General features: G+C 66.1%; 45 protein-coding genes, 1 tRNA gene and 1 pseudogene (2 of these 47 cut by a window edge). 19 read left to right on the top strand and 28 right to left on the bottom strand.

The window, feature by feature from the left end:
* The 5 genes and pseudogenes from purC to BIGA_RS04885 form a co-directional block, all read left to right on the top strand.
* A protein-coding gene (purC, locus tag BIGA_RS04865; RefSeq protein WP_033506442.1) for a phosphoribosylaminoimidazolesuccinocarboxamide synthase crosses the window boundary here: on the top strand, window positions 1-259 show its 3' end. It extends 494 nt beyond the left edge of the window; the window shows 259 of its 753 coding nt (coding positions 495-753); its start codon lies off the left edge, out of view; it ends in the stop codon at window positions 257-259.
* A gap of 62 nt (window positions 260-321) precedes the next feature.
* Complete coding sequence (locus tag BIGA_RS04870) at window positions 322-4,056, top strand: phosphoribosylformylglycinamidine synthase (RefSeq protein ID WP_033506439.1); 3,735 nt, start codon at window positions 322-324, stop codon at window positions 4,054-4,056.
* A 207-nt stretch (window positions 4,057-4,263) separates the two neighbouring features.
* Window positions 4,264-4,572, top strand: a complete 309-nt coding sequence (locus BIGA_RS04875; protein ID WP_237744059.1) for a FeoA family protein — start codon at window positions 4,264-4,266, stop codon at window positions 4,570-4,572.
* 8 nt (window positions 4,573-4,580) lie between these two features.
* Window positions 4,581-6,711: pseudogene (gene feoB / locus BIGA_RS04880) on the top strand (ferrous iron transport protein B).
* Complete coding sequence (locus BIGA_RS04885; protein WP_152595975.1) at window positions 6,705-7,163, top strand: hypothetical protein; 459 nt, start codon at window positions 6,705-6,707, stop codon at window positions 7,161-7,163. The pseudogene feoB and the gene BIGA_RS04885 overlap by 7 nt, the downstream one beginning before the upstream one ends.
* Window positions 7,164-7,172: 9 nt before the next feature.
* Here the strand turns inward: BIGA_RS04885 and BIGA_RS04890 are convergent, their stop codons facing one another.
* Window positions 7,173-7,403 (bottom strand): hypothetical protein, encoded by a 231-nt coding sequence (locus BIGA_RS04890; protein WP_033506437.1) that lies wholly within the window; start codon window positions 7,401-7,403, stop codon window positions 7,173-7,175.
* Window positions 7,404-7,415: 12 nt separating this feature from the next.
* Window positions 7,416-9,056, bottom strand: a complete 1,641-nt coding sequence (locus BIGA_RS04895) for a Y-family DNA polymerase (RefSeq protein WP_033506435.1) — start codon at window positions 9,054-9,056, stop codon at window positions 7,416-7,418.
* A 250-nt stretch (window positions 9,057-9,306) separates the two neighbouring features.
* Here BIGA_RS04895 and purF point away from each other — a divergent pair, with 250 nt between their 5' ends.
* The 3 genes from purF to purD all read left to right on the top strand — a co-directional run bounded on the left by purF (window position 9,307) and on the right by purD (window position 13,250).
* Window positions 9,307-10,839 carry an amidophosphoribosyltransferase gene (gene purF, locus BIGA_RS04900; RefSeq protein ID WP_033506433.1) on the top strand — a complete coding sequence of 511 codons (1,533 nt, stop codon included), beginning with the start codon at window positions 9,307-9,309 and terminating at the stop codon, window positions 10,837-10,839.
* 89 nt (window positions 10,840-10,928) lie between these two features.
* Window positions 10,929-11,963: a phosphoribosylformylglycinamidine cyclo-ligase gene (gene purM / locus BIGA_RS04905; protein ID WP_033506431.1), complete on the top strand. Its 1,035-nt coding sequence runs from the start codon at window positions 10,929-10,931 to the stop codon at window positions 11,961-11,963.
* Window positions 11,964-11,978: 15 nt separating this feature from the next.
* Entirely contained in the window at window positions 11,979-13,250 is a 1,272-nt protein-coding gene (purD, locus tag BIGA_RS04910; protein ID WP_152595974.1) for a phosphoribosylamine--glycine ligase, read from the top strand.
* A gap of 97 nt (window positions 13,251-13,347) precedes the next feature.
* On the opposite strand, the gene BIGA_RS04915 is transcribed toward purD, so the two are convergent.
* The 8 genes from BIGA_RS04915 to BIGA_RS04950 all read right to left on the bottom strand — a co-directional run bounded on the left by BIGA_RS04915 (window position 13,348) and on the right by BIGA_RS04950 (window position 22,510).
* Window positions 13,348-14,748, bottom strand: coding sequence for an aldehyde dehydrogenase family protein (locus BIGA_RS04915; protein ID WP_033506427.1), 1,401 nt, complete (start codon window positions 14,746-14,748; stop codon window positions 13,348-13,350).
* A gap of 16 nt (window positions 14,749-14,764) precedes the next feature.
* On the bottom strand, window positions 14,765-15,601 hold the full coding sequence (locus BIGA_RS04920) for an SDR family oxidoreductase (RefSeq protein ID WP_033506425.1): 837 nt from the start codon (window positions 15,599-15,601) through the stop codon (window positions 14,765-14,767).
* Window positions 15,602-15,711: 110 nt separating this feature from the next.
* Window positions 15,712-17,778 carry an LTA synthase family protein gene (locus tag BIGA_RS04925; RefSeq protein ID WP_033506560.1) on the bottom strand — a complete coding sequence of 689 codons (2,067 nt, stop codon included), beginning with the start codon at window positions 17,776-17,778 and terminating at the stop codon, window positions 15,712-15,714.
* A gap of 235 nt (window positions 17,779-18,013) precedes the next feature.
* Window positions 18,014-18,931, bottom strand: a complete 918-nt coding sequence (locus BIGA_RS04930) for a metal ABC transporter solute-binding protein, Zn/Mn family (protein WP_033506423.1) — start codon at window positions 18,929-18,931, stop codon at window positions 18,014-18,016.
* 328 nt (window positions 18,932-19,259) lie between these two features.
* Window positions 19,260-19,637 (bottom strand): Fur family transcriptional regulator, encoded by a 378-nt coding sequence (locus BIGA_RS04935; RefSeq protein ID WP_033506421.1) that lies wholly within the window; start codon window positions 19,635-19,637, stop codon window positions 19,260-19,262.
* A 6-nt stretch (window positions 19,638-19,643) separates the two neighbouring features.
* A complete protein-coding gene (gene purK / locus BIGA_RS04940; RefSeq protein ID WP_033506419.1) occupies window positions 19,644-20,813 on the bottom strand; it encodes a 5-(carboxyamino)imidazole ribonucleotide synthase in 1,170 nt (389 codons plus the stop codon).
* On the bottom strand, window positions 20,797-21,294 hold the full coding sequence (gene purE, locus BIGA_RS04945; protein ID WP_033506417.1) for a 5-(carboxyamino)imidazole ribonucleotide mutase: 498 nt from the start codon (window positions 21,292-21,294) through the stop codon (window positions 20,797-20,799). Before purE ends, purK begins: the two co-directional genes overlap by 17 nt.
* 226 nt (window positions 21,295-21,520) lie before the next feature.
* Window positions 21,521-22,510 carry a zinc-binding dehydrogenase gene (locus BIGA_RS04950; protein WP_237744060.1) on the bottom strand — a complete coding sequence of 330 codons (990 nt, stop codon included), beginning with the start codon at window positions 22,508-22,510 and terminating at the stop codon, window positions 21,521-21,523.
* 296 nt (window positions 22,511-22,806) lie between these two features.
* Between BIGA_RS04950 and BIGA_RS04955 the strand changes: the two genes are divergently transcribed.
* Window positions 22,807-24,744 (top strand): 1-deoxy-D-xylulose-5-phosphate synthase, encoded by a 1,938-nt coding sequence (locus BIGA_RS04955; protein WP_033506412.1) that lies wholly within the window; start codon window positions 22,807-22,809, stop codon window positions 24,742-24,744.
* On the opposite strand, the gene BIGA_RS04960 is transcribed toward BIGA_RS04955, so the two are convergent.
* From BIGA_RS04960 to BIGA_RS04970, 3 genes are read right to left on the bottom strand one after another with little or no spacing between them, the layout of a single operon-like run.
* Window positions 24,745-26,184 carry an ABC transporter permease gene (locus tag BIGA_RS04960; protein WP_033506410.1) on the bottom strand — a complete coding sequence of 480 codons (1,440 nt, stop codon included), beginning with the start codon at window positions 26,182-26,184 and terminating at the stop codon, window positions 24,745-24,747.
* The gene (locus BIGA_RS04965; RefSeq protein WP_051912250.1) at window positions 26,181-27,383 is read right to left on the bottom strand and encodes a COG1361 family protein; all 1,203 of its coding nucleotides are present in this window, start codon (window positions 27,381-27,383) and stop codon (window positions 26,181-26,183) included. The genes BIGA_RS04960 and BIGA_RS04965 overlap by 4 nt, the downstream gene beginning before the upstream one ends.
* A 26-nt stretch (window positions 27,384-27,409) precedes the next feature.
* Window positions 27,410-28,093, bottom strand: a complete 684-nt coding sequence (locus tag BIGA_RS04970; RefSeq protein WP_152595071.1) for an ABC transporter ATP-binding protein — start codon at window positions 28,091-28,093, stop codon at window positions 27,410-27,412.
* Window positions 28,094-28,405: 312 nt separating this feature from the next.
* Here BIGA_RS04970 and BIGA_RS04975 point away from each other — a divergent pair.
* Together BIGA_RS04975 and BIGA_RS04980 are read left to right on the top strand one after the other, a co-directional pair.
* A tRNA-Arg gene (locus BIGA_RS04975) sits at window positions 28,406-28,478 on the top strand.
* 46 nt (window positions 28,479-28,524) lie between these two features.
* Window positions 28,525-29,604, top strand: a complete 1,080-nt coding sequence (locus BIGA_RS04980) for an ATP-binding protein (RefSeq protein ID WP_051917101.1) — start codon at window positions 28,525-28,527, stop codon at window positions 29,602-29,604.
* A gap of 81 nt (window positions 29,605-29,685) precedes the next feature.
* On the opposite strand, the gene BIGA_RS04985 is transcribed toward BIGA_RS04980, so the two are convergent.
* Window positions 29,686-31,965, bottom strand: coding sequence for an alpha-L-arabinofuranosidase C-terminal domain-containing protein (locus BIGA_RS04985; protein ID WP_152595973.1), 2,280 nt, complete (start codon window positions 31,963-31,965; stop codon window positions 29,686-29,688).
* 238 nt (window positions 31,966-32,203) lie between these two features.
* On the opposite strand from BIGA_RS04985, the gene BIGA_RS04990 reads away from it, so the two are divergent.
* From BIGA_RS04990 to phnX, 6 genes are all read left to right on the top strand, one after another.
* Window positions 32,204-33,073, top strand: coding sequence for a MurR/RpiR family transcriptional regulator (locus BIGA_RS04990; protein WP_033506408.1), 870 nt, complete (start codon window positions 32,204-32,206; stop codon window positions 33,071-33,073).
* 232 nt (window positions 33,074-33,305) lie between these two features.
* Window positions 33,306-33,437 (top strand): hypothetical protein, encoded by a 132-nt coding sequence (locus tag BIGA_RS10020; RefSeq protein ID WP_264463265.1) that lies wholly within the window; start codon window positions 33,306-33,308, stop codon window positions 33,435-33,437.
* Window positions 33,392-33,883, top strand: coding sequence for an ATP-binding cassette domain-containing protein (locus BIGA_RS10140; protein WP_202805506.1), 492 nt, complete (start codon window positions 33,392-33,394; stop codon window positions 33,881-33,883). Before BIGA_RS10020 ends, BIGA_RS10140 begins: the two co-directional genes overlap by 46 nt.
* A complete protein-coding gene (locus BIGA_RS05000; protein ID WP_202805507.1) occupies window positions 33,816-36,680 on the top strand; it encodes an extracellular solute-binding protein in 2,865 nt (954 codons plus the stop codon). The genes BIGA_RS10140 and BIGA_RS05000 overlap by 68 nt, the downstream gene beginning before the upstream one ends.
* Before the next feature lie 156 nt (window positions 36,681-36,836).
* Window positions 36,837-38,009 (top strand): 2-aminoethylphosphonate--pyruvate transaminase, encoded by a 1,173-nt coding sequence (gene phnW / locus BIGA_RS05005; protein WP_081929480.1) that lies wholly within the window; start codon window positions 36,837-36,839, stop codon window positions 38,007-38,009.
* 34 nt (window positions 38,010-38,043) lie between these two features.
* Window positions 38,044-38,820, top strand: coding sequence for a phosphonoacetaldehyde hydrolase (phnX, locus tag BIGA_RS05010; RefSeq protein WP_033506405.1), 777 nt, complete (start codon window positions 38,044-38,046; stop codon window positions 38,818-38,820).
* A gap of 217 nt (window positions 38,821-39,037) precedes the next feature.
* On the opposite strand, the gene BIGA_RS05015 is transcribed toward phnX, so the two are convergent.
* A complete protein-coding gene (locus BIGA_RS05015; RefSeq protein WP_033506403.1) occupies window positions 39,038-40,039 on the bottom strand; it encodes an alpha/beta hydrolase in 1,002 nt (333 codons plus the stop codon).
* Window positions 40,040-40,205: 166 nt separating this feature from the next.
* On the opposite strand from BIGA_RS05015, the gene BIGA_RS05020 reads away from it, so the two are divergent.
* A complete protein-coding gene (locus BIGA_RS05020) occupies window positions 40,206-40,637 on the top strand; it encodes a MerR family transcriptional regulator (protein ID WP_033506401.1) in 432 nt (143 codons plus the stop codon).
* 196 nt (window positions 40,638-40,833) lie between these two features.
* On the opposite strand, the gene BIGA_RS05025 is transcribed toward BIGA_RS05020, so the two are convergent.
* The 13 genes from BIGA_RS05025 to BIGA_RS09895 all read right to left on the bottom strand — a co-directional run bounded on the left by BIGA_RS05025 (window position 40,834) and on the right by BIGA_RS09895 (window position 56,760).
* The gene (locus tag BIGA_RS05025) at window positions 40,834-41,055 is read right to left on the bottom strand and encodes a helix-turn-helix domain-containing protein (RefSeq protein ID WP_202805508.1); all 222 of its coding nucleotides are present in this window, start codon (window positions 41,053-41,055) and stop codon (window positions 40,834-40,836) included.
* Window positions 41,056-41,093: 38 nt separating this feature from the next.
* Window positions 41,094-41,708: a DUF2975 domain-containing protein gene (locus BIGA_RS05030; protein ID WP_033506399.1), complete on the bottom strand. Its 615-nt coding sequence runs from the start codon at window positions 41,706-41,708 to the stop codon at window positions 41,094-41,096.
* Window positions 41,709-41,935: 227 nt separating this feature from the next.
* Window positions 41,936-44,044, bottom strand: a complete 2,109-nt coding sequence (gene dnaG, locus BIGA_RS05040; protein WP_033506395.1) for a DNA primase — start codon at window positions 44,042-44,044, stop codon at window positions 41,936-41,938.
* 48 nt (window positions 44,045-44,092) lie between these two features.
* The gene (locus BIGA_RS05045; RefSeq protein WP_227411040.1) at window positions 44,093-45,385 is read right to left on the bottom strand and encodes a deoxyguanosinetriphosphate triphosphohydrolase; all 1,293 of its coding nucleotides are present in this window, start codon (window positions 45,383-45,385) and stop codon (window positions 44,093-44,095) included.
* Between the two features lie 16 nt (window positions 45,386-45,401).
* Window positions 45,402-46,760 (bottom strand): alanine racemase, encoded by a 1,359-nt coding sequence (gene alr / locus BIGA_RS05050; protein ID WP_033506546.1) that lies wholly within the window; start codon window positions 46,758-46,760, stop codon window positions 45,402-45,404.
* Between the two features lie 156 nt (window positions 46,761-46,916).
* Window positions 46,917-47,432, bottom strand: coding sequence for a GNAT family N-acetyltransferase (locus BIGA_RS05055; protein WP_033506544.1), 516 nt, complete (start codon window positions 47,430-47,432; stop codon window positions 46,917-46,919).
* Window positions 47,433-47,651: 219 nt separating this feature from the next.
* The gene (locus tag BIGA_RS05060) at window positions 47,652-48,143 is read right to left on the bottom strand and encodes an S-ribosylhomocysteine lyase (RefSeq protein ID WP_394295742.1); all 492 of its coding nucleotides are present in this window, start codon (window positions 48,141-48,143) and stop codon (window positions 47,652-47,654) included.
* A 55-nt stretch (window positions 48,144-48,198) separates the two neighbouring features.
* The gene (gene recQ / locus BIGA_RS05065; protein ID WP_033506542.1) at window positions 48,199-50,145 is read right to left on the bottom strand and encodes a DNA helicase RecQ; all 1,947 of its coding nucleotides are present in this window, start codon (window positions 50,143-50,145) and stop codon (window positions 48,199-48,201) included.
* Between the two features lie 126 nt (window positions 50,146-50,271).
* The gene (locus BIGA_RS05070; protein ID WP_033506389.1) at window positions 50,272-51,285 is read right to left on the bottom strand and encodes a pyridoxal-phosphate dependent enzyme; all 1,014 of its coding nucleotides are present in this window, start codon (window positions 51,283-51,285) and stop codon (window positions 50,272-50,274) included.
* A gap of 183 nt (window positions 51,286-51,468) precedes the next feature.
* Window positions 51,469-52,251, bottom strand: a complete 783-nt coding sequence (locus tag BIGA_RS05075; RefSeq protein ID WP_033506387.1) for a hypothetical protein — start codon at window positions 52,249-52,251, stop codon at window positions 51,469-51,471.
* 103 nt (window positions 52,252-52,354) lie between these two features.
* The gene (locus BIGA_RS05080; protein ID WP_152595972.1) at window positions 52,355-53,311 is read right to left on the bottom strand and encodes an ATP-binding cassette domain-containing protein; all 957 of its coding nucleotides are present in this window, start codon (window positions 53,309-53,311) and stop codon (window positions 52,355-52,357) included.
* Window positions 53,266-53,634: a GntR family transcriptional regulator gene (locus BIGA_RS05085; RefSeq protein WP_033506383.1), complete on the bottom strand. Its 369-nt coding sequence runs from the start codon at window positions 53,632-53,634 to the stop codon at window positions 53,266-53,268. Before BIGA_RS05085 ends, BIGA_RS05080 begins: the two co-directional genes overlap by 46 nt.
* A 318-nt stretch (window positions 53,635-53,952) precedes the next feature.
* Window positions 53,953-56,760, bottom strand: a complete 2,808-nt coding sequence (locus tag BIGA_RS09895; RefSeq protein WP_033506381.1) for an excinuclease ABC subunit UvrA — start codon at window positions 56,758-56,760, stop codon at window positions 53,953-53,955.
* Between the two features lie 249 nt (window positions 56,761-57,009).
* Here BIGA_RS09895 and BIGA_RS05095 point away from each other — a divergent pair, with 249 nt between their 5' ends.
* Window positions 57,010-57,671, top strand: the 5' portion of a protein-coding gene (locus tag BIGA_RS05095) for a putative ABC transporter permease (RefSeq protein WP_051917102.1). 592 nt of this gene lie beyond the right edge of the window; 662 of the gene's 1,254 nt are visible here — the first part of the coding sequence; its start codon is at window positions 57,010-57,012; its stop codon lies beyond the right edge, outside the window.

Here is a 57,671-nt window from a genome sequence, read left to right on the forward strand (position 1 = left end):
CTTCGCCAAGATCGACGTCAAACTCGTCGATTTCAAGATCGAGGAGGGCAAGACCTCGGACGGCGCGATCCTGCTCGCCGACGAGATCACCCCCGACACCTGCCGCCTGTGGGACCAGAAGGATCACAGCGGCAAGATCGAGCATCTGGACAAGGACCTGTTCCGCCGGGATCTGGGCAATATCATCCCCGCGTATGAGGAGATCTACGACCGTCTGATGGCCCTGGCCGCCACCGAGGGCGTCGATTCCGCCGAGTGACATCCGCAAGGCCCGCATTCGCAAGGATGCGGGCCGTATTGACTATCAAGGAGCAACCAATCGTGGTTTTTCGCGTATATGTGGAGAAGAAGCCCGGATTCGACGTCGAGGCGCAGCAGCTGTGCGGCGAGTTGAGGACCATCCTGGGCGTCGAGGCGCTGGAGGGCGTGCGCATCGTCAACCGGTATGACGTGGAGGGCATCAGCCAGGAGCTGTTCGACCAGGCCACGCCCACCGTCTTCAGCGAGCCCCAGGTCGACACGGTGAGCGCCGATCTGCCGGACTTCGGCGGTGCCGCCGTGTTCGCCGTCGAATACCTGCCCGGCCAGTTCGACCAGCGCGCCGATTCGGCCAGCGAATGCATCCAGCTCATCAGCCAGGGCGAACGCCCGACCGTGCGTTCCGCCAAGGTGTATGCCCTCTCCGGGGCGCTGAACGACGCCGACATCGAGGCCGTCAAGCACTACGTCATCAACCCGGTCGAGGCGCGCGAGGCATCGTTGGAGACGAAGACCACGCTGAGGATGGAAGTCGCCCAGCCGGGCAAGGTGGAGGTCATCGCCGGCTTCAATGATCTGGACGACGCAGGCCTGCAGGCGTTCATCGATGAACGCGGCCTGGCGATGGATCTGGCCGACGCCCGATTCTGCCAGCAGTATTTCCGCGGTGAGCGCCGCAACCCGACGATCACCGAAATCAAGGTCATCGACACCTACTGGTCGGACCATTGCCGCCACACGACCTTCGGCACCCGCCTGGAGCATATCGAGATCGATGACGCCGTGGTCAAGGCGGCCTTCGACCGGTATCTGGCCATGCGCCGTGAGCTGGGGCGCGACGAGCGCCCGGTCACGCTGATGGACATGGGCACGATCGGCGCCAAGTGGCTCAAGTCCAACGGCATCCTGAAGAATCTGGACGAATCCGACGAGATCAACGCCTGCACGGTGAAGGTCAAGGTGGACGTGGACGGCGAGATGCAGGACTGGCTGTTCCTGTTCAAGAACGAGACCCACAACCACCCCACCGAGATCGAACCGTTCGGCGGTGCGGCCACCTGCATCGGCGGCTGCATCCGCGACCCGCTGTCGGGCCGCTCCTACGTGTACCAGGCGATGCGCGTGACCGGCGCGGCCGACCCCACCGTGCCCGTCTCGCAGACGCTGGAGGGCAAGCTCCCCCAGCGCAAGCTCGTCACCACGGCCGCGGCCGGCTATTCGTCCTACGGCAACCAGATCGGCCTGGCCACCGGCCAGGTGGACGAGATCTACCACCCCGGCTACGTGGCCAAGCGCATGGAGGTCGGCGCCGTGGTGGGCGCCACCCCGGCCGACCATGTCCGCCGCGAGGAGCCCGCCCCCGGCGACAAGATCATCCTGCTCGGCGGCCGCACCGGCCGTGACGGCATCGGCGGCGCCACCGGCGCCTCCAAGTCGCAGAATGTGGAGAGCCTGGAGGATTGCGGCGCCGAGGTGCAGAAGGGCAACGCCCCGATCGAGCGCAAGCTGCAGCGTCTGTTCCGCCGCGGCGACGCCTGCCGTCTGATCAAGCGCTGCAACGACTTCGGCGCCGGCGGCGTGTCCGTGGCCACCGGTGAGATCGCCGACGGCCTGGACATCGATCTGAACACCGTGCCCAAGAAGTACGAGGGCCTGGACGGCACCGAGCTGGCGATCTCCGAATCCCAGGAGCGCATGGCCGTGGCCATCGCCGCCGAGGATGTGGACGAATTCCTGGGCTACGCCCGTGAGGAGAACCTGGAGGCCACCGTCATCGCCACCGTCACCGAGGAGAAGACCCTCAAGATGACCTGGAACGGCGACGTGATCGTGAGCCTGTCCCGCGAGTTCCTCAACTCGAACGGCGCGCCCAAGCATATGGACGTGCATGTGGAGTCCGGGGCCGGCTACACCAGCCCGTGGATGTCCGGCTCGCTGGCGGAGCGCATGCACACGCTGGTCACCGACATCAACGTGGCCTCGAACAAGGGCCTGTCCGAGCGTTTCGACTCCACGATCGGCGCGGCGACCGTGCTAATGCCGTTCGGCGGCCGCAGGCAGCTGACCCCGAATATGGCGATGGTCGCCAAGTTCCCGGTGTTCGGCGAGACCACCACCGCCTCCGCGATGGCCTGGGGTTTCAACCCGTACATCTCCGAGAGGAACCAGTTCACCGGCGCGTATCTGTCGGTTGTCGAATCGCTCTCCAAGCTGGTGGCCGCCGGTTTCGAGCATGAGAAGGCGTACCTGAGCTTCCAAGAGTATTTCGGCAAGCTCAAGGATGATCCGACCCGCTGGGGCAAGCCGGTGGCCTCGGTGCTCGGCGCGCTGATGGCGCAGGCCGACCTGGGCGTCGGCGCGATCGGAGGCAAGGATTCGATGAGCGGCAGCTTCGAGGATCTCGACGTGCCGCCGACGCTGATCTCCTTCGCCGTGGCGGTGGGCGACATGCGCCACGCCACCTCCCCCGAGTTCAAGAAGGCCGGCCACCGCATCGTGCGCATCGCGCCGCGCTATCTGGACGACGGCCTGACCCCGGACAAGGACGGTCTGCTGGCCGCGATGACGATGGTCGAATACCTCGTCGACTTCCATGACGCGGTCGCCGTCTCCACGCCGGGCTACGGCGCGACGGCCGAGGCGCTGTTCAAGATGACGCTCGGCAACGGCATCGGTGTGAGGCTCGATCCGTCGATCGCGATCGACGACCTGTTCACCCCGGCCTATGGCTCGTTCCTCGTCGAACTCGACGACTACGCCGAACTGCCCAAGGTCACGAACCTGGTGGAGGTCGGTCAGATCGGCGTGACCTGCGAGGATTACGTGTTCGAGGCCTGCGGCGAGACGTTGAACCTGAACGACCTGCAGGACGCGTGGGAGGGCGGCATCGAGTCCGTGTTCCCGTACCGCAGCAAGGACGACGCGGCCAAGGCCCCGGTCGAGACCGTGTCGTTCGAGGCGGCGAAGAAGACCGTGTACACAGGTGCGCCGGTGGCCAAGCCGCATGTCATCATCCCGGTGTTCCCCGGCAACAACTGCGAGTACGATTCCGCCGCCGCCTTCGAGCGTGCGGGCGCGGATGTGACGACGCTGGTCATCAACAACCTGACGCCGGCGGCCGTGGCCGAATCGACGCAGGCGCTGGTCGATGAGATCCGCAGGAGCCAGATCGTCATGATTCCGGGCGGCTTCTCGGGCGGCGACGAACCGGACGGTTCCGCCAAGTTCATCACCGCGTTCTTCCGCGCCCCGGCCGTCACCGAGGCGGTGCGCGATCTGCTCAAGAACCGCGACGGTCTGATGCTGGGCATCTGCAACGGTTTCCAGGCGCTCATCAAGCTGGGTCTGGTGCCGTTCGGCGACATCGTGCCGATGACCGCGGACTGCCCGACGCTGACGTTCAACACGATCGGCCGTCACCAGAGCCGTCTGGTGCGCACCCGCGTGGCCTCGAACCTTTCGCCGTGGCTGGCCAAGACCGCGGTCGGCGATGTGCACACGGTGGCCATCTCCCACGGCGAGGGCCGTTTCGTGGCCTCCGATGAGGTGCTGGCGCAGCTCAAGGCCAACGGCCAGATCGCCACGCAGTACGTGGATGAGTCCGGCGTGCCGTCGATGGACCTGGGCGCGAACCCGAACGGCTCGCTGCTGGCCATTGAGGGCATCACCAGCCCGGATGGCCGCGTGTTCGGCAAGATGGGCCATTCGGAGCGCTCCGGCAACGGCCTGTACGTCAATGTGCCGGGCAACAAGTACCAGCCGATCTTCGAGGCCGGCGTGGAGTACTTCACCGCTTGATCTCGGTCAACCGGTCATATGGAGGGGCGGACGCTGACGGCGTCCGCCCCTCCATTCATATTCCGGGTGCCGCAGTACCCCTCCTCCGTGTCCGTGTCGTCATCCCCATGTCGTCGTCGCCCCGCGACAACACGCCGGGCAGGATACCAGAAATCAACGGAAATACAAGTCTTGTTTTTCGGTCATGCCGCTCATATGTTGGGAGGCATGACCGTTATGGACACCACACCGCCGGCCGGCCCCGGCACCGCGACCCCAACACGCGGCCCACGCACGCTGGCCGGCTGCCGGGCAGGCGACACCGTCATCGTGGACGGCATCGACCTGGATGAACGGCATCGTTTCCGGTTGATGGAACTGGGGTTGCGCGCCGGTGTCGTCATACGGGTCGTGCAGCGCAGCGGCTTCGGTGGCCGCGTCGTGGCGCGGGGTCCCGAGCGCATCGCGCTGGACGGCGGCACCGCACGCGCCATCCGCGTGAGAATATCCGACGACACCGAGGAGACGACGCGATGACCGCACCCATGAACGGCCTTCCGCCTCACACGGCCGAACACGGCGATCATGCCCACCGGCGCGGGTTCGGCGCACTGTTCGCCGGCCGCGGCGACCAGACCGTGCGCTTCGACCGACGGGATACGGACCGCATGAGCGTTGTCGGGCGCGATGGCGGTGCACGCACGGAGGCCACGGACGGCGAGCACGAAGCGGATGCGCTGCGGCATGTCGTGTTCGTCGGCAATCCGAATGTCGGCAAATCCTCGCTGTTCAACACGCTGCTGGGCGCCCGCACGAAGGTGATGAACGCCCCGGGCACCACCGTGCTGCTGGAGACCGGACGGCTGCATTATCGGGGTCCGGATGGCAACGGTCCCGCCGAGGTCTGGGACTGCACCGACACGCCCGGCACCTATTCGCTGCTGCCGCTGAGCCCCGATGAGAAGGTGGCCGCGGACGCGGTGATGGGTGCCGAGGGGCTGCCCCGTCCCGATCTGGTCGTCGCCGTGCTCGATGCGACGAACATCGCCCGCTCCCTGTACTTTCTGGCCATGGTGGTCGAGCTGGGGGCGCCCACCGTCGTCGCGCTGACGATGAATGACCTGGCCGAAGCCCAGGGTTGCGGCGTCGATGCCGAACGGTTGTCCGCACTGTTGGACGGGTTGCCGGTGGTCGCGGTCGACGGTCGCACCGGCGCGGGGACCGACCGGCTGGTCCGGGCGATCGCCGACGGGTTTCGGGGCACACCGGTGCCCGAGGGGTTGCATCCGCTCACCGGCACGGCGAATGTGCGTGCATGGGTCGAGGATCATGCCGATGCGCGCTTCGATTGGGCGGCGCGTATCATTCGCGGCCTTGACCTGCAGATGCGGGACCGCGTCACCCTGTCCGACCGGATCGACCGCGTGCTGCTGCATCCGGTGTTGGGCATCGTCATGTTCCTGGCGGTCATGTATCTGGTGTTCCAGGCCACCACCACGCTGGCCGGTCCGATGCAGGACTGGTTCGACGTCACCGTGCGCGGCTGGCTCGCCGCCATGGTCGATACCGTCTTCTCATGGTTCGGTCCGGCGGCGTCCACGGGCTGGGCGCATGCGCTTGTCGTCGACGGCGTGCTGGACGGCGTGGTGACCGTACTCACGTTCATCCCGCCGATGGGCATCATGTTCCTACTGCTGTCACTGTTGGAGGATTCGGGGTATCTGGCGCGCGCGGCGTTCGTGATGGACCGCGCGATGCGGACGATCGGTCTGGACGGCCGCGCGTTCCTGCCGATTATCGTAGGGTTCGGCTGCAATCTGCCGGCGCTGGCGGCCACCAGGACGCTGCCCGATTCCCGGCAGCGTGTGCTGACCGGCATGCTGATCCCGTTCTCCTCCTGCTCGGCGCGTCTGTCGGTGTATCTGGTGCTCGCCTACGCCTTCTTCCGCGGCCATGCCGGATCGGTGGTGTTCCTCATGTACGTGCTGTCGGTTGCGGTGATCCTGCTGGCCGGCCTGCTGCTGCGGCATACAAAGTTCCGTGGTCTGAAGCCCGAACCGTTCGCGATGAGCCTGCCGCCATACCAATGCCCGCGGCTGGTCATGCTGATCCGTTCGGTGCTGGGGCGGCTGTGGGGCTTCGTGCGCGGGGCCAGTTCGGTTATCGTGACGATGATCGTGGCGCTGTGGGTGTTGCAGGGCATCCCGGCGACGCCCGGAGCCGGGTCGTTCGGCCAAGTCGAGGACGTGCACGATTCGGTGTACGGCGTGGTGGCCGACGCGGTCGCTCCGGTGTTCACGCCGGCGGGATTCGGCGACTGGCATGCCTCGGCCGCGCTGATCACCGGATTCGTGGCCAAGGAGGTTGTGGTCGGCTCGATGTCGCAGTCGTACAACGTCGCCGGCGGGGATGACGCAACGGAACAGCGGCAGGGCGAGGGGACGCTGGGCGCACGGCTGCGCGAATCCTTCGACGCCTCCTCCGGCGGGCATGGCAGGGCGGCCGCGGCGGCGTTCCTGCTGTTCGTACTCGCCTATACGCCGTGTCTGGCGACGGTGGCCGAACTGAAACGCCAGTATGGGTTCCGGACGATGCTGCAGACGGTGGGGGTTGAGCCTGACCGTGGCCTATGTGCTCGCCGTCGCCACCTTTCAGCTGCTGAGGCTCGTATGGTAAGCGCGCAATCAAGCCGATGGCGGCGTGCCGGCGGTTCCGGCACCATGCCGCCCGACCGTAGGCATGCGGATGGCGATGCCGATGCCGTCACGCAGGTGATCGCCGATCTGGAATCCGGCATGACGCTTGAGGCGTGCGCCCGGCACCGCGGGCTGCCCCGCGGATTCGTGGCGATGATCGCCGACCACGCGCGCAGGACCGGCAGACTGCAGGTGATGGATCTGTCCCCGCGCGCCGCCTGCGGCGAGGCCTGGTGCAACCCCGACCCCGGTTCGCTGATCTGCGCCGGTTGCCCGCTATTGCCACGGCATAAACCCACCCCGCAAAAGCGGGACCTCGACCGGGACCAAGCTGCTGGATTGCCGCACGCACTGCGGGATGGGCTCCGCGTCGGCGGCACGGGCTCGCCGCATGGCGGATTGCTCGCCCGTCTCCGCAGCCGCCGCGGCTGAATCCACGGCTCAGGCCGGCACCCAGCCTTCGGCCAGACCGTCGACCGGGGTGTCGGCCAATGCCATGTCATGGTCATTGCTGCGGGCGGTCTCCGCAACGACCTGGTCGTAGCCGGCCACCGCGGCGAACGGCATGAACTGGGCGGCCCGATTGTGTCGTGACATCGGCGGATGCCGCCGCGAGACGTGATGCGGCAGGTTGATGATGTCGTCATACCGGTGTGTGGTTTCAAGCGCCATGGCGTCCTCCGTTCATGCGGCGTGCCCTCCGATCTGCCGGTTGCGCTGTTGTCCGGTGGCACCGGGCTCCATGTTCATGGCCTTGATGACGGCGTTTCTGCCGAATTTGCGCTTGACGTCCAGCAGCGTCTGTTGGATGTCTCGTTCACGGGTCACCGCCGATTCCCCCGCATTGCCAGGCTGTCCGCCGGAATCGTCCGTGCCCCGCCGCACCCCGTCGTTCCGATGATCGCCGACCTGGCCCACGGCAACGGCGTCCTGCGGTTCCCCATCCGCAGCCAGCGCGGAGAACAAGTCGGGTTGTTCATACCCAACATCCCCCGTCCTCGATTCCTCCGCCGGATGCAGATCGTCAGCGACCACGGTGATCCGACGCACCATCAGCGAGGGATCGACCAGCCGGTTGAACAGCTCCGTCATCGCCTCACGCAGCCGGCTCGCCGAATCCGTCCGCTTCCCCAACGGTATGGAGCCGTTCGCGGGTTTGGGGACCGTGCGTCCGTATCGGTCCTTCTTCACCGGTCCGGCGTATGCATGCGTTCCCCCGCTCTTACCCGATGGCGAGCATTTCAGTTTGGACGGGTCCACATTGCCGATGTCATACCCCACGGCCAACCCCACGCGGCCGGCCAGCACCCCTTGGGCGGTCAGGTCCAGGGCCAGTGTGTCGGCCATCTCCTTGGCGATCAGCCGTGCCGTGGCGAAATCGGCCGGCCCCTGCAGCACCTGGCCGGAGCTGATGCTGTGGCCTTCCGGCCGGTACGCCTTGATGTCGGCGATCGTGCACGGCTCCCACCCCCAGGCGTGGTCGATGAGCAGTTCGGCGTTGACCCCAAACATCCGATAGAGCAGGTCCTCGTTGTAATAGTCGGAGGCGGAGCCGAGCGAGCAACGGGCGATATCCCCCATGGTCAGCAGCCCCTGCGCCTCCAGCTTCCTGGCATACCCGTGTCCGATCCGCCAGAAATCGGTCAACGGGCGGTGATCCCACAACAGCCGCCGATAGGACATCTCATCCAACTCGGCCACACGCACGCCGTCGGCGTCGGCGGGGATGTGCTTGGCCACGATGTCCATCGCCACCTTGGCCAGATACAGATTGGTGCCGATGCCGGCTGTGGCCGTGATGCCGGTGGCGGCCGCGACGTCGCGCACAATCGCGGCGGCCATCTGCCGCGGGGTCATGCCACGCGCGCGTAGATACCGCGTGGCGTCGATGAACACCTCATCGATCGAATACACATGGATGTCCTCGGCGGCCGCATACCGCAGATACACACGGTAGACATCACCGCTGCACCGCAGATAGTGCGACATACGCGGCTTGGCGATGACCATCCCGACCGCACGTTCCGGATGGTCGGCCAGCTCGGCCGCATCGAACGACTCCCCCACCAGACGCCGGCCCGGCGCCCGCAGACGGCGCTCTTCGTTGACCGCCCGCAACCGTTCACGCACTTCGAACAGCCGGCACCGCCCCGGCAGCCCATACGCCTTCAGCGACGGGGAGACGGCCAGGCAGATCGTCTTGTCCGTGCGCGACTCGTCGGCCACGACCAGATGCGTGGACAGCGGGTCGAGCCCGCGTTCGACGCATTCCTCGGAGGCGTAGAACGACTTGAGGTCGATCGCGATGCATGTGCGTTCCGCCATCACGCCTCCTTCCGCCGTACCGATGCGTGTCCCGCGGCGGCGCCCTACCGCCCGCCGTACCGTCCAGCATAGCAGATAATTCGAACATTTGTACGAACGTCTGCCGACGCATCCCGACCCCATGCGAACGCGGCGTGTACGCCGGGTGAACTTCCGGAACCGCGCGGGGCCCCGCAACACCCCGGTATGTAGCCCTGCGTTGGTATCGTTGTGATGTAATGCTCCACGCCTTGACAAGGAGGCATCAGGCTTGTCCGCCGAACTTGAAGACATCCACGAGGAATGCGGCATCTTCGGCGTCTGGGGGCACCCGGACGCAGCCCGACTGACGTACTTCGGCCTGCACGCGCTGCAGCACCGCGGACAGGAGGGCGCCGGCATCGTCTCGAACGACCATGGCCATCTCATCGGGCACCGCGGGCTCGGCCTGCTCACGCAGGTGTTCTCCGACGAACGCGAGATCCAGCGGCTCAGGGGCGACCGCGCGATCGGCCACGTGCGCTACGCCACCGCCGGCTCCGGTTCCACCGACAACATCCAGCCGTTCATCTTCCGCTTCTCGGATGGCGACATGGCGCTGGCCCACAACGGCAACCTGACCAACTGCCCCACGCTGCGGCGCGAACTCGAATCCCAGGGCGCGATCTTCCGCTCGAACTCGGATACCGAGGTGCTCATGCACCTGATCCGCCGCTCCGAGCAGCCCACGTTCGTGGACAAGCTCAAGGAGGCGCTCAACACCGTCCACGGCGGGTTCGCCTACCTGCTGATGACCGAGAACGCCATGATCGGCGCCCTCGACCCGAACGGGTTCCGACCGCTCTCCCTGGGCCGGATGACCAACGGCGCCTATGTGCTCGCCTCCGAGACCTGCGCGCTGGACATCGTCGGCGCCGAGCTCGTGCGTGACATCCGTCCCGGCGAGATCGTGGTGGTGGACGACGACGGCTACCGCATCGACACCTACACCGACCAGACCCAGCTGGCGATCTGCTCGATGGAGTTCATCTACTTCGCACGCCCCGATTCCAACATCTACGGCGTGAACGTGCATTCGGCCCGCAAGCGCATGGGCGCCCGGCTGGCGCAGGAGTCGCCGGTGGACGCCGACATGGTCATCGCCGTGCCGAACTCCTCCCTGTCCGCCGCCTCCGGCTATTCCGAGGCCGCCCATCTGCCGAACGAGATGGGCCTGATCAAGAACCAGTACGTGGCACGCACCTTCATCCAGCCCACGCAGGAGCTGCGCGAGCAGGGCGTGCGCATGAAGCTCGCCGCCGTGCGCGGCGTGGTCAGCGGCAAGCGCGTGGTCGTCGTCGACGATTCGATTGTGCGCGGCACCACCTCCAAGCGTCTGGTCCAGCTGCTGCGCGAGGCCGGCGCCTCCGAGGTGCATATGCGCATCTCCTCGCCGCCGCTGAAGTACCCCTGCTTCTACGGCATCGACATCTCCACCACCAAGGAGCTGATCGCCGCCAAGAAGTCGGTGGAGGAGATCCGTGAGTTCATCGGCGCCGATACGTTGGCGTTCCTCAGCCTCGACGGCCTGATCGAGTCGATCGGACTGAACGCCGACGCCCCGTACGGCGGCCTGTGCGTGGCCTATTTCAACGGCGACTACCCGACCGCGCTGGATGACTACGAGCAGGAGTTCCTGGCGTCCCTGACCCCGGAGGACCGTGTGCGCCTCCCGAAGTTCGCACTGGACAAGAGCGACTACCAGGGCAACGAGTTCTCCTGCCAGAAGGGGCTCAAGCCCGGCGAGTGGCCGCCCAAGCAGTAATCCGCGGCACACCCCGTCATCATCATCCCATCGTCTATCCGCAACCCAACCAACCATCGCAGCGGCAGCTGCACCAAGAAAGGGAGATCATGCCCAAAGCGTATGAGAACGCTGGAGTCAGCGTCGAAGCCGGCTATGAGGTCGTCAAGCGCATCAAATCCCATGTGGCACGTACCGAACGCCCCGGCGTGGTCGGCGGCATCGGCGGCTTCGGCGGCCTGTTCGACCTCGCCTCGCTCGGATACCGCGAACCGGTGCTGATCTCCGGCACCGACGGCGTGGGCACCAAGCTCGTCGTGGCCAAGATGGCCGGCAGGCATGACACCATCGGCATCGACTGTGTGGCCATGTGCGTCAACGACATCGCCGCCCAGGGTGCCGAACCGCTGTTCTTTCTGGACTACATCGCCTGCGGCAAGAACGACCCGGCCCTGCTGGAGCAGGTCGTCTCCGGCGTGGCCGACGGCTGTGTGCAGGCCGGTGCCGGTCTGATCGGCGGCGAGACCGCCGAGATGCCGGGCATGTATGCCGAGGACGAGTACGATCTGGCCGGCTTCGCCGTCGGTGTGGCCGAACGTTCCGCCATCGTGGACGGCTCCGGCATCGCCGAGGGCGACGTGCTGATCGGCCTGCCCTCCTCCGGCGTGCATTCCAACGGCTTCTCGCTGGTGCGCAAGGCCCTGTTCGAGCAGGCCGGCTACACGGTGGACACCACGCTGGACGAGCTGGACGGCAGGACGCTCGGCGAGGTGCTGCTGGAACCCACCCGCATCTACGTCAAGGCGTTGAAGCCGCTGTTCCAGGCCGGTGTGGTCAAGGGCGTGGCGCATATCACCGGCGGCGGGTTCATTGAGAACATCCCGCGCATGATCCCCGACGGTCTGGCCACCCGCATCGAGCTGGGCTCCTGGCCCGTGCCACCGATCTTCGATGTGATCGAGCGTGCGGGGAACGTGGAGCACACGGAGATGTTCAATATCTTCAACATGGGCGCGGGCATGGTGCTGGCCGTGGCGGCCGATCGCGCCGACGAGGCGATGGCGCTGCTCTCCGGCAACGATGAGCCCGCCTACCGCATCGGCGCCGTGGTGCGCAAAACCGTGGACGACGTGGAACTGGCCTAGGTTTTTTGAGGAGGTATGACTATGAAGGTTCTGGTTATCGGTTCGGGCGCCCGTGAACATGCCATCGCCCACGCGCTGCTGCGTGGCGGCAGCGTCGACGAGGTGACCGTGGCCCCCGGCAATCCGGGCATGGAGCTCGACGGCATCCGCACCCAGCGGATCAACCCGTCGAACCACGCGGCGATGATCGACTTCGTCAAGGACAACGAATACGACTGGGTGTTCGTCGGTCCCGAGGTGCCGCTGATCGAGGGCATCGTCGACGATTTCGAGCAGGCCGGCATCAAGGCGTTCGGCCCGACCAAGGCCGCCGCGCAGATCGAGGGCTCCAAGGACTTCGCCAAGCGTCTGATGGCCCGGCACAACATCCCCACCGCCCAGTACCGCACCTTCGACGAGCTCGAGCCGGCCGAGGACTATGTGCGCGAGCACGGCGCCCCTATCGTGATCAAGGCGGACGGCCTGGCCGCCGGCAAGGGCGTGACCGTGGCGATGGACGAGGATACCGCGCTGCACGCGCTGGAGGACATCTTCGTCGACCACCGTTTCGGTTCGGCCGGCGCCAAGGTGGTGATCGAGGACTTCCTGGAGGGTCAGGAATTCTCGCTGATGAGCTTCGTGCACGGCACCGATTTCTGGCCGATGCCGATCTCGCAGGACCACAAGCGCGCCTATGACAATGACGAGGGTCCGAACACCGGTGGCATGGGTGCCTACAGCCCTGTGCCGCAGATCGGGCAGGACGTGGTCGATGCCGCCATCGAGACGATCGTGCGCCCGACCGTGGAGGCCATGGCCGCCGAAGGCACGCCGTTCACCGGCATCCTGTACGCCGGCCTGATCGCCACCGCCGATGGCCCGAAGGTCATCGAGTTCAACGCCCGTTTCGGCGACCCGGAGACCGAGGTCGTGCTGCCGAAGCTGACCAGCGACCTGGGCGCCGGCATCGACGCGATCCTCAACGGCGGCGTTCCGGAGTTCGCCTGGGATGAGGAGCACGCCACCCTGGGCGTCGTGCTCGCCGCCGACGGCTACCCGAACAACGTGATCAAGGGTGCGGCGATTCCTGAGATTCCGGTGGACGAGTCCAGCCACGTGTACTACGCCGGAGTGGCCTCCGCCGAGCATGGCGGGCTGATGGCCTCCTCCGGCCGCGTGCTGCTCGTCGAGACCACCGCCGACGACATCAAGGCCGCGCAGGACAAGGTGTATGCCATCATCGACAAGCTCGACACCTCGGGCATGTTCTACCGTCACGACATCGGCGCCAAGGCGCTGAACGCCTGAGCCGCGGTACCGTCCTAACGCCACGGACCCCTGGCGGGCATCCCGAGACCGGGTTGCCCGCCAGGGGTCCGACCGTATGGCGGCTGCCGTAGCCTCGCTACACCAGTTTGCCGATGATCGCGATCAGCTTCTGACGCAGATCGTTGAACGGCGGGTAGATGAACTGGAGCGTATCCGGGAACAGCGGCTTGGAGATCACGGTCTTCTTGTGGCTGAAGACGCGGAAACCCTCCTTGCCGTGGTAGGCGCCCATGCCCGATTCGCCGGTGCCGCCGAACGGCAGTCGGCTGGAAATCAGATGCCCCAGCGGCAGCGAGTAGCCGATCGCGCCGGCGTTCACGTCACGCTCGAACACGCCGCGCGTCTTCGGATTGCGCGAGAACACGTAGGCGGCCAACGGACGGCTGCGCGCGTTGATGAACTCGATCGCCTCGCGGGCGTCCTGCACTACGATGACCGGCAGGATGGGGCCGAAGATCTCCTCCCCCATCACCGGGGCGTCCGGCGAGGTGCCGAACAGCACGGTCGGCGCGATGTACCGGTCGACACGGTCGGTCTGCCCGCCGCAGACAATCTGGCCGGCGGGGTCGTCCGCGTCGCCCTCCTGCGGCAGCAGCCGGGACAGCCGGTCGAAATGACGCTCGTTGATGATGCGGGCGAAGCTGTGCGAGGCCTGCGGATCCTCGCCGTAGAACTCGGTGACGGCCAACGCGATGCGTTCGGCCAGCACCTGGGCCACGTCCGGCGTGGCCAGCACATAGTCCGGTGCCACACAGGTCTGGCCGGCGTTGGTGAATTTACCCCACGCGATGCGCCGGGCCGTGGCGGCCAGCGGCACGGTGCCGTCGACGAAGCAGGGCGATTTGCCGCCCAGTTCCAACGTGACCGGGGTCAGATTCTCGGAGGCGGCCTTCATGACGATGCGGCCGACGCGCCCGCCGCCGGTGTAGAAGATATGGTCGAACGGCTCGGCCAGCAGATCCGTGGTCTCCTCCGGGCCGCCCTCCACGACGGCGATGGCGCTGGTGTCCATGTACCGTTCGATGAGTTCGGCGGTCAGATGGGAGATATGCGGCGAGAGCTCCGACGGTTTCAGGCAGACCGCGTTGCCGGCGGCGATGGCGTCGACCATCGGTTCCAACGACAGCAGCACCGGATAGTTCCACGGCGAGATGATCAGGACCACGCCCTTGGGCTCGTTGATGGTCCAGCCGACGGCGGGCTGCAGCAGCCAATGCATCGGCTTGGGGTGGCGCGCCGACCACCAGCGCATGCGACGACGGACGAAGTTCGCCTCGCTCAGCACCAGGTCGATCTCCATCAACAGCGTCTCCGAGGCCGGCTTGCCCAGGTCCGCGGCGACCGCGTCGATGATGGCCTGCTTGTTCTCGGTGATCATGCGGCACAGCGCGTTGAGCTGACCGCGGCGCCACGCCAGCGGCTTGGTGACGCCGGTGGTGTAGGCGTCGCGCAGCCGGTTGAATACTTCATGGGTCATGTCGAACGACTCCTTGTCACTTGCGGCCGGTGAAATGGTCCATGCCCTCGTTCAGACCGAAGATGCCGTAGATCGGGTCGGCGATCTTGGGCGGCAGCGCGGCCACGAATCCGGCCACGGCGGCGAACGGCGGCATGATCAGGCGTTCACGCCCTTTGGCCACGGCCTCCACGATCCTGTCCGCCACGGCCTGCTCCTTGAGGATCGGCAACAGCAGCGGGAACTTAGTGGTCACGCCCTCGAACATGCCGGTGTCGATGTAGTACGGGCAGACGGTGAGCGTACGGATGTGCGAGCCGGCCTTCTTCAGCTCGCTGCGCAGCGAGCTGGTGAAGCCGACGGCCGCGAACTTGCTGGCCGCGTAATCGGTCTGACGGGCCACGGCCACGATGCCGGCCGCCGAGGCCACGGTGACGATCGCCGCGCGCTGCTGTTTCTTGAGCGCCGGCATGAACGCCTTGGTGGTCCAGAACAGGCTCAGCACGTTCACGGCGAAGGTGCGGCGGATCTGCTGCTCGGTCAGGTCCTCGAACGGCGCACCGGAGACCACGCCGGCGTTGTTGATCAGTACGTTGACGCGGCCCAGCGCATCGATCGTGTCGGCGGCGGCCTGCTGCACGGCCGCGTTGTCGGTCACGTCCACGGTGAAGGCGATGGCCTTCGGGTCGGCCGGATCGGCACCCACCTGCGCGTTGGCCATGTCGGCCGTGGTCCGGGCGGCCTCGCCGTTGATGTCCCAGATCGCCACGCGCCCGCCTTCCTCGACGATACGTAGCGCCATCAGCCGTCCGATGCCCGAGCCCGCGCCGGTGATCACCACGCAGGCGCCCGCATAATACTGGTTCGCTTTCATGACCGCTCCTCCTTTGCAACAGTGCCGAAACTATGCATGATGCCGACCGGAACGGCCGGTCGGCATCATCCTTACTATGTATCGTAACGCGTCACGTCACGAGGCAACGCCTAACGCTCGGGCGCGTCCATGAATCCGAGGTCCTTCAGGTAGCCGTCACCGGCGGTGACGTCGTACTGGATGAGCTTGTAGTCCTCAAGCAGCTGCCGGGTGGCGGCGTCCATCTCCGATTCGACCATCGGGTTGCCGTCGGCGTCCAGGTAGATCGGCTGGCCCTCCGGGATGCGGGACCAGCCCTGGATGTTGTTCACCACCGGCGGCTCCATGGCGCTGACATGCTCGTGCATCTGCGTCAGGAACGCCAGGAACGGCGAGACCTTGGCGTTCATGTGCTCGGCGGCCTGCGCGATGAAGTAGTTCGGCGAGGTGTAGTCGCTGTTCTCGTTCTTCGTGCCCTGGCTGCTTGATGCCTTGTTGGACCAGATGAAGTAGTCGGTCAGGTGCAGGGCCAACGAGTTGTTCTGGTCCTCGCCGGCGGTCGAATAGATGCCGGGCAGGTGGTCGCCGTAGAACACCACGGTGATCGGCTTGTCGATGGCATCGAGTTCGTCGAGGAATTCCGCCGTGGCCTTGTCGGAGAGCGAGACGCCCTTGGCGTAGGTCTCGATCTCCCGGGTCTCGTCCTCGCCCAGCGGTTCGGCGCCGTCCGTGTTGGTCACCGTGAACTCGTTGTCGGAGTACCAGTCGTTGTACGGCATGTGGTTCTGCATCGTGATGACGGAGATGAACTGGTTCGCGTCGGTCGATCCGACCTCGTCCAGCACGCTCCGGTAGGTCGCCGCGTCGGACACGTACGGCGACTTGTCGATCGTATCCCGGTGCGCGATGACGTCGTCGCCCTCCAGCGTGTAGAAATGCGAGAACCCGAACTTGCGGTAGTTGGTGGCACGGGAGTACATCGACGGCTCGTACGGGTGGAATCCCAGTGAGTTCTCGGCGTCGCCCCACATCTGGTTGACGCTGGGGGTCCACCGCTGGCTGGGCACCAGCTGCTGGTACGGGCTGGTCAGCGACGAGTTGAAGTTCGCCATGCTCATGCCGGTCAGGCTCATGTACTCCAGGTTGGCGGTACCTCCTCCGTAACCGGAGGAGAGCATCAAGCCGCCGGTGGTCTGCTCGCGGATCGCGTCGACCTCGGGGGTCGCCTCCTGGTTCAGCTCGATGCCGGGCACGCGGGAGGGGTCGGAGAACGATTCGTTGAGCACGAAGATCACGGTGCTCTCGTCCAGGTATTCGGAACGGGTCTCGTTCATCGCGTCCGCCGCATCGGCATACCGGGCGGCAACCTCGCGCATCGTCTCCTCGCTGTAGCCCTCCGGCTCATCCATGACCTTCGGGTTGAGCTGGCGGACGAATGCGACGACCGGACCGTTGCGCTGCGCGTCATAGACGGAATCCCACATCGAGGGGATGTCGCCCAGCGCCGAGGAGAATACGTTCGCCCAGGAGCCGACGGTGCCCACATGCATGGTGTACACGCCGAGGAACAGGGCCGGGCACAGGATCAGCAGCAGCCGGACCGCCGCAGCCATGCCCGGGTTGGCGGTGCGGATCATGCGCCCATGCCTGGCGTCGATGCGGTTGAGGCCCACGCACAGCGCCACGATCGCCGCGAACACCGCCACGGCGCCGAGCACCACCCATTGCCATCCGGCCGGCACGAAACTCATCAGGTTACCGGTGTTCGACCCCAGGAAGCCCAGGTCCGACGGCAGGATCGCCTCATACCGGATGCCGATCTTGAAATGCTCGATGACCGCGATGACGATCGCCACCGCCAACAGCACCGGCGTGGCGATCCAGAAGCGGTTGATCAGCATCAGCAGCACCATGTAGATGACGCCGACCAGGATCATGTTGAGCACCAGTACGAAGTTGGCCTTGGTGAACATCTTCACGATCAGGTCGCCCAGCCCCACCAGCGGGCTGGAAAGCTCCACGCGCGTGCTGGACATCGTCACGCCCCACTGCAGGATGGCGACCGCCGCGAAGTCGAACACCAGGAACAGCACCGCGTACAGCCACCCGGGGAATGGCTTGTGCCGACGTTTCGTCCGCGGCTGCGCGCGTTTGATATCCAGTTCCTCGATGTCGGCCATGCCTGTAGATTCGCTCATATCCTGCACCATGGGGTCCGTGCCCGCTCCTTCCTTGACGCATACAGCCACCATTGTGGGCACGGCACGCGTGTCCTCCAAGTGAACGGACGGTTTCTTTACGATTGTTTCCAAACCATACGATAGTAGACGCCGCCACGGTCATCGCACCGGGTTCACCCTGAAGATTCCCTGATTCTTCCCCGACCGTTCGGGGGGCTTGGCCTGCAACCGCCCCGCTCCGGGTTCCGCCGTGTCAGTCCAGCAGATCACGGATCCGATCGACCAGCGTCCCCATCCACGCCACCACATCGTCGCATCCGTCGGGCAGCTGCTCCCCCACCTCCAGCACGGGCACATCCGCGGCCCGGGCCGCGTCGGACAGCTGACCGCCAGCGGCGTCGCCATGCTGGCTGTTGACCACCAGCAACCGGGCGGCGCCTTCCGCCAGCAGGTCGGAGAACGCCTTGAGGTCGGCGGGCCCGGGCTCGCTCTCGTTCGACACCGCCTGCAGGTACCCCTGCGGCGTGACGTCCTCCATCCCCAGATCCTCGAACAGGTATGCGGCGACCGACTCGGTGGCCGCATACGGCGAGGACGCCGAAGACTCGCGGATGGCGGCGATGTCGTCGTCCAGCTGCCGCTCACGCTCCTGCCACTGGGCATTCAGCCGCCGGTAGTCGTCCACGTGTTCGGGGTCGGCGGCGACGTAGGCGTCGGTGATCGCATCGGCGGCGGCCGTTCTGGCTTGCGCGGAGAACCACAGGTGCGGGTTGCCGCCTTCCTCGACCCCCGCCAGCGCGCCGACGTCGATCGTGTCGATGCCGGCGGTCCCGGCCGCCGTGGACGCCCAGGTGTCGTATCCCGCGCCGTTGACGACGGCGATGTCCGCCGACGAGATGCCCGCGATGTCGGCGGTCGTCGGTTCGTAGTCGTGGGGATCGGCCGCGGCGTTGGCGATCGCCGACGTCACCACGACATGTTCGCCGCCGAGCGCCTGGGCCATCGTGCCCCATTGGCTGACCGACGCGGCGACGTCCAGCGTGCCGCCATCGGCGGATCGGGACGCCGGGGTGCAGGCGGTGAACGCGACGGCCGACAGTGCGGCGGCCAGCACCGCGCCGATGCGGCGGGCATGGCGGCGGAGGGTGCGGGAGTGGCGGAACGATGACATGCTGTGGTCCTTTCTGCGGTTCCTGTCTGGATTCATGCCCATACCCTATCACATATTGATAATCATTTTCAATAAGAGTGTCGCAAGACACCCCGCAGCCATCGCTTCGACCCGCACTTCATCGGAACTTCGCCGATTCGCGGCATTCCCCGCAGCCATCGGCCCATCGTCGAGCATGCGAGCCGTCATCGGCGCGGCCGCTCTCCCATGGCCGCATCAGGCCCCATCTCGACATATGCGAAACCGGCGGAACGGACGCGCAACGTCCATCCCGCCGGCGGAGACGATCAGTTATACAGACCGGCCACATTCGGCCAGCTATACACGGTCAGCGGCAATCGGGGCACAGGCCGAACACCTCAAGCGTGTGCGATTCGACCGTGAACCCGTGGGCGTCGGCGATGCCGCGCAGCCACGATTCGCTGGGCGGCTCGATCTCCACGGTTCTGCCGCATCTGACGCACACCAGATGGTGATGATGCCCGTCGTCTCCGCACAGCCGGAACAGCTGCTGGCCGTCCAGCCGGATCGTATCGGCCAGGCCAGCGTCGGCGAGCGCGTTGAGCTGCCGGTACACCGTGGCCAGCCCGATATGCGTGCCGTGCTCCTCCAGCCAGCGGTGCAGGTCCTGCGCGGAGATGAATTCGTCGTTCTCGCGCAGGGCCTCGCGGATGGCGTCCTTCTGCCGGGTCTGCCGCTGCACCATGACCGATTACCTCAGATCATCCCAGCAGCCGGTGGATTCCAGAGCGTCCACACAGGCGGCCGTGTCATCGGTCAGCACGGTGATGTGACCCATCTTGCGGTCTTGCTTGACCTGGGCCTTGCCGTAGTCGTGCACGTTCCATTCGGGATGCCCGCCGATCAGCGCGCGGGTCGGTGCCACATGCTGGCCGAGTACGTTGACCATCACCGCCGGGCTGAGCAGCTTGGGCTGCGGCAGCGGCCAGCCGGCGATGCCGCGGATGTGCGCGTCGAACTGGTCGATCGAGCAGGCCTCGATGGTGTAATGCCCGGAGTTGTGCGGGCGCGGGGCCAGCTCGTTGACCAGCACGCGGCCGTCCCGGGTCACGAACAGTTCGATGGCCAGCGTGCCGGCGAGCTTGAAGCCGTCGGCCAGCGTGCGGGCGAGTTCATGCGCCCTGGCGGCCACCTCGTCGGGCACCTCGGCCGGCGCGATGGTCATGTGCAGGATGTTGTTCCGGTGCACGTTGCGTACGATCGGGAAGGTGACATACCGCTCGCCGTCGCCGGAGACGAGGATCGAGGCCTCGAACGCGAAGTCCACGAAGCCTTCCAGGATCGCCGGCGGGAAGCCGTCGTCAGCCCAGACGCGTTCCAGGTCGGCGGCGGAGCGCAGCACGATCTGGCCGTGGCCGTCATAGCCACCCTCGCAGGTCTTGAGGACCGCCGGGTATCCGATCTCGTCCAATGCCGCCTGCAGGTCGGCGCGGGAGTTCACAGCCCGCCACGGCGCGGTGGCGATGCCGTGATCGTTGATGAAGCTCTTCTCGGCGATGCGGTTCTGCGTCACGCGCAGCAGGTCCGTGCCCTGCGGCACCGCGCACTGCCCCTCGCCGGAGCCGCGCACCTCGTCGAGCGCATCGGCGTCCACGTTCTCGAACTCGTAGGTGAGCACGTCGCTCTTGGCGGCGAGTTCGCGGATGGCGGTCTTGTCGTCATACGCGGCGACGATCTGGAAATCGCCGACCTGCGCGGTCGGACAGTCCGGGGTCGGGTCGAGTACGCCGACGCGGAAGCCCATGTACTTGGCGGACAGGGCCATCATGCGGCCCAGCTGGCCGCCGCCGACGATGCCGATGGTGGCGCCGGGCATCAGACGCGTGACCGCGCCGCGGGTTTCCTCAGACAAGCTGGGCATTGGATTCGGCCACCTTCTCCTTGAGTCCGTCACGGTACGACTGCAGCTTGCCGGCCAACTCCTCGTCGGTGGTCGACAGGATGCTCACGGCCAGCAGACCGGCGTTGGTGGCGCCGGACTTGCCGATGGCGGTGGTGGCCACCGGGATGCCGCCGGGCATCTGCACGATCGACAGCAGGGAATCCCAGCCGGACAGGGCGTGGGACTGCACCGGCACGCCGATGACCGGCAGCGTGGTCTGCGCGGCGACCATGCCGGGCAGATGGGCGGCACCGCCGGCACCGGCGATGATGACCTTCAGACCGTTGGCGCGGGCGTTATGCGCGAACTCGGCCATGAGCTCGGGCGTGCGATGCGCGGAGATCACCTGCTTCATGTACGGCACGCCGAACTGGTCGAGCATCGCGCACGCATGCTTCATGGTCTCCCAGTCGCTTGACGATCCCATAATGACCGCAACCTGCGGTGTCACATCTGCCATATCAGCCTCCCGAAATCAGTGGCAAAGAATACGACCCACTCTAGCGGCGGGCGGGGTCAAGTCCGTCTTCCGACCGCCATACCCCAACATGCCCGGCTTCTGCGGACTCTGATCTATCGTGACCGTGACACAAGTTCCAGAAATGGCGGAATTATGACGTTTTTGAAATTCCTCACACGGCCACAAAGTGTCAGAGTCCGTAGAAACCGGGTGTGTTGATGAACGGTCAAACACGCAGTACCAGTTTGCCGAAGACGTCGCCGGCGGCCATGCGGGCGAAGGCAGCGGGCGCCTCGGCCATCGGGTAGGCCGCGTCGATCACCGGATGCAGGTCCGCATGCTCGACGAAGCGCAGCAGTCGGGCGAAATCCTCACGGCTGCCCATCGTGTTGCCCTGCACACGGATGTCCTGGAAGAACACGCGGGTCAGTTCGGCCCGGGCTGGTCGCCGGTGGTCGCCCCGCAGATCGCGATCGTGCCGCCGGGCCGCACCGATCTGACCGAATGGCCCCAGGTGGCCGCCCCCCACCGACTCGATGACGGCGTCGACCTTGCGCGGCAGGCGGGCCCCGGACTCGAACGCGGCGTCGGCGCCGAGCTCCATCGCCTTGGCGCGCCTGGCCTCGGAACGCGAAGTGACGAACACCTCCAGGCCGGCCGCGTGGGCCAGCTGGATCGCCGCGGTGGACACGCCGCCGCCCGCGCCTTGGACGAGGATCGTGTCGCCGGGCTTGACGTTCGCGGCCGTGAACACCAGCGAGTAGGCGGTCAGCCAGCTCGTGCCGAGCGCAGCCGCCTCATCCATCGTCAGGTTCGCGGGCTTGGCGAACACGTTCGCGCTGGGCACCGCGGTCTTCTCGGCCATCGTGCCCGGATAGTACTCGGACAGGATCGTACGGCGCTCCCCCGGCATGACGCCGTGGCCGTCATTGCCCACAACCGTGTACAGCACCACCTCGCTGCCGGCCTTGAGCCCGTGCCGGCCGGGGATGTCCTCGTCGAGGATGCCGGCGGCGTCGGTGCCGAGGATCATCGGCGTCTGGGATTCCGCCAGTCCCACGCCCTGCAGACTCCACAGGTCGTGATGGTTGACGGTCGCCGCCTTCACGGACACCGTGGACCAGTACAGGCGCGGCTCCGGCTCCGGCATGTCGCGGACGTCCAGCACGGACAGCGGATTGTCATGGTTGATTCCTGCGGCGATTACGGCCTTCATCGGCACTCCTTACAACGGCGGACGGTTCCACCTGCCATTGTGCGCGAACGACGAGACCGCCAGGCCGCGGCGAACAACCGACGGACACGGCCGCAGCCCGCAGCCTGGATGGACGGCGGCAGATGTGAATCACGGCCGGGCGTCGGACCATGCGGGCACGGGGCACGCCCATGCGGCACGACACGCCAGACACCCCCTGATACGGAGAACTCGGGGACATTTCCGGACGCGACGCGTGTGTTCCCGCATCGTCGTCTACAATTTCGCCGGTACTCATCGGAAGAAGGAGTGTGTGCATGAACGGCGAACTGTTGGGACGAATCGGATCCCCGGCCGATGTGAAAGCCCTGGATCCCGCCGAACTCCCGCAGTTGTGCGCCGACATCCGCTCCACGCTCGTCACCTACGGCAAGGCCCATGGGGGGCATATCGGGTCCAACCTGGGGGTGGTCGAGCTCACCGTGGCGCTCCACCGCGTCTTCGACTCGCCCCGCGACCGCATCGTCTTCGACGTCTCGCACCAGAGCTACGTGCACAAGATGCTCACCGGCCGCGCGCAAGCCTATCTAGATCCCGACCGGTATGACGAGGTAACCGGATTCACGAACCCCGAGGAAAGCGAACACGACCAGTTCGTGCTCGGGCACACCGGCACCTCGATCTCGCTGGCCTGCGGTCTGGCCAAGACCCGCGACATGATGGGCGACCTCAACGGCGGCAGCGGCATCGGCAATGTGATCGCCGTCATCGGCGACGGCTCGCTCAGCTCGGCCATCGCCTTCGAGGGGCTGAACAACGCCGCCGAACAGGGCGGCAACCTGATCATCATCGTCAACGACAACGAGATGTCGATCGCCGAGGACTTCGGCGGCATGTACGGACCGCTGGCCCGACTGCGCGAATCGGGCGGCACCGCCGAACCCAATCTGTTCCACGCCTTCGGGCTGGATTACCGCTATGTCGAGGACGGCAACAACGTGGCCGCGCTCGTGGAGGTGCTCGAACAGGTCAAGGACATCGACCATCCGATCGTCCTGCATGTGCACACGCTCAAGGGGCTGGGTCTGGACGCCGAGGACGCGGCGGCCGGGCTCGTCGAGGGCCGTTGCGAGGCGAACCACTGGCAGGATCCGCTGTCCGCCGCCGACCGCCTGCCCGGGGCGCGTAAATATTACGGCGAGATGGCGATGCGGGCGTTGGAGGAGCGGTTCGCCACGGAGCCGGGCCTGGTCGTCATCTCCCCCGCCACCCCCGGGTCGAACGGCATCACCCGGGCGTTCCGCGAGCGTGCCGGCGCGCACTACGTGGACACCGGCATCGCGGAGGAGCATGCGGTCGCCTTCGCCTCCGGCATCGCCAAGGCCGGCGGGCGTCCGGCGCTGGCCACGTCGGCCACGTTCTTCCAGCGCACCTACGACCAGCTGCAGCAGGAGCTGGCCCTGAACCGCACGCCGGCCACGCTGCTTGTGTTCGGCGCCGGCATCTCCGACGCCGATAACACGCATTCGGGCGCGTTCGACATCGCGATGATGTCCAACATCCCGAATCTGGTATGTCTGGCACCCACCAGCGGCGAGGAGTTCCTGCGGATGCTCGCCTGGTCGACCAGCGCGGAGAACCACGATCCGGTCGTCATCCGCGTGCCGGGCGACATGATCCTGGACGGGGAGCGCGAAGGCCATTACCCGGCGTTCCGGGCCGACGAATGCCCCGAATCGTTCACCTTCATCGGGCAACGCAGCGACCTGCCCACGCCCCCGGCGCCGGATTGCCCGTGGAACCGGTACCGGATCAGCCATCTGGGATCAGAGGTCGCCCTGATCGGCCTCGGCGATGCCTATCGGATCGCCGAACAGGTCGCGGCCGAGCTGACCTGGGACCCGAAGAATCCGATCGACGCCACACTCATCGACCCGCGGCGGTATGACGCGTTGGACTACCGGACGTTGGACGCGATCGCCGCCGGGCACCGCATCGTCGTCACAATCGAGGACGGTCAGCTGGACGGCGGTTGGGGCGAGAAGATCACCGCATACTACGCCTCGCTGCCGTCGCTGTCCCGGGACCGGCAGACCCACTACCGTGCGACCATTACGCCGCAGCATGTGCTCAACTTCGGCGCGGACAAGGAGTTCACCGACCGGGTCCCCATGGAACGGCTGCACGACCGGTACGATCTGGCCCCCGGACGCATCGTGGACCGCATCCGCACCGCGCTGGCGTCAGGCCGGTGATCACGTCGCGTTCCTGATCGCGTCCAACGCGGGGATCCGCACAGCGCGGTTCGCGGGCTGGAAGCCCGACAGCAGGCCGATTGCGGTGGAGAACGCGATTGCGAACAGGTACAGCCACCACGGGATCACCGACACCCGCGTGGCCTCCCCGCCTCCGATCACAGCCGTGACGACGCCCCGCACGTCCGCGCTCGCGAACGACACCAAGTTGATGGCCACGGACGCGATCGCGCTGATGACGCATCCGATGACGCCGCCGAGGAATCCTATGGCGCCTGCCTCACCCAGGAACATGATGCGGATGTCGCGCACGGTGCAGCCCAACGACTTCATAATGCCGATCTCGCGGGTGCGTTCGGTGACGGACATGATCATGGTGTTGGCGATGCCGATGGCCGCGACGAGCAGCGACACCGCGCCGAGTCCGCCGAGGATCAGCTGGATGGAGCGCGACTGCTCCTCCAGACTCTCGCGCATCTGGCGCACCGACGAGGTGCCGAATCCCAAAGCGCGGATCTGATCCTCCACCTCGCCCACCTGCGCCATGTCCGTGACCTTGACCAGCGCCTGGTCGTAGGCGGAGGCGCGCGCGGACGAGGGGTCGGCGTCGCGGACGAGCTGCTTCAGGTCGTCGAGCGGCAGGATCAGGCCGCTGGACGTGGCGCCGCCCTTGTTGTAGTCCTCCTTGAGGATACCCACCGGCGTCAGCGCGGTCTCCAGCGGGGTGCCCGCCGCCCCCGCGTCTCCCGCCATCACGCCCTCGGACGACAGCAGGCCGTTGAACGAGGGACCGGCGACCAGGGTGAGCGGCGTGGTCAGCGGATCGAAGAACGGATCGGGGTCGTCGGCGGCCTCGCGGCACGTCCCGGTGGATTCGTCGAACACGCACATGCCGCCGGAGCCGCGCGAATGATGGCGCATGCTGTCCTCGCCGGCGCGGAACCGGTCCATGAAGTCGTAGGCGGTGTATTCGCCGAGCAGCACCTCGCCTGAGCGCAGCGGGGCGCGCCCTTCCAGGAGCACATATCCCATGGCGTCGAGCTGGGTGGTGTCGATGCCCATGACCTGCACGTAGTCGACCACGTAGCGGTCGCCGCCTCCCGTCTTCAACGAGGCCGTGTACGGCATCGAGGCCATCGGCGTGACGCCCGCCACCTGCGGGATCGAACGGAATTCCTCGACGGCCTTGTCGTCAAGCGCGGTCTGTTTGCCGTCGATTCCGCCGCCGGCTCCCGAACCGCCCGCATACACGGTGATGATGCTCAGATCACCCATCGACTCCAGCATGCGCTCGTTCTGCTCGTTGATTCCGGCGCCCAGGGACACCATCAGCACGATGGAGCAGCAACCCACCACGACGCCGAGCACAGTCAGCACGGTGCGCGACTTGCGGCGCAGAAGATTCTGCCGGCACAGCCGCAGGATGTCGGCGAACCTCATCGCCGCATCCCATCGTCCCCGTCGGCGATGACCTGCGTCCGCTCGCCGTCGGCGGACGATCCGTCGCCGGGGCGGGTCCCGTCTCCGGACCGCGCCGGAAAGCCGGATGCTCCCGCGTCATCGGCTGCGACGCCATCCAGGGTGCCGGCCTCGGGATCCCCGCCATCCCAGTCGTCCCAGTCCCCGTCGTCCGTCTGGCGGGCCGCATGCCGCGCGCGACGGCGACGCGCCAGCACCACCGCCAGCGCCACGGCCGGCACGGCCAACGCCGCTCCCCCGGCGATCCACGCCCACAGCGGCACCGTCGGCTCGGGCTCAGGCTCCAGGTCCATGCCCTCGTCGGTGTCGGGGATGCTCTCGCTGACGTTGAGCGTGATCGGGAAGTCTCGGGTCTTCGCCTCGCCGTTGGGGTCCTCATAGCTGATGCGCAGCGTCGCGTTCACCTCGCCGGCGGCCAGCGGGGTGAACGCGAAGCCGACGGCCCCGGTGCCGCCCGAGGCCACGTTGCCCAGGTACTGACTGGGCACGGCGCTTTCGATGCCCTCGCCCTCGATGCTGGCCTCGACGTTGGCGATGTCGGCCTTGCCCTTATTCACGTAGGCCATCGTCACGGTGGCTTCCTCGCCGGCGTACGTCGATTCGGGCAGCACGGGGTCGTTGATCTGGAAACGGTCGGGCTGGACCACCGGCACCGCGATCCTGATGTCGCTCGAGCCGCTGCTGCGCACGCCGGCATCCACGTATTCGTACCGGAATCCGACCGTCACGGCGTGCGCGCCGCTGGCGGCGCTGCCCAGCGCCTGCATCGGCACGCTCTGGGTGAGCGAGTACCCGGCATCGAGCCAGTCGACGTAGAACGTGTTGGTGCCGCCGGCAATCGAGAAACTGTCGCCGCCGTCGACCGTGACCACCATGTTCTGCACCGCGACGCGACCCATGTTCTGGAACGTGTAGCCCAGCGTGAAGTCGCCGCCGACCGCGGCAGGGGCGTCGCCGTAGGTGAAGTTGGTGATGATGACGTTCGGGACGGGCCCGGCCGCCGGCGCGGCGGGGGCGGTCGTGGCGGCGTCCGCCGCCGGATCGTCGTCCGCGTGGGCAAGCGGCGCCGGCAGCAGCGCCACGGCCAGCGCGAGCGCCGCCGCGACCAGCGCGATCCATGCGACGGGCGTGGCCACGCGGCGGGATGCGGGTTGCTCCATGATAGTGGTCCTTCCTCGGGTCCTGTTCAGTGGGTGTTCAGGGTGTCGTCGACGATGCGGCCGTCGAACAGCGTCACGATGCGGTCCGCATAACGCGCCATGTGGTCGTCGTGCGTGACCAGCACGATGGTCTGGCGTCGCGCGTGCGCGAAGTCGCAGATCATCTCCATCACCTCGACCTTGGTCCTCGAGTCGAGGTTGCCGGTCGGCTCGTCGGCGAACACGACCTGCGGACCGGCGATGAAGGCGCGCGCGATGCCCACGCGCTGCTGCTGCCCGCCCGACATCTGCGCGGGGTAATGGCCCATGCGCCCCTTGAGGCCCACGCGTTCCAGCATGGCACGCGCGGCCCGCTCCCGTCTCTGCCTGGACACGCCGCGGAACATCAACGGCATCGCCACATTCTCAACGGCGTTCAGCGTGGGCAGCAGGTTGTACGACTGGAACACGAAGCCCAGATGCCGCTGCCGGAACACCGCCAGCTCACGTTCGTTCAACGACGAGACGGGGACCCCGCCGATGCGCACCGAGCCGCGCGTCGGCTTCTCCAGCCCGGCCAGCTGGTTCAGCAGCGTCGACTTGCCCGATCCGGACTCGCCGAAGATGCAGCAGATCTGGCCGCGGGGCACGGCCAGGTCGATGCGTTCGAGCGCGACCACCGACTCGTCGCCCACCGGGTATTCCTTGCGCAGGGCGCGCACGTCGATCATGGGCCGTCGGCGCGCACCGGGCCGCCCCAACCGGTCCGCGCCGGAATCCGGAGAGGTACGTACACGTTCCGCGGACCGATCCGCACCTGGTGGCAACGCCATCTGTTCCCCTTGTCTAGACCGCCGTCGGTGCGGCGTATATGCGTGGACGGCCCGACGGGGCCGTGTCGCCAACACGACGATGTTCCCCGAAGTATACCGGTATCGTCACGGCCGCGCCACCCCTAGGGGGGGGTGACGCGGCATGCGCGCGGGGCACGGTCGGACGGTCCGATGGAAGGGCCCGCGTGCTATAGTGGTGTGTTGGTCTCCGCCTCCGTAGCTCAGTGGATAGAGCGACATCCTTCTAAGTTGGCGGTCGCCGGTTCGAATCCGGCCGGAGGCACCGAATGCCGTTGCGATGTGTCGCATCGCAACGGTAGACTGCAGTCATGGGGACCACACAGGAATCCTGGCCACAGGGGGCCGAAGACGCCGATCAGGTACAGCGCGATCCGAATCATGCCGACAACGCTTCCGATACGCAATCCGGCACCGAGCCGGCACTGTCATTCAACGAGATCCAATCCGCATGCGAGCAATCAGGTCTCACCCTGGATGACGTCCTGACGGAACGCCTCAGCCGGCACACCTCCGAGGCAGACCCCGCGGACGCCGCATTGCTGCTGTCCGACCAATGCCCGTTCTCCACGACCTGCGTCAGGTTCGCCGACGACTCCAAGGACACGATCATCGGCAGATCGAGTTTCGGCGGCTCTCTGCTCCGCCAGATCAGCGAGGCCGAAGCGTTCCTGGATGCCGACGGCACCGATGCCGCCTGGCCGCCGAACGCCGTGCGCGAGGCGCTGACCAATGCGATGATTCACCGGGACTACCGGTATTCCGGACCAACGATCGTCAACCTGTTCCGCACACGCATCGAGATCATCTCCCTGGGCGGTCTGGTTCCCGGATTGAGCAGCGACGATTTGCTCAACGGAATCTGTCAGCCGCGCAACCCGGAACTTGCAAACGCATTCGCGCTGCTGGGCTGGAGCCAGAACTGCGGCGTGGGCATCCAACGCATCATGGACGCCTATGCGGACGCGTCGGACTACCCTCAGCTGCGCGTCGGCCCGGGATCGGTCGCCGTCGTCCTGCCGATACTCTCGCGCCTGCATCTGTCCACCGACGACGACGCCCAGAGCGCACCGCCGGCACCGGCTCCCACCGCCAAACGCTACGCCTTCCCCGCCATGTCCGGCGAGATGGCGGGCCCCACGAACACCGCCGGGCCGAACATCGTCTGGTTGGCGGCGCCGCCCCCTGCGTCCGCAAGCCCGGCGGCCTCATTGGAGGCGATGACGTTGCGACTGCTGGCCACGGCGGGACTGCCGCTCTCCCGCACCGAGATCGAGACCACGCTACAGCTGGACAAGAACCGCAGCACCCGCGTCCTGCGCAATCTGGAACGACAGGGCAAGGTCGTCCGGCAGGGGCGCTCCCGTGCCACGCGGTATCGCCTCGCCTGACGAGGCACGGCCGCGCCGCCCCGCTCCCGAGGCCGGCATCGCCCGCCCGAGGCCGGCCTCGCCCGCCCGACGTCGGGCCGGTCACTCCACCGTGACCAGCGTGACGCTGTATGGCTTGACGGCTATGGCCACATGCACCTGGGCCGATGACAACCGGTATTCGTTCACCTCATGCCGGATATCGCCCCGGGCGGGTCCCATGTACTCCAGTGACCGCTTGTCCTGCGGCCGGCCGTGCAGGGTCTCGACGCGCATCGTCGGCATCCTCCGCCGCGAACCGCCCAGCGCCCGCAGCCCCGATGACACATCGAGCGTGACCTGCACCGACTCACCGCCGACATTCACCAGCTTGATATAGCGGCGCGACCCCTGATCGCCCGTGGCCGACACGAACAGCCGTTTGGGTGCTTCCGGGCTGACCGAGCACGCGTAGGCCAACGACCCCACGTTGGCGGAGAACAGCCGCTGCACCTCATAGTTCACGGTCGGGTTGACGTGCGCGGGGTTGAATTCGATGAGGTTCTGTTCCCATCCCTTGCCGGGGATATGCGCCAGCAGCGGGGCGTATGAGGTCATGTGCACCACGTCGCTGTTGCGCTCGCAGCCGGTGAGGAACGCGGCCTCGGCGAGCGCCGACCGCCATTGGCAGGCTGTGGCGTAGCGTTGCGGCTGTCCGGCGAAGTAGCCGTTGGCCGAGTACTCACCGAAATAGACGCCCGCCCCGCAGCGCGGGTAGTCGTCGAAGCGATGGGCCTGCGCGATGAACCAGTCGGGTGAATGGTAGGAGTGTTCGTCCACGATGATGGCGTCGCCGGTGGCCGATCCGACGGCCGCGACGATGGTCTCCGGCTTGTTCTCGACGCCCGTGTCCCCATCCGTTCGCCCGGATGCGGTGTCCCCGGCACCGGCGGCACCGCCGATGGCGGCGGCCACGCGGGCGACGCTGCGCGCGTGCTCCCAGCTGCGGCGCATCGGCAACGCGAACGGGAACAGCCCCGCGCTCATCACGCACAGCATGGAGGGGTCCTTGGCGTGGATGGCGCGTGCGATGGCGTCGTATTTGGCCACATAGTCGGCGCCGTAGTTCTCGTTGCCGATGCCGATCATATCCAATCCGAACGGCTCGGGATGCCCCATATCCGCCCGGATGCGGGCCCACCTGCTCGTCTCGGGGTCGCCGTTGGCGAAATCGATGAGATCCAGGTAATCCTGCACGACCACATCGCGGAAATATTGCGAATCGATATCGATATGCCGCGGATCGCGGTACGGCGACTGGCAGGTGATGCCGGCGAACAGCGTCGGCAACGGCTTGGCGTTGAGATCCTCGCACAGGCAGAAGTACTCGTAGAATCCGATCTGGTAGCTCTGCGCGTAGCTGGACCCGTCCGGCGTGCGGAACCCCCACATGCTGTACTGCTGGCGGCGGGCCGGCAACGCGCCCACCGTGTCCTTCCACCGGTATTCGTTGCCCGGGGTCACCCCCTCCACGATGCAGCCGCCGGGGAACCGGATGAAAGAGGGCCTCAACGCGGCGATCGCCTCCACTAGGTCGCGCCGCAGCCTGCCGAACCGCCACTTGGGATCGCCCCTGCCCCAGTACTCGGCATCCATCAGCGTCACGCAGTCCAAATCGCAGACCACGGGCTCGCCGTCGCGGCGGATCAGGTCGATGCGCAGCTTGCCGTACTCGGTTCCCCGCCCCTGCAGGGAAGCGGCCAGCAAATGCCAGTCGTCCGCTTCCCGACGGACCGAGGCCTGCGGATCACGCGCCGACACCGTGGCGGCCGATGCCGACGCATCACACCGGAACGTCGCGGCATCCGTGAGCGGCAGCCCGTACCGATCCACCACCGACACGCGGATATCGCAGTCGCCGGCGACGGGGCGCAGGACCATCGAGAACTCATACCCATGCCCCTTTACGATCGACATCGCGCAGGCATGGGCGTTCGCGCCGCCGCCGTTGTACCCCAGGTTCTCCACCCGGGCGGGCGCCGGTTCGATGCCATGCCCGCCGTGCACGGACAGGCGCGCATACCGGCTGTGCGGATGCACCGGGGGCGCCGGACAATCAGTGGATACGGGGCGTCCGTGCTCGTCGGGCCGTTGCGTGCCGCAACTGACGGCCGACAGCCCCTCGAACTGCCAGAACCGCAGCGGATCGGATTGGGCGCGCCACCGCTGCGACCCCTGCACGCGCAGGCTGTGATGGTCGAGGTACACGCCGTCGAAACTGTAGTTGTTCACCATATTGGCGTTCAGGCCGCCGTCGGCCCCCAGATTGATGTCCTCGAAGAACACCCCATACAGCCGATCGCTTACCGCATGCGTCGGCTCGCCCACCGTCACCGTCACCATATTCCTATTATCCCTCCGGACACCCCCGGCCCCCGCGGCACACCGCATCCGACACGATACGTCGTATCGGGGCCCATGCCCCTGCGGGGTACGTAGGCCCGGACGGCGGACACCGCCGAACACCGCGAATTCACCCGATGTTCATCCGGGCTTCAGTTCACCGCCCCCGCAGGCTCACCCGGGGGCGATACGCTGGCCCCGTCCGCCGAACCGCAGCGGCTTGACCTAGGAGAACGACGTGCAGACTTCCACGGGAATCAGGGAACGCATCGACCATGTGTACCCCTCGTTGCGTCCGGCGGAACGTGCCGTCGCGCAGTATGTACGCGATCATCTCGCCGAGGCGTCGGAGCTGACCGTGGGCCAGTTGGCCGAGGTCGCCCGCGTCAGCGAGCCGACGGTGATCAGGTTCTCCCGCAAGCTCGGGTTCGGCGGCTACCGTGAACTGCGGTACGTGTTGCGTCACCCGCAGGCGGAACGGCAGGCCACGTTCGACCCGCTGGAGGGATTCGACCTCAATCCGTGGGACAAGCTCGACGACGTGCCCGAGAAAACCGTGAACGCCGCCAAAACCCTGCTGGATGACCTGCTCGCCTCGCTGGACCGCAAGGAGCTGCACAAGGCCGTCTCGCTGATCACCCGGGCCAGGCTCATCGACATCATCGGCGTGGAGAACTCGATGGTGCCCGCCACCGACCTGTTCACCAAGCTCAGCTATCTCGGGCTGACCTGCCGGCTCAACGCCGACGCCTACATGCAGCAGATCGGCGCCGGGCATCTCGAACCGGACGACGTGGTGGTGGCCTTCTCCCATTCGGGCCGATCAGCCGACACCATCAAGGCGCTGCGTCTGGCCAAGTCCCGCGACGCGCACACCATCGTCATCACCAACACCCCGGACGCGCCCATCGGCAACTGGGCCGATGTACGGCTGCTGGCCGGCCGGGAGGACCGGAAGATCTACGGCAGCGCCATCTTCTCCCGCACCGCGCACATCGCCATGGTCGACATCCTCTACATGGCCGTAATCCTGAGCGACTACGGCCGTTTCTCCACCGAGCTCGACCGTTCGGGGCGCTACATCCAGGACCGCGGATTCGGGGCCTGAACCTACAGAACTACGCGCGATTCGTGTAGTTTCACCCGGAGTTCACGTTCCTTTCCCCCACCTTTCTTCCGCGATGGCCGATCGGCCGCGGCACCGGGGCGACGATGGAATTACGGACGGATGCCGTCCGGCCCCATAGCCGAACATCGAACCCAGCCGGCGAACGGGCCGGCACCCATATGACGGACGGACAGACGCCCTTCGCCCCGTCCGCGGAAGGTAGTAGCGAACCATGCTCGAACTGAAGAACATCACCAAGTCGTTCGGCGACACCCCCGTGCTGAACGGCATCAGCCTGACCCTGGACAAGGCCGGATCATGTCGATCCTCGGACCCTCCGGCGGCGGCAAGACCACGCTGCTGAACATCATCCTCGGCATCACCGACGCCACCGGCGGTCAGATCCTCTTCGACGGCGAGGACCTGACCCGGGTGCCGATGGAGAAGCGCGGCTTCAACATCGTCTTCCAGGACTACGCGCTGTTCCCGAACCTGAACGCCTATGAGAACATCACCTACGGCCTGCGCAACAATCCCGGCGTCTCCAGCGAGCAGGAGATCAAGGAACGACACCCCGGAGAACATCATCGAGCATCCGGTCAGCGACTTCGTGCGCGACTTCATCCTGCACCAGCTCGAGGTCAAGCGCAACAACATCTACTCGCTGTTCTCCGAGGACCACGCCGCCGACCCCGCCCGCCGCGAACCGGCGCTCGTCCGCGCCTGAGAGGAGTGATCCACCATGTCGGTCGAATCCATCCAGGCGGGCAAGCAGCTGCCCAACATCGCCCCCGAGATCGTCAACCATGAGCGCCGCCCCTCCAAGCCGAAGCAGACCGAGCTGTGGGTACTGCTGGCGGTTGTGGCGGTCGCGTTCTGCGCGTTCCTGATCGTGCCGATGGCGCTGGTCGTCATCAAGTCGTTCCAGACCGGCGACGGCGCGGCCACGCTGAGCAACTACGGCGCAATCATCGCCCAGCCCGAGTTCCTGACCTCGGTGCTCAACTCGCTCAAGGTGGCGAGCGCGTCCGCACTGGTCTCGGTGCTGCTCGCGTTCCTGCTGGCCTACACGGTCAACTGCACGAACGTGCCGTCCGGTCTGAAGAAGGCCGTCTGCCTGCTCACCCAGGTGCCGATGCTGCTGCCGACCATCACCTACGGCTTCGCGATCATCTACAGCTTCGGCAATCAGGGTCTGATCACCCGTCTGTTCGGCACCCAGCTGTTCGACATCTACGGCTTCACCGGACTGATGATCGGCTACGTGATCTACACGCTGCCGACCTGCTTCCTGCTGATCAACAACAGCTTCCAGTTCGTGGACAAGAAGTTCATCATCGTCTCCCACATCATGGGCGACAAGCCGTGGACCACGTTCCTGAACACCATCCTGCGCCCCCTGGTCGGCACGCTGGCCGTGGCGTTCATCCAGGCGTTCTTCCTGGCGTTCACCGACTACGGCATCCCGACCTCGGTCGGCGGCACCTATGACGTGCTGGCCATGACGCTGTACAACCAGATGCTCGGCTCGATCCCGAACTTCAACCGCGGCGCCGTGATCGCCGTGTTCATGCTGATCCCCTCGATCCTGTCGATCATCCTGATGACGGTCCTCGAACGCTACTCGATCCGCTATTCCAAGGTCTCGCAGGTCGAGCTGCCCAAGGGCCCGGTGCGCGACTGGCTGTGCGGCATCGGCTCGGTGCTCACGCTGGCGTGCGTGCTCTCGCTGTTCGCGGTGATTCTCGTCATCCCGTTCGTGAACGAATGGCCGTTCGACACCTCGTTCACCCTCTCGCACATCACCGCCCTGTTCACCGAATCCGAGCTGAGCTCGGTGTACACGAACTCGCTGTACGTGGCCGTGATGACCGCCATCATCGGCTGCCTGTTCGCCTACGCCGCTGGCCTGGTAACCTCCCGTTCCAAGCTGCCCAACTGGGCCAAACGCGCGGTGGACTCCATGAGCTCGGTCATCAACACCGTGCCCGGCATGGTGCTCGGCATCGCGTTCCTGTTCGCGTTCTCCGGCAGCTCGCTGCAGAACACGTTCTGGATCCTCATCATCGCGAACATCGTGCACTACTTCGCCACGCCGTACCAGATGATCAAGGACTCCCTGACCAAGATGAACGGCTCGTGGGAGACCACGGCCAAGCTTATGGGCGACAACTGGTTCAAGACGATCGTGCGCGTGGTCACCCCGAACGCGTGGCCGACGATCCTGCAGGTGTTCGGCTACTACTTCGTCAACGCGATGGTCACGATCTCCGCGGTCGTGTTCCTGACCGGAGCCCGCACCCAGGTCATCACCACCGAGATCTCCGCGCTGCAGCATCTGGCCGAGTTCGATCAGATCTTCGCGCTGTCGATCCTGATCCTGGCCACCAACCTGATCGTCAAGGGCGTGGTGGCGGCGGCCACCCGCGAGCGCGGCACGGTCACCATCCGCCAGCGCGTGGTGCAGGTCGCCACCGCCGCGATGACGGTCCGCCGCGATTCCCGGCTCGTGGCCGCCGAACAGGCCTCCCGCTCCGGCTCCCCCGACTTCCCGCTGCCGACCACCGACAACCGTCGCGGGCGCACCATCTTCACCGGCACCCTCTCCGGCATCCTGGCGGTGCTGCTTGTCGCCTTCGGATTCGGCGCGTTCTCCGGCACCGCCGCGGCCGACGGCCAGGTCGTCATCTACACCAACGCCGACGACGAGGCCGTCACCGCGTTCCAGAACGCGCTGAACGCCAACAGGTTCGAGAACAAGTACGTCATCCAGAGCTTCGGCACCTCCGAGCTCGGCGGCAAGCTGCTCGCCGAGGGCAAGGCGCTGGAGGCCGACCTGATCACGATGAGCTCGTACTACGTGGATTCGGCGCAGGAACGCAACCATATGTTCGCCGACCTGACCGACGTCAAGTCGCAGCTGCTCCAGGACAGCAGCAACTCCACGGCCCCGGCGTACCGCCGGCCGACCACCGTGCAGGAGGGTGCGATCTTCTACAACACCACCGTACTGCGCGACGAGGGGCTGCCCGTGCCGCAGTCGCTGGCCGATCTGGCCGATCCGATCTACGCCGGGCAGATCTCGGTGACCGACATGGAGGGCTCCTCCACCGGCTGGCTGATGGTCCAGGCCATCGCCGACGCCTATGGCACCGGCGAGGAAGGACGCGAGATCCTGACCGGCATCTACCGCAACGCCGGCCCGCACCTGCAGATGTCCGGCTCCGGACCGCTCAACTCGGTGCGCTCCGGCGAGGTGGCGATCGGCTTCGGCCTGCGCCACCAGGCGATCGCCGACAAGAACGAGGGCCTGCCGATCGACTACGTGGATCCCGAGGAGGGCAACTACTCGCTGACCGAGTCGGTGGCCGTGCTCGACAAGGGCGACCGGACGAACCCGCTGGCGCAGCGGATGGCCGCCGCCATCATCGACGCGGGCCGCCCCGAACTGCTCCGGACCTATCCGAACCCGCTGTACGTGGGCGAACAGGCGCCGGACAACGGTTCCGCGAACCCGCAGGTCTTCCCCGAGCCGCTGACCGTGGACCTGCTGCAGGCGCACCAGGACTTCTCCGAGGCCTGCAAGCGCGAGGCGCAGGGCAAGTAGTCCCGCCCGGACGCGTCCCTCCCCTTTTGCACGAATCGGCCGATTCTTACGTTGGCATCGCAACCATATGGCCGTTTCCGCAAGAATCCCCCGATTCGTGCATTCCGCCCCCCACATCTGTACACCGCAACCATCAAGAAAGGCACACCCATCACCATGAACCGCGACTACAAGCTGCTGACCCCCGGTCCGCTGACCACCACCCGCACGGTCAAGGAGGAGATGCTCTTCGACCACTGCACCTGGGACGACGACTACAAGGCCATCACCCAGAAGATCCGCGCCGACCTGCTTGAACTCGCCCACTGCAACCCGTCCGAGTACACCACCGTGCTGATGCAGGGCTCCGGCACCTTCGGCGTGGAGAGCGTGCTGACCAGCGTCATCGGCGCCGACGAGAAGGTGCTGCTGTGCACCAACGGCGCGTACGGCGACCGTCAGGTCAAGATCTGCGAGCACGCCGGCATCGACTACGTGCAGTACGCCGAACCGTACGACCGGATCCCGGATACCGCGCATGTGGCCGAGATCCTCGACAACGACCCGTCAATCACCCACGTCTCGATGATCCACTCGGAGACCACCTCCGGTCTGCTCAACGACATCGAGTCGGTGGCCCGCGTGGCCAAGGCGCACGGCTGCACGTTCATCGTGGACGCGATGAGCTCGTTCGGCGGCGTGGACATTCCGGTGGCCGACTGGGGCATCGACTTCCTGGTCAGCTCCGCCAACAAGTGCATCCAGGGCGTGCCCGGCTTCAGCTTCATCATCTGCAACACGGCCAAGCTGGAGGCGTCGCGCGGCAAGGCGCGCAGCCTGTCGCTGGATCTGTGGGACCAGTGGAACACGTTGGAGAAGGACGGCGGCAAGTGGCGTTACACCTCCCCCACCCATGTGGTGCTCGCGTTCAACAGGGCGCTGGACGAGATGAAGGCCGAAGGCGGCATCCCCGCGCGTTCGGCCCGCTACGCCACCAACAACCGCATGCTGATCGCCCGCATGAAGGCGCTCGGCTTCGGCACGTTCCTCAAGGAGCATCAGGGTCCGATCATCACCACCTTCACCTACCCGGAGGGCGTGAGCTTCGACTTCGCCGACATGTACGCGTTCATCAAGGAGCGCGGCTACGCCATCTACCCGGGCAAGCTGACCGACGAGGAGACGTTCCGCCTGGGCAACATCGGCGAGATCTACCCCGACGACATCCGCCGCGTGACCGAGCTGTTCGCCATGTACATGGCCGAGCGCGGACTGCTCGAACCCTGCGCCGGCACCACCGACATCGCCACCGCCATCGAGGCGATGGACGAGGCGTCGGCCGCCCTGTGACAACCCGATAACCGCATAGCAAAGGATGTATCTGATGACCAACCGTTTCGACGCCGTGATCTTCGACTGGGCCGGCACCACCGTGGACTATGGCTGCTTCGCCCCCGTGCAGGCGTTCGTGGAAGCGTTCCGCGAGTTCGGCGTGGAGCCGACGATGGATGAGACCCGCCGGCCGATGGGCATGCTCAAGCATGACCACATCAGGACGATGATGGGCATGGACCGCATCGCCCGCGCATGGGAGGACGCGCATGGCGCCGCCCCCACCGATGCGGACGTGGACGCCGTCTACAGCCACTTCGAGCCCAAGCTGCTGAGCATCCTCGACCGGTTCGCCGACCCGAAGCCGGGGGTGATCGACGCCGTGGCCGCGCTGCGCGAGGCCGGATTGAAGATCGGCTCGACCACCGGCTACACCGACGCGATGATGGAGATCGTCGTGCCGAAGGCCGCCGAGCTCGGCTACGCCCCCGACCATTGGGTCAGCGCCGACGGCACGCAAGGCTTCGGCCGCCCGTACCCGTACATGATCTTCCACAACATGCAGGTGCTGCGGCTGATGGATGTGCGCCGCGTGGCCAAGGTCGGCGACACGATCTCCGATATCAAGGAGGGCAAGAACGCCGGGGTGTTCACCGTCGGCGTGACCGAAGGCAGCTCGCAGATGGGCCTGTCCCTGGCCGAGTTCGAGGCGCTCTCCCCCGCCGAACAGGACCGTGAGCGGCTGATGGCGCGTGAGGCGTTCCTGGAGGCCGGCGCCGACGCGGTGATCGACACGATGGCCGAGCTGCCCGCCCTGCTGCTGGGCTGAACGCGCTCATCGCCCCGGCATATGCCGCAGAGGCACGGTTCTCAAGGCGCACGATCTCAGCTCAGCCTCAGCCTGCGGCTCCAAGCCACAGCTCGTGAGAACCGTCTTCGGGTGCGTGTTGTCGTCTCCGCGCGACAACACGCACCCGAAGTGATGTCTAGGATGCCGTGTTGTCGCATCCGTGCGACAACACGGCATTTGCGTATCCTCCGCCGGTTCAGCGCAGGTGTTCGTTGAAGAACGTCTCCAGCTTGTCGAACGGGATCGCGTCCTTGCCACCGCCGTCATACAGGTCGGTGTGCACGGCGTCGGGGATGATCAGCAGCTCCTTGTTGTCCGTGTACGGGTTGTCCTTGACCATGGCGGCGTAGGCGTCGCGGCTGAAGTAGCAGGAGTGGGCCTTCTCGCCGTGCATCACCAGCACCGCGCTGCGGATCTCGTTGACGTACCGCAGAATCGGCTGGTTCAGGAACGACATGCATCCGATCACGTTCCATCCGCCATTGGAGTTCAGGGAGCGGGGATGGTAGCCACGCGGGGTCTTGTAGTAGTCGTGGTAGTCCTTGACGAAGAACGGGGCGTCGTCCGGCAGCGGGTCGACCACGCCGCCGGCCAGCGCGTACTCGCCGTTGCGGCAGTCCGCGGTCCGCTGCGCGTTCAGCGCCCGCTTCTTCTCGTAGCGGGCGTCGGCGGAATCCTCCGCATCGAAGTAGCCGTTGGCGTTGACGCGGGTCATGTCGTACATGGTGGACGCCACGGTGGCCTTGATGCGGGTGTCCAGCGCGGCCGCGTTCAGGGCCATGCCGCCCCAACCGCAGATGCCGATGACGCCGATGCGTTCAGGATCCACGTTCTCCTGCACGGACAGGAAGTCGACGGCCGCCTGGAAGTCCTCGGTGTTGATGTCCGGTGAGGCCATGTAACGCGGTTCGCCGCCGCTCTCGCCGGTGAAGGACGGGTCGAAGGCGAGGGTCAGGAATCCGCATTCCGCCATCGTCTGCGCATACAGGCCCGAGGCCTGCTCCTTGACCGCGCCAAAGGGGCCGCACACCGCGATCGCGGCCAGGCGCCCGGCGGCGTTCTTCGGCTCGTACAGGTCGGCCGCCAACGTGATGCCGTACCGGTTATGGAAGGTGACCTTGCGATGGTTCACCAGCTCGCTTTGGGGGAACGTCTTGTCCCATTCCTCGGTAAGGTTCAGGGGCTTGGTATCCGCCATGGTTCATCGTCCTTTCCTTGCGATGTCCGCTGCAACCGAATCCGTCGGGTCTGCCCGGGCTTCGGAGAGCCGTGATTCCGTTCTTCCGCAACTTGCAGTATGATCATAGAAGTTAAAGTCAACTTGAGGTCAAGCATCATGGTGTGTCGCCGCGAAGGAGAATCCCATGCACTATTCGATCGGCGAGGTATCGGACATCACCGGCATCGCGGCGTCCACGCTCCGCTATTACGACCGTGAGGGCATGTTCCCCGCAATGGAACGCTCCTCCGGCGGCATCCGCGTGTTCTCCGAGACGGAACTGGCCACGCTCAAGGTGATCGCATGCCTGAAATCCTCGGGCATGCCCATCAAAGACATCAAGGAGTTCCTGGACTGGTGCCAGGAGGGCGACCCGTCGATCGGCAAGCGTCGCGAGATGTTCCACCGCAGGCTCACCGAGGTCGAGTCACAGATCGCCGAACTCGAACGCACCCGCAACATGCTGCGCTACAAGTGCTGGTATTACGACACCGCCTCCGAAGCCGGCACCGAGGACGCCGTACGGGACCTCCCCGACGATGCCATTCCGGAGGACCTGCGCGATTACCGCATCTGAACAGGGCCGCGCCAGTGGATCCGGCGACACCCTTCGGCCATCCACGAGGCCCATCTCACCCGACACTCCCGGCCTACTCCGGACTCTGCGATATCGCGACTGTGATACATGACGCAAAAACATTGGAATTCCAACGTTTTATAGACTTACAGCACAGTCACGATGTCGCAGAGTCACGATGCATCACAGTCCGGATTCATCCGGGAGTGTCGTCCTCCACGTAGTCGAGGATGTCGCCGGGCCGGCAGTCCAGGGCCTCGCAGATCGCGGCGAGCGTGGAGAAGCGGATCGCGGTGACGTGGTTGTTCTTGATCTTCGACAGGTTCACGTTGGTGATGCCGACGCGGTCGGCCAGCCAGTTCAGACTCCGACCGCGCTCGACCATCATCCGGTCCAATCGCAGGACGATCCGGCCCACGCCGCATCACCTCCACTTATCGCTGCCATTCAAGACCGCTACACCAGTCCATCCATCTCATGCTGCATGGCCGCACCGCTCTCGAAGACGTGCGCCAACGACCAGCAGAGCAACCCGAGCATGACGAACACCACCGAACCCAGCCCCACGGAGACCGAAGCCCCCAGCAGGCCGCATACCGCCGCCATCACCCAGGAGACGACCGGCAGCGCGATCAGACAGGATCCCACGAAACGGAACGACCGCACCATACGTTCGCCGAACGGCCCTTCCAATCCGCCACGGGAATGCTCCCACTCCTTCAGCCGCAGACATACATCGGCGATTTCGTGAAAGACCAACGCCATGCATACCAGTATGGCGAGTTGGGCCACCAGCACCAACGCCACCAGCGGATAATACACCTCGTCACGCATGCGCCCACGCCCCAGATACACGTCCACGTCCAGGAACGAGCCGGACACCGAGATCGAGTCCGCATACACGCGATTTGCATCGGCATCCACCACGATTGCCGAACGGTTCATATACAACAGCACGGCTCCCACGACCAGCCACGCCACACCAAGCCAGAGCACGATCTCTATGATTCTGGCGATCACCGATGCGATGCCGTTGCCCCTGGCCCACTTCACACCAATTACCTGTTTCATGATGCAACCTCCTTGCTGCATCCATAACCATGTCCTATATCTCCATAATATCCCTAAAATTAATGTTTGTCGATAAATGTATATCGTTTTGCGATATATACACTGTCTCTCCCTTGGGATGACTCATTACCGTCTCCACCCATCCCCCACCCCTCAGCATCCAAGTTTCTGTTTTCCGGACCTGATACATCGCGACCGTGAAGCGGGAGCCCGTCAACGGCGAGCGGTCAGCCGACATTGTTGCCGTAGACCTGGGCCTGCAGGTCCTTGCGGGCGGTCTCCATCTGCGTAATCTGGCCCAGGAGAGCGATCTTCTCCTCGCCATCCGGCAGCATGGCCATCTTGCGCTTGGCCGCGCCGATACGCCGCATGAACCCCATATCCAGCAGACGCGCCAGCAGTTCAGAAGCGTACTGCCGCTCCGCCGGGGTCGCCGGACGCAACTGCACCGCGGCCGCCCCGCCACCACCGATGCCGCCGGCCGGCGCGGGCACTTCCGCCCCGTCATCGCCATGTTCCGGAGCGGGCAACGGCAACGGCATCACCGCCAGTTCGTTGATTACCGGTTCCAGCAGCGGGCCGCCGGCCTTGGTCAGGTTGTGCATCCACAGCCCCTGCGGCGTGTCGTCGCTCGGCAGCCCGCCGGCGGCGGCGATGGCCTGGAACAGGGAGCGGAACACCGGCGTCATGAAGTTCGACAGCGTCAGCTGCCCGAACCAGCCGCGGTCGATCGCCCGCGGCACCTGGATCAGCGTGGCCATGAACTGCTGTTCGCAGATGAACACGGCGTCGTCGATCCGGTAATATGTCTGTTCGTTCGCGTCGCGACGTTCGAGCGCCTTGCGTGCCGCCGGATTCGCGTACGGATTGCGCCCCGACTCCCCCCGCGGCTCGCGGGAGGCGGCACCGGCCGCACCGCACCTCCGTTTGGACGCGTAGGCGTCCTCGTCGCGCACGTTGAGGCGTCGGCGTTCGTTGGCGACCTCGCGCTGCAGGACGTCCAAGTCCACGCCGACGCGCCGTGCGGCCTTGCGGGTGTACAGGTCGTGCAGCGACCGGTCGCGGATCTGGGCGATCAGTGGGGCCACGGCCTTGACCGCGCCCATCTGCCCGGTGGTGAAGGTGGTGTCGAACCGCCCGATCGCCGCGTCGATGACGAAGTCGTACAGCGGTTTGGCCCGCTCAATCAGCGAGCGCACCGCCTCGTTGCCGCGTTCGATGCGCAGGTCGCAGGGGTCGAGGTTGTCGTCGGCCACGGCCACGAAGGTCTGGCTCAGGAACGCTGAGTCCAGGCCGAAGGCGTGCAGCGCGGCCTTCTGTCCGGCCGCGTCACCGTCGAAGGTGAAGACGATGCGCGAGCTCAGCGCCTGCCCCTCGACCTTCAGCGGCCCGATGAGCTGGATGGCGCCGAGGGAGTCGTCGGCGATGAGACGGCGGACGATCTTGGCGTGCTCCGCGCCGAACGCCGTGCCGCAGGTGGCGATGGCCGTGTCCACGCCGGCCAGGTGGCAGGCCATCACGTCGGTGTACCCCTCCACGATGACCACCTGACGCTTCTTGACGATGGCGGCCTTGGCCAGGTCGATGCCGTACAGCACCTGGGTTTTGCGGTACAGCTGCGTATCCGGGGTGTTGATGTATTTGGCCGCGATCGCATCATCCTCGTACAGTTTGCGCGCGCCGAACCCGAGCGTGCGTCCGGTCGAATCGCGGATCGGCCAGGTCACGCGGCCGCGGAAGTAGTCATAGACGCCGCGTTGGCCGCGCCGCGCCAGCCCGGCGTCGAGCATCTCCTGCTGGGTGAATCCCTTGCTCGCCAGGTGGCGGACCAGGTTATCCCACCCTTGCGGCGCATAGCCACAGCCGAAGCGTTCGCAGTCGGCCTGACTGAAGTTGCGCCCGCCCAGCAGCTTGCGCGCGGCCAGCGCCTCCTTGCTCATGATCTGGGAGACGAAGAAGCGTTGCGCCTCCTCGTTCGCCTCCAGCAGGCGCGCCCGCTTCGAGCCGGTATGCTCGTTGCGTCCGGAACCGGATTCGTAGTGCAGTTCGATGTGGTAGCGGTCAGCCAGCACCTCGACCGCCTCGCGGAAGTCGATGTTCTCCTGCTGTTCGACGTATCCGAACACGTCGCCGCCCAGACCGCAGCCGAAGCAGTGCCAGACGCCGAGCGAGGGGCGGACCGAGAAGCTCGGGGTCTTCTCGTCGTGGAACGGGCAGAGGCCGACGTAGGTGCCGGTGCCGGAAGGCTTCAGGGTTACGGATGCGGATACGATGTCGTACAGGTCCGCGGCAGCGCGCACCTTCTCCACGTCTTCCTTCTTGATCATTCCGGCCATGGTTTCCAGAGTACCGCGTGGGAGCGGATTACGCCGCGCCCGACGCCGTCAGCACAGGATGGAATGCAGGGCGAGCGCGGAGTTGTCGGTCAGGCTGGCCACCTGGTCGATGACCACGCGCAGCCGTTCGTCGTCGTTGGTGGCCTCGTTCCAGTCCTGCAGGAACACCGATTCGAGCGCGTCGCTCGGACGCGGCGAGTCGGCCATGAGCACGTCCACCAGATCCTCCACGATGCCGAGCTCCTCCTGATGGAACGGTTCGCGTTCGCGCGGCGCCATGACGAAGTACACGGCGATGCCCTTGAGCGCCAGGATCTCGTAGCTGGTCTGTTCGGGGATCGCCAGGTTGGCCGAGTATCTGGTCAGCGGGCCGCCGCCGTAGGTGGCGCGGGTCTCGCGCTCCACCGACCAGGCGAATCGGCCGATCAGCGTGCTGGTGATGTTCTTCAGCTGCGCCAGCGCCTGCCTGGAGCCGTTGAAATGCGCCGGGAACATATGCTCGCGCCGCAGCCGCTCCAGAGCGGCGACCAGCAGGTCGGGGTCCCAGCGCTCGCCGTACCACTCGCGCGTGATCTCCACGATGCGGTCCACGATGCGGGAGTCGGCCAGGACGATCGGATTGAACGCCCCGGTGGCGATGGCGTCCTCCACGTCATGCACGGAGTAGGCGATGTCGTCGGACAGGTCCATCACCTGGCACTCCATCGGCTTGGCGCCGGCCGGCGCGCCCTGCTTGAGCCAGCGGAACACGTCCACGTCGTCCGGGTAGACGCAGAATTTCACGCTGCGGCCGTTGCCGCCACGTGCCACGGCCTCGGCGTAGGTCCACGGGTACTTGACCGCCGCGTCGAGCGAGGCACGGGTCAGGTTCACGCCGGCCGAGCGGCCATCGTCATGGAATATCTTGGGTTCCAGCCGGGTCAGCAGGCGCAGCGTCTGCGCGTTGCCCTCGAACCCGCCGATGCCGGCGGCGATGGTCGCCAACGCCTTCTCGCCGTTGTGTCCGAACGGCGGATGGCCCAGGTCGTGCGCCAGGCAGGCGCAGTCGACCACGTCGGGATCGCAGCCGAGCATCGCGGCGATCTGCCGTCCGATCTGGGCGACCTCCAACGTGTGCGTCAGCCGCGTGCGCGCGAAATCGTCGGTGCCGGCGACCAGCACCTGGCTTTTCGCACCGAGCCGACGCAGCGCGGAGGAATGGATGAGCCGGGCGCGGTCGCGTTCGAAGGCGGTGCGGTTGCGTGATTTCGGAGGCTCCGCCGCCCAACGCTCCTCGTCGAACGCGGTGTAGCCCTCGCTGTCGGGCAACCGCTCCCCCGAACCGACCATCGGCTCCATCATCGTCTCCTCGCCGGTCCTACAGGATGCTGGCGGGGTCGAGCAGCCTGAGGTCGTCCTCGGACAGCACCTCGCGCGCGTTCAGGTACAGGCGCGGGATGCGCCCGCGCAGGCAGGTGAACACCTCATAGCTGATCGTGCCGGCGGCCCGCGCCCAATCGTCCGCGGTCGGCTCGCCGTAGGCCTCGCCGCGGCCCGGGCCGAACAGCATCACCGTATCCCCCTCGTGCACGCCGAGCTCGGCGGCGGAACCGCACAGGTCGAGCACGAACTGGTCCATGCACACGCGGCCGGAGACATGCAGCACGCGTGGGCCGTCCACGGTCATCACGCGCACCGGGCCGCCGGGCTTGTCCACGTGCTGCGCGCCCTCCACGTCGAAGCCGGAGGCGGAACGGTGGATGCCGTCCGCGTAGCCGATCGGCACGATCGCGGTGCTGGTGCGTTCGCCGGTCAGGTAGGTGCGTCCGTAGGAGATGCCATGCCCGGCCTGGACATCCTTGACCGTGCCGAGCTGCGCCTGCAGGGTCATGGCCGGCCTGAGCCGGTACTTGGACGGCGTGCCCATGGCCGGATCGGGCTCGTAGCCGTACAGGCCGATGCCGGGACGGGTCAGCTCGAAGCGGATCTCCGGGCGGTCGAGCGTGGCGGCGGTGTTGGCCAGATGCCGGATCTGCGGCGCGATGCCGGCCTGTTTCATCAGCTCGGTGAACGCGTTGAAGTTCTCGATCTGCTGGTCGGTGGCGGCCACGAACTCCGGCACATCGGGGGCATCGGCCACGGCCAGGTGGCTCCACTGGCCCACCACGCGTACCAGTCCCTCCTTGGCCAACGGCGCGAGCCGCGCCACCGCGTCGGGGAAGTTCATCTCGGTGAAGCCGTTGCGGCCGAATCCGGAATCGACCTTGACATGGATGAACGCGGTGCGACCGGTGGCGCGCGCCGCGGCGGCGACCAGCTCGATGCCGTCGAGGGAGCCAACCGACACGTCGATGTCGTTGGCGATCAGCTCGTCGAGCGGCGCGGTGGGCCCGCTGTACATCCAGGTCAGGATCCGGCAGCGGTCCAGCCCGATGCCGGCTTTGCGCAGCAGCAGCGCCTCGCGGGCCTGCGCGGTGCCCAGCCAGGTGGCGCCGCCGGCGAGTGCGGCAAGCGCGGACGGGATCAGGCCGTGGCCGTAGGCGTCGGCCTTGACCACGCCCATGACGGCGGTGCCGGATCCCGGCCCGCCGCATACCTCGACCAGATGCCGCATGTTGTCGCGCAATGCGGCGAGGTCCACAATCGCCTGCGCCGGGTATTCCCGGAGCGCACGCTCGTAGTTCGCCTTGCCCTGTTCGCCGGAAAACCGCCATTGCGGTGCTGCGTTCAACGTCATGGTCTCCATTGTGTCCCCTTGCGGTGACGAATACGGTGGCGTTCCGTCACATATTCCGGGTTTTGTCACTTTTCGGCGTATGCCGTGCCGCCCGCCCCCGAGGTGCACCCGTCGGCATGGCCGGCGCCGGCACGAAACACGCCACGCGGATGCCGGTCACCATTCGTGGCGCTGGTAGGCGATGCGGGTGGTGTCGGTGGGCCGGTCGAGCAGCTGGATCAGGCCGCAGCGGGCGAATCCGCAGGTCTCCAGCACATGCTGCATGGCCTTGTTGTTCGGATGGGTGTCGGCGCGCACGTTGCCGTAATGCTTGAGCGCCCAGACGATGCAGTCGCGCGCGGCGTGCCTGACCAGTCCCGCCGAGGCGATGCGGTGGATGGTCACGTAGGCGTCGTTGTCGAGCCAGGCGCCGTCGATATGTCTGTAGGTCGGATCCTCCCCGGGGCAGAGCGCGAACTGGGCCAGGATGCGTTCCCTGCCGTCCACGCGGTCCACGAGCAGCATCGTGCGATGGTTGGCGATGTCGTCGAGGACGACCTCCTCCTTGGGGAATGTGGTGCCCCATTGCGTGGGGTTGCCGCTGCGCGCCATGAGTTCGCGGGCGTGCGCGTAGATTTTCTGCATCTGCGGGAAATCCCGCATTGTGGCGTGACGGAACCGCCGCGCAGGCATCGTGTCGGTCAATTGGTCCTCATCTTCCTCGTCGTCAACTGACCGATAAAGCTAGCACGGCGTATCGTCTTACGCGCACGCCCGTCCACGTGGTGACGTCCCGCATCATCATGACCATGGCCGGACGATGTCGTCGAGCCATCCTCATGACGATTTCCCGCTTGCGATGCGGGACGTTCCACGCGCGCGGGGTTCGCGCTGCCCTTGTGCGGCGGCCGCTCAGACCACCTTGCGTTCGAATGGGTCGGAGCTGATGCCCTGGGCCAGGATGTCGCGGCACCACTGCCTGGCCGTGAACAGGCTGTGGTCACGGTAGTTGCCGCAACTCTCCGCGGTGGTGGCGGGCACGTCCTCCCAGGTGGCCTCGTTCGCGATGAATTCCAGGGATTCCTTGAGCGCGCGGGCCACGTCCTCGGTGGAGTGCTCGCCCCAGGTCAGCAGGTGGAATCCGGTGCGGCATCCGAACGGCGAGCAGTCGATGTATCCGGGGATGCGTTTACGCAGCAGGACCGCGATCGTGTGTTCGATGGTGTGCAGGCCGCCGGTCGGGATGGCGTTCTCGTTGGGCTGGACCAGGCGCAGGTCGTAGTTGGAGATCACGTCGCCGTTCGGCCCGGTCTGTGTGTCGATGTAGCGCACGTACGGCGCCTTGACCTTGGTGTGGTCCAGCTGGAAACTCTCCACCACCGGCTTGTTGTTCTCGCTCATCATGGTCTCCTTTGCTATTGGCTATTGGTCGAATACCGTCCATTATCCGCCTGCGGCTCTAGACAGACTCCGCGATGGCCGCGAGGAACCGTTCACCGTAGAGGTTCAGCTTGTTCTCGCCCACGCCGTTGACCTCCAGGAACTCCTCGGGGCTGGCCGGCCGTTTGGCGCACATATCACGCAGGGTCTTGTCGGAGAACACGATGTACGGCGGTTTGCCGATCTCCTGCGCGATGGTGCGGCGCAACGCCCGCAGCCGTTCGAACAGCGCCTCGTCGCCCTCGGTGAGCTCCGCGGCCTCCTGTGCGGCCACGGCATCCGGCCCGCCGACGCCACGCCGTGATGTGCCCCCGTGTCCCGCAGCGTTGCCGTGCCGCCGTTCCACACGCTTGATCTCATAATGGAATCCCTCGTCTCGGGTCTCCCCGGCCCGAGCACCGAAGTGCACGGTCGGCAGCCGCCCCTCCGAGATGAACAGGAACCCGTCGGTGGCCATCTGGCTCAGCACATCCCGCACCCGCGCTTCGGGCACGTCCCGCAGCATGCCGTAGGTCGGGCATCGGTCCAGTCCCCGGGAGACCACGTCCTGCGCCCGCGAGCCGCGCAGCACGGCCACGATCTTGCCGGAGCCGAACCCTTGGTTCACATCGTGCACGCACATGCTGATCGCCCGCGCGATGTCGGTCACGTCGATGGTTTCGAAGGTGCTCTGGCAGTTCGAGCAGTTGCCGCAGCGCGCATCACGCCCGTCATCCGGCTCGCCGAAGTACCGGGTCATGTACCGGTGCAGGCAGTCGGTGGTCCGGCAGTAGCCGATCATGCCGTCCAGCAGCCGGCGTCGGCTCATCCGCACGACCTCGCGCTCCTCGGGGTTCAACCGTTCGTTCCCGTTGTCGGTGTCGAGCAGACGCCGGCGGGTCACGATATCGCCCTCGTTCCACAGCAGCGTGCACCGGCTGGGTTCGCCGTCACGCCCGGCGCGCCCCGCCTCCTGATAGTAGGCCTCGATGCTTTCCGGCATGTTGTGGTGGATGACGAAGCGCACATTCGATTTGTCGATGCCCATGCCGAAGGCGTTGGTGGCCACGACCACCGGCACCCGGTCGGTGACGAAGTCGCGCTGCGCCCGCCCGCGCTGGTCGGCCAGCATGCCGCCGTGGTAGGCGACCGCGATTGGTTCGGACTGTGCCGCATCTTCCCCGGCCGCGGCACGCAGCTGCAGCACCGTACTGTTGAGTGATTCGGCGAGCGCTTCGGTCTCCTTGCGCGTGGAACAGTACACAATGCCGGAATCCTGTGGATGCACGGCGATATACTGCGCCACCCACGCAGCCTTGTGCTTGTTTTCCATACGGATGACGTCGAAATACAGGTTCGGCCGGTCGAATCCGGTGACGGTCACCACCGGATCGCGCAACCCCAGCAGCGTGACGATATCGCGCCGCACACGTTCGGTGGCAGTAGCGGTGAACGCGGCCACAGTAGGCCGCTGCGGCAACGAGGCGATGAACTCGCCGATACCGAGATAGGCGGAGCGGAAATCCTGTCCCCACTGGGAGACGCAGTGCGCCTCGTCCACGGCGATGAGCGCGATCGGCACATGCGCAGCGAACTGCCGGAATCGTTCGGTTTCCAGCCGTTCGGGGGCCACATACAACAGCTTGACTTGTCCAGCGGCGGCCTGGGCCAGCACCATGCCTTGTTCGTCCGGATCCTGCGTGGTATTGATGTACGCGGCGTTCAGACCGGCGTCGTTCAACCCGTCCACCTGATCGCGCATCAGTGAGATCAACGGCGAGATGACGATGGTGATGCCCGGCAGCAATGCAGCAGGAATCTGATAGCACACGGATTTGCCGGCACCGGTCGGCATGACGCCGAGCACGTCACGCCCGGACATGATCGTTCCGACCAGCCCCTCCTGCCCGGGGCGGAACGAATCGTAGCCGAAGTACCGTTTGAGCGCGGCCAACGCCCGCGCCGCGGCACCGCCCGCGCCGTTCATGACATACGTATTACCCGAGATGTCCGCATTATCTGCGGTCTCCACGGTGCCCGTGGTGCCCGCCATATCCGCATCGCCAGTCATACCGCCCAAGTCTAGCCGTGCGCCGCTGACGACGGTAGATATCTACCGATATTGCGCGGCCAACGCCGGCGCGGACGTGCGCTCGACCACATCGCCGAATCCGTGGGCGCGCATCCAGTCGTCGTTGAAGATCTTCGACATGTAGCCGCGGCCGGAATCGGGCAGCAGCACCACCATCAGCTGGTCCTCGTCCAGATCACGCTCGCGCGCGTACCGGATCGCCGCCGCGACGGCCATGCCGGAGGACCCGCCGACCAGCAGCCCCTCCTCGCGGGCGAGCCGCCGCGTCATCTCGAACGATGCGTCGTCCGGCACCGCCACGATCCGGTCCACCACGGACGGGTCGTAGACCTCGGGCACCTCCTCCTTGCCGGCGCCCTCCACCAGGAACGGATGGATGTGCCCCTGTCCGGACGAGAACACCGACCCCTCCGGATCGGCGCCGATGACGGTGACCGCGCCGCCGGAGACCTCCTTCAGGTATCGCCCGGTGCCGGTGATCGTGCCGCCGGTGCCGATACCGGCGACGAAATGGGTGACGCGCCCCTCGGCATCCCGCCAGATCTCGGGGCCGGTGGTCCGGTAGTGGCTCTCCGGGCCGTTCGGGTTCGCGTACTGGTTCGGCATGTAGCCGCCGGGGATCGCGTCGGCGAGCCGGCGGGCGACCGAATAATACGATTCCGGATCCTCGGGATCCAGACCGCTGGGTGTGACGACGACCTCGGCGCCGTATGCGCTGAGCACGTCGCGTTTATCCTGCGAGATCTTGTCCTGCATGACGGCGATCATCCGGTAGCCGCGCTGCTGGGCGATCAGGGCCAGACCGACGCCGGTGTTGCCGCTGGTCGGCTCCACGATGACGCCGCCGGGTTTGAGCTCGCCGGAACGTTCCGCGGCGTCGATGATGCGTTCGGCGATGCGGTCCTTGGACGAACCGCCGGGATTCAGGTATTCGACTTTGACCGCGATGGTGGCGCGCACGCCGGCGGTGACGCTGTTGAGACGGATGAGCGGGGTGTTGCCGATCAAATCGGTGATACGGGTGTGGATGGTCATGATGCTGCTTTCTGCGAGTTGTTGACGGTTGCGGAATCGAAATCGGAGAACAGACGATGCGACCGCGGGTGCGGCCCGATTCAGCGACAACAACAGCAGCGAATAATCATGCTGCGAGCATAGCAAAGCCGGACACGGAACCATCATCCCGCGTCCGGTATGCAGACACCTCGGTCGTGATGGTCACGCCATCGCCTCGATGCCGGGACGAACCTCTCGTCGGCGAATGAGCAGCCATGATGCCGTGCCACACAACAACGAGACCACCACCATGCTGCCCAGCAGCGGCCACAGGCTATAGGCGGACTCCCGCCCCATGCCCACGCCGCGCTGGTACACGCCCATCATGAACGCCAGCAATCGGTCGACTGTATCCCGGATTCCCGACGGCACCAACCGCCCGTACAGCAGTGCGACGACGAACGCCACCGCCAACGCCGCAAGCACGCCGCGCACTTGCAGACGCGCCGCCAATTCGCCGAGCGTCTGACCGATCATCGCGGCCATCATCAGGAACGCGAACACCGCCAGAGTCAACACCAGCCAATTGATGCGCGGCATCGGCACGGCGGTTCTGCCAAATTCATCAGACAGATAGCGCGGATTCCATGACAGCGTATACGGATACCGGGCGATCATCTCCGCCCGCCCGACGAATATCTGCCAGGCCGGCACGCGAATCACTACAATGTCCACCACCGCCACAACGGTCAGCACCGCACCCACCGCAGCGGCGATGCAGGCGTTGCCCGCGAACTGCGTGGTAACAATGGTCCGTCGCGACACGCCTTGGCAGATCAGGAACCGGAACATCGACCAGGAGGCTACGGCTGAGGTCGCCAGGGTGAACGAGCACAACCAATAGAGCATGTCATGATCCGGGGCCACGATACCTCCAAGCAGGTGTCCGACGCCGGCCAGCAGCATGTCCAACACCAGCGCAACCACCGCGACGACCACACCCATTGCGATCCACCGGCGCTCCCGCATCCAGGCAATGCGTCGGGTCCGCCGCGCAGGCCCGTCCCCACGGATACCAACCCCTCTCAACAATCCACGATCACCCATGTCAATGCCTCCTTTGCACCAATCGGGTCATATACGTCTGCAGATCAGGGGTTCGCGCACGCACGCCATCCGGCAGTCCGCCTGTGATGAAACCGGATGAAGCGGCCACGGACGCGGATGCACCACCCTCCGGCTCAGATGCCGAGACCATGCCGACCAGTGCGCTGACCGAATCGCCCCGATGCTCCACGTCCAGCACTCGCAATCCGCGACCAGCCGCATACGCGCGGACGACGTCGGACGGGCCGACCAGCAACGCCGCATGACTGCAAAGGTCCTGCACCTCGAACGAGTCGATACGTCGACCTTGATCGATGATAACGGCCCGTTCCAGGATGTCGGCGAATTCCGCGATCTCGTGAGTGGCGATCACAATCGTGCGCGACCGACGACGGTACGCCTCCAACACCGCCTCCACCATCAGCCGCCGGTTCACTGGGTCAAGCCCGGTCGTTGGCTCGTCCAGAAACAGATAATCGACCGGCATGCATAATCCGATGAGCATGCGCGCCATCGTGCGCTGTCCAAGCGAAAGGCGGCCATAGACCGCATCCGGAGACAAGCCGAATCTTGCCACCAGCTCCCGCGCCAGCCCGAGGTCAAACCGTCCGTCCATATGCGCACAATCCGCAAGCATGGCGGACAAGGTGACGCCGTCCCACCAAGGCAACCGCTCATTGGCCAAGTAGACGCGCGCCATCAGCCGCTCGCACTCCGCCAACGGTTCCCCATCCAACACGATCCGGCCGGTATCGGGAATCAGCCGATTGCCGATGCATCCTAGCAACGTCGATTTGCCGGCACCGTTGCGTCCGAACAGACCATAGATAACGTTCGGTTCAAAGGTGACGCTCAACCGATTCAACGCGGTCGAGCCGCCATACTGTTTCGTCAATGCCGTCACTGACAAACTCATTGTCGGTATCCCTTCTCGATCAGCCCGATAAGCTCCTGGCAACCGATTCCCAGTCGCCGCGCCTCCGCCACCAGGTCGGTGACGCAATCGCGCTCAAATCGCTCCCGTTCCTCGCGGCGCAGCCGCTCCATGGCCCCGGGAACCACGAACATGCCAAGTCCCCTGCGTTTCTCCAGCAGCCCCTCATCCACCAACATCGTCATGCCTTTGAGCACGGTGGCCGGATTGATGGTGTACGTACGGGAGATTTCCGTGGTGCTGGGCACCTGTTCGCCTTCGGGGAGAGCACCCGAAGCGATGCCCGCACGCAACTGGTCGGCCACCTGCACGAACAGCGGCTGCGGACCGGAGAAATCAAAGTCCACGCCTTCACCTCCAACGATCGCGATTCCAGCGCCCAACTTAACTGGTTAGTTACTTAACCAACTAACCATATAACCATGATAACGCCGCGTCATCGTTCCTGTCAACGTCATGCAATCAACAAATGCCGGCAATATGCTCCGATTCACCGCCGCATCCCCGCCCGCTCACTTCACAGGAACCACCGACATAATGGACGCCGGCGTGCAGCGCCAACGGCCGACGATGGTCGCAGCCCGCAGTCAACGTGCCGCCAAACCGTCACCGTGTAACATCTCACCATCCGGCAACACCCCCCGGCACGGCCCGCCGGCGCTCCCCTACAGCACGGACTTCAAGTACCGCCCGGTGAGCGAATCGGGGTTGTCCGCTATGTCCTCGGGCGTGCCGACCGCCACGATGCGGCCGCCGTCCTCGCCGCCGCCGGTGCCCATGTCGATGACGAAGTCGGCGTTGGCGATCATATCCAGGTCATGCTCGATCACGACGATCGTCGCACCCCCGTCGAGCAGTCGCTGCAGCACGCCGATCAGCGTGCGCACATCCAACGGGTGCAGGCCGGTGGTCGGCTCGTCCAGCACGAACATCGACGTGTGCTGCCTCCTGCCCAACTCGTTCGACAGTTTCAGCCGCTGCGCCTCGCCGCCGGACAGCGACGGCGTATCCTCGCCGAGCGTCAGGTACCCCAGACCCAACGACGACAGGGTCTCCAACGCCGCATGGATGCGCCGGCACAGCGTCGGCGCGATGAGATCGCCGCGACCGGCCGGCACGGCGTCGGCGTCCCGCACGCTCGACCCGGCCCGCACAACGTCGTCCCGCGAAGTCGGGTCATCCGACGTGGATGACCCGACTTCCCGCTCCGCATCCTTCTTCGAGTCGAACACCGCCAACGCCTCGTCCACGCTCAACGCCAGCATCTGCGGCATCGTCAACCCCCGCGGGCGGCCCGGCGTCGCCAGGCGCACCGCATCGGCCTCCGGACGGTAGCGCCGCCCCTCGCAGCTCGGACAGGGGATCGTCACATCGGGCAGGAACTGGATGTCCAGGTCCACCCGCCCGGTGCCGTCGCACTGCGGGCAACGCAGCGAACCGGTGTTGTAGGAGAAATCGGCGACCTTGTAGCCCTTCCCCCTGGCCGCGTCCGTGCCGGCGAAGGCGCGCCGCAGCATGTCCATCACGCCCGAATAGGTGGCGAGCGTGGAGCGCACGTTGATGCCGATCGGCGTCGAGTCGACGATGCGGACGCGGTCGATACCCGCCGGATCGATCGACGTAACGTGCGCCGGCAGCGGACAATCCTCCGTACACGCTTCGATCGCCGGCACCAGCGATTCCAGAATCATCGTGGTCTTGCCGGAACCGGAAACGCCGGTGACGGCGGTGAGCCGCCCGCGCGGGATCGCGACGTCCAGGGCGCGCACGGTGTGAATCGGCGCGGTGGCCATGCGCAGCCATCTGCGGTTAGTTGCGGATTCGCAACTAACCGCAGACTGCTCCGCATCCACGTCAGACTCCGCCACCGCCACGTCTTCCTCCTCGATATCCGGGAACGACGCAACTCCCGCCGCGGACGCGCCGGAGATAGCGGGCGACTGCCCTGCCCAATCAGTCGGCAACGGGCCCGTCCAATCCGCCGGCAACGACGGAATTGCCGCTCGCTCACGAATGACCGACGGCTCCCGACCGGTCAGGAATCCGGCGATGCGGGATTCGGGGTTCACGGCAATCTGTTCAGGCGTGCCCTGCGCGAGAATCCGCCCGCCTTCCCGTCCGGCGCCGGGCCCCATCTCGATGAAATGGTCGGCGGCGCGCAGCACACGCACGTCATGGTCGACGAACACCACCGAATTGCCGGCGTCGAGCAGGTCATGCATCACGCCGATCAGCCCCTCGATATTCGCCGGGTGCAGGCCGGTGCTCGGCTCATCCAGCACGTACAGCACGCCCGTGGTCTCGTTGCGCACCGCGCGCGACAGTTGCGCACGCTGGCGTTCACCGGTCGACAGCGATGCCGACGAGCGGTCCAAGGCCAGATACCCCAAACCCAGCTGCATCAGACGGCCGCCCATCTCCTGCAGCGTGGCGACCAGCGTCGCCGCCATGTCCCGCATCTCGGCGGGCAGCGCATCCGGCACGCCCTTCGCCCATGCCAGCACGTCACGCAGCGGCATCGCCGTCACCTCGGCCAATCCATATCCGCCGATGCGCGGGGCGCGCGCCGCCTCACTCAGGCGCGTGCCGCCGCAATCCGGGCAGGTACGCTCCACCAGGAACTTCGCCACCTTGGCGAACCGCTTCTCGTCGACAGCGCGGTCGAGCTCCTTGAGCACGGTCAGACGCGCGTTGCGGAACGTGAAATCCAGATCATGCACCCCCTTCATCGAGGTGACGACGATATGCTTCTTCTCCTCCGGCCCGTTGAACACGATCTCGCGTTCGGCCTCGGTCAGCTCACGGAACGGCACGTTCGTGCGCACGCCGAACTCCCGGACGATGTCGGGCTGCACATTGAACCCGAACGTGCGCCATGGCACCACCGCGCCCTCGTCGATGCTCAGCGACTCGTCGGGGACCAGGGTGGCGTCGTCCACGTCGCGCACGATGCCGGTGCCCTGGCAGCGCGGGCAGGCGCCGGTCGAGTTGAACGCCAAGTCCTCGGCGCCCGGCGGCATAATCCGCTCCCCGCATTCCTCGCAGAACATCGGCGACTCCGCGGCCACCGCGATCGTCGGCGCGTGGTAATGGCCGTTCGGACAGCGGTGGCTGGCCAGGCGGGAGAACATCAGCCGCAGCACGTTCAACAGTTCGGTCATCGTGCCGAAGGTCGAGCGCATGCCGCCCGCACCCGGACGCTGGTGCAGCGCCAACGCCGGCGGCAGGTAGCTGATCGAGTCGACCTGCGGACGACGCGCCTGGGTCATGCGGCGGCGCGTGTAGGTGGACAGCGCATCCAGATACCGGCGCGACCCTTCCGCATACAGCACGTCCAACGCCAGCGAGGACTTGCCCGAACCGGACACACCGGCGATGCCGACCAGGGAGTCCAGAGGGATGTCCACGTCCACATTCCTCAGATTGTTCACGCGAGCGCCGCGCACCTTCACCGCGTCCGGACGTCCACCCATCGCATGCTCCTTTCGCCGTTCCCCACTCCCATCGTAACGGTGCCCGATGCGCACGGGCTCAGACGCACCAGCTCCCGAAGCTGGCCGCGACCCGCCATATGTCGCGCAATTTGGCAACATGCGCGGGCAGGCCTGCCTTACGTCGGCGTGTCGGCGCCACCCGTAGGAGGGTGGCCCGCACCGCCCGCGGCTAGGATGGAGGCATACGACCCAGCGCCGAGTCACATACCCGGCCATGAAGGAGATCCCATGTCATCCACTGCATCCATACCATCCGTCAATCCGCCCGCCGCGAATCCGCCCGCGAGTGCGCCCGGCCGGATCCCGCTGCTGATGAGGATCTACGGCGTCATCTGCTTGGTCAGCGGCGCGACCGTGCTCGCGTGCGGCGCACTGATCATCTGGGCGCTGGCCACCGGCGGCACCGATGCGGTCAGCCACTCGCACCATGTCACGCTCACGGTGACGCTCACCGTCATCCAGCTCGTGCTGGTCTTCCTGCACAGCGTGGCCGACGTGGTCTTCGGCGTCTCGCTGCTGCGTAACCGGAGACGGCACGCGGCGCTTTACGCCTATCTACTGGTGCTGCTGAACATCGTGATCGGCATCATCACCATCATGCTGTTGGGCTTCAAGGGGCATGTGGCCGATCCGCTGATCCGCATCGCCATCCTGCTGGTCATCGCCTCCACGGTGGATCCCTCGCTGCGCCGCGAGCGCGAGCTGGCCAGGCAGCGGCGCAACAAGGAGCTGGAGCGCGAGGCGGCCGCCGGCACGCTCGGACGGGCCAAGGACGGCCGCGGATTCATTGCGCTGAACTTCTTCAACCTGTTCTGGGTGTTCACGGTCTGCTGCGTGATCGGCCTGATCATCGAGACGGTGTACCACATGGTGATTGTGGATCCGGGGCA

Source organism: Bifidobacterium pullorum subsp. gallinarum, from assembly GCF_000741215.1.
Classification (GTDB): Bacteria; Actinomycetota; Actinomycetes; order Actinomycetales; family Bifidobacteriaceae; genus Bifidobacterium; species Bifidobacterium pullorum_B.

What these genes read in the sequence shown, in the direction of transcription:
- phnW (WP_081929480.1), top strand. Translation starts at nt 36,837, where the DNA reads ATGAACCGCGACTACAAGCTGCTGACCCCCGGTCCGCTGACCACCACC.
- BIGA_RS05070 (WP_033506389.1), bottom strand. Translation starts at nt 51,285, where the DNA reads ATGACCATCCACACCCGTATCACCGATTTGATCGGCAACACCCCGCTC.
- BIGA_RS05015 (WP_033506403.1), bottom strand. Translation starts at nt 40,039, where the DNA reads ATGGCGGATACCAAGCCCCTGAACCTTACCGAGGAATGGGACAAGACG.
- BIGA_RS04985 (WP_152595973.1), bottom strand. Translation starts at nt 31,965, where the DNA reads ATGGTGACGGTGACGGTGGGCGAGCCGACGCATGCGGTAAGCGATCGG.
- BIGA_RS04970 (WP_152595071.1), bottom strand. Translation starts at nt 28,093, where the DNA reads ATGATCGACGTGCGCGCCCTGCGCAAGGAATACCCGGTGGGCGACGAG.
- BIGA_RS10020 (WP_264463265.1), top strand. Translation starts at nt 33,306, where the DNA reads ATGCTCGAACTGAAGAACATCACCAAGTCGTTCGGCGACACCCCCGTG.
- recQ (WP_033506542.1), bottom strand. Translation starts at nt 50,145, where the DNA reads ATGAACGGCGCGGGCGGTGCCGCGGCGCGGGCGTTGGCCGCGCTCAAA.
- BIGA_RS05030 (WP_033506399.1), bottom strand. Translation starts at nt 41,708, where the DNA reads ATGAAACAGGTAATTGGTGTGAAGTGGGCCAGGGGCAACGGCATCGCA.
- BIGA_RS10140 (WP_202805506.1), top strand. Translation starts at nt 33,392, where the DNA reads ATGTCGATCCTCGGACCCTCCGGCGGCGGCAAGACCACGCTGCTGAAC.
- BIGA_RS04890 (WP_033506437.1), bottom strand. Translation starts at nt 7,403, where the DNA reads ATGGCGCTTGAAACCACACACCGGTATGACGACATCATCAACCTGCCG.
- BIGA_RS04885 (WP_152595975.1), top strand. Translation starts at nt 6,705, where the DNA reads ATGGTAAGCGCGCAATCAAGCCGATGGCGGCGTGCCGGCGGTTCCGGC.
- purM (WP_033506431.1), top strand. Translation starts at nt 10,929, where the DNA reads ATGCCCAAAGCGTATGAGAACGCTGGAGTCAGCGTCGAAGCCGGCTAT.
- phnX (WP_033506405.1), top strand. Translation starts at nt 38,044, where the DNA reads ATGACCAACCGTTTCGACGCCGTGATCTTCGACTGGGCCGGCACCACC.
- BIGA_RS04935 (WP_033506421.1), bottom strand. Translation starts at nt 19,637, where the DNA reads ATGGTGCAGCGGCAGACCCGGCAGAAGGACGCCATCCGCGAGGCCCTG.
- purK (WP_033506419.1), bottom strand. Translation starts at nt 20,813, where the DNA reads ATGCCCAGCTTGTCTGAGGAAACCCGCGGCGCGGTCACGCGTCTGATG.
- BIGA_RS04960 (WP_033506410.1), bottom strand. Translation starts at nt 26,184, where the DNA reads ATGAGGTTCGCCGACATCCTGCGGCTGTGCCGGCAGAATCTTCTGCGC.
- BIGA_RS04930 (WP_033506423.1), bottom strand. Translation starts at nt 18,931, where the DNA reads ATGTCATCGTTCCGCCACTCCCGCACCCTCCGCCGCCATGCCCGCCGC.
- BIGA_RS05075 (WP_033506387.1), bottom strand. Translation starts at nt 52,251, where the DNA reads ATGGGTGTGGTCGTCGCGGTGGTTGCGCTGGTGTTGGACATGCTGCTG.
- BIGA_RS09895 (WP_033506381.1), bottom strand. Translation starts at nt 56,760, where the DNA reads ATGGGTGGACGTCCGGACGCGGTGAAGGTGCGCGGCGCTCGCGTGAAC.
- BIGA_RS04920 (WP_033506425.1), bottom strand. Translation starts at nt 15,601, where the DNA reads ATGAAAGCGAACCAGTATTATGCGGGCGCCTGCGTGGTGATCACCGGC.
- BIGA_RS04955 (WP_033506412.1), top strand. Translation starts at nt 22,807, where the DNA reads ATGAACGGCGAACTGTTGGGACGAATCGGATCCCCGGCCGATGTGAAA.
- BIGA_RS04915 (WP_033506427.1), bottom strand. Translation starts at nt 14,748, where the DNA reads ATGACCCATGAAGTATTCAACCGGCTGCGCGACGCCTACACCACCGGC.
- BIGA_RS04925 (WP_033506560.1), bottom strand. Translation starts at nt 17,778, where the DNA reads ATGAGCGAATCTACAGGCATGGCCGACATCGAGGAACTGGATATCAAA.
- BIGA_RS04950 (WP_237744060.1), bottom strand. Translation starts at nt 22,510, where the DNA reads ATGAAGGCCGTAATCGCCGCAGGAATCAACCATGACAATCCGCTGTCC.
- BIGA_RS04965 (WP_051912250.1), bottom strand. Translation starts at nt 27,383, where the DNA reads ATGGAGCAACCCGCATCCCGCCGCGTGGCCACGCCCGTCGCATGGATC.
- purD (WP_152595974.1), top strand. Translation starts at nt 11,979, where the DNA reads ATGACTATGAAGGTTCTGGTTATCGGTTCGGGCGCCCGTGAACATGCC.
- BIGA_RS04875 (WP_237744059.1), top strand. Translation starts at nt 4,264, where the DNA reads ATGACCGTTATGGACACCACACCGCCGGCCGGCCCCGGCACCGCGACC.
- BIGA_RS04980 (WP_051917101.1), top strand. Translation starts at nt 28,525, where the DNA reads ATGGGGACCACACAGGAATCCTGGCCACAGGGGGCCGAAGACGCCGAT.
- BIGA_RS04895 (WP_033506435.1), bottom strand. Translation starts at nt 9,056, where the DNA reads ATGGCGGAACGCACATGCATCGCGATCGACCTCAAGTCGTTCTACGCC.
- BIGA_RS05000 (WP_202805507.1), top strand. Translation starts at nt 33,816, where the DNA reads ATGTCGGTCGAATCCATCCAGGCGGGCAAGCAGCTGCCCAACATCGCC.
- BIGA_RS05055 (WP_033506544.1), bottom strand. Translation starts at nt 47,432, where the DNA reads ATGCCTGCGCGGCGGTTCCGTCACGCCACAATGCGGGATTTCCCGCAG.
- dnaG (WP_033506395.1), bottom strand. Translation starts at nt 44,044, where the DNA reads ATGGCCGGAATGATCAAGAAGGAAGACGTGGAGAAGGTGCGCGCTGCC.
- alr (WP_033506546.1), bottom strand. Translation starts at nt 46,760, where the DNA reads ATGACGTTGAACGCAGCACCGCAATGGCGGTTTTCCGGCGAACAGGGC.
- BIGA_RS05045 (WP_227411040.1), bottom strand. Translation starts at nt 45,385, where the DNA reads ATGATGGAGCCGATGGTCGGTTCGGGGGAGCGGTTGCCCGACAGCGAG.
- purE (WP_033506417.1), bottom strand. Translation starts at nt 21,294, where the DNA reads ATGGCAGATGTGACACCGCAGGTTGCGGTCATTATGGGATCGTCAAGC.
- BIGA_RS05020 (WP_033506401.1), top strand. Translation starts at nt 40,206, where the DNA reads ATGCACTATTCGATCGGCGAGGTATCGGACATCACCGGCATCGCGGCG.
- BIGA_RS05060 (WP_394295742.1), bottom strand. Translation starts at nt 48,143, where the DNA reads ATGATGAGCGAGAACAACAAGCCGGTGGTGGAGAGTTTCCAGCTGGAC.